General features: G+C 69.9%; 54 protein-coding genes, 1 rRNA gene, 1 pseudogene and 1 riboswitch (1 of these 57 running past the window's edge). Of the genes and pseudogenes, 32 read left to right on the plus strand and 24 right to left on the minus strand.

What is annotated here, in order from left to right:
* The 11 genes from rrf to AB0I68_RS16440 form a co-directional block, all read left to right on the plus strand.
* Positions 1 to 76 (plus strand): 5S ribosomal RNA (gene rrf, locus AB0I68_RS16390); the annotation flags it as partial.
* 121 nt (positions 77 to 197) lie between these two features.
* On the plus strand, positions 198 to 788 hold the full coding sequence (locus AB0I68_RS16395; protein WP_363177977.1) for a CDP-alcohol phosphatidyltransferase family protein: 591 nt from the start codon (positions 198 to 200) through the stop codon (positions 786 to 788).
* Between the two features lie 100 nt (positions 789 to 888).
* Complete coding sequence (locus tag AB0I68_RS16400; RefSeq protein ID WP_363177978.1) at positions 889 to 3384, plus strand: mannose-1-phosphate guanyltransferase; 2496 nt, start codon at positions 889 to 891, stop codon at positions 3382 to 3384.
* 109 nt (positions 3385 to 3493) lie between these two features.
* The gene (locus tag AB0I68_RS16405) at positions 3494 to 4402 is read left to right on the plus strand and encodes a DUF881 domain-containing protein (RefSeq protein ID WP_363177979.1); all 909 of its coding nucleotides are present in this window, start codon (positions 3494 to 3496) and stop codon (positions 4400 to 4402) included.
* On the plus strand, positions 4399 to 4731 hold the full coding sequence (locus AB0I68_RS16410) for a small basic family protein (protein WP_363177980.1): 333 nt from the start codon (positions 4399 to 4401) through the stop codon (positions 4729 to 4731). The genes AB0I68_RS16405 and AB0I68_RS16410 overlap by 4 nt, the downstream gene beginning before the upstream one ends.
* Before the next feature lie 5 nt (positions 4732 to 4736).
* Positions 4737 to 5645, plus strand: a complete 909-nt coding sequence (locus tag AB0I68_RS16415; protein WP_363177981.1) for a DUF881 domain-containing protein — start codon at positions 4737 to 4739, stop codon at positions 5643 to 5645.
* A 130-nt stretch (positions 5646 to 5775) separates the two neighbouring features.
* Positions 5776 to 6672 (plus strand): FHA domain-containing protein, encoded by an 897-nt coding sequence (locus AB0I68_RS16420; protein ID WP_363177982.1) that lies wholly within the window; start codon positions 5776 to 5778, stop codon positions 6670 to 6672.
* Between the two features lie 43 nt (positions 6673 to 6715).
* Positions 6716 to 7477 (plus strand): MerR family transcriptional regulator, encoded by a 762-nt coding sequence (locus tag AB0I68_RS16425; RefSeq protein WP_363177983.1) that lies wholly within the window; start codon positions 6716 to 6718, stop codon positions 7475 to 7477.
* A 64-nt stretch (positions 7478 to 7541) separates the two neighbouring features.
* Positions 7542 to 8015: a bifunctional nuclease family protein gene (locus AB0I68_RS16430; protein ID WP_030009777.1), complete on the plus strand. Its 474-nt coding sequence runs from the start codon at positions 7542 to 7544 to the stop codon at positions 8013 to 8015.
* A gap of 181 nt (positions 8016 to 8196) precedes the next feature.
* Positions 8197 to 8835, plus strand: a complete 639-nt coding sequence (locus AB0I68_RS16435) for a MerR family transcriptional regulator (protein ID WP_363177984.1) — start codon at positions 8197 to 8199, stop codon at positions 8833 to 8835.
* 79 nt (positions 8836 to 8914) lie between these two features.
* Positions 8915 to 10396 carry a DNA polymerase IV gene (locus tag AB0I68_RS16440; protein WP_363177985.1) on the plus strand — a complete coding sequence of 494 codons (1482 nt, stop codon included), beginning with the start codon at positions 8915 to 8917 and terminating at the stop codon, positions 10394 to 10396.
* Between the two features lie 186 nt (positions 10397 to 10582).
* On the opposite strand, the gene AB0I68_RS16445 is transcribed toward AB0I68_RS16440, so the two are convergent.
* Positions 10583 to 10954: a PRC-barrel domain-containing protein gene (locus AB0I68_RS16445; protein WP_363177986.1), complete on the minus strand. Its 372-nt coding sequence runs from the start codon at positions 10952 to 10954 to the stop codon at positions 10583 to 10585.
* Between the two features lie 113 nt (positions 10955 to 11067).
* A riboswitch (glycine riboswitch) is annotated at positions 11068 to 11166 on the plus strand.
* A gap of 196 nt (positions 11167 to 11362) precedes the next feature.
* Between AB0I68_RS16445 and gcvP the strand changes: the two genes are divergently transcribed.
* Positions 11363 to 14248: an aminomethyl-transferring glycine dehydrogenase gene (gene gcvP / locus AB0I68_RS16450; RefSeq protein ID WP_363177987.1), complete on the plus strand. Its 2886-nt coding sequence runs from the start codon at positions 11363 to 11365 to the stop codon at positions 14246 to 14248.
* A gap of 128 nt (positions 14249 to 14376) precedes the next feature.
* Here gcvP and AB0I68_RS16455 read toward each other — a convergent pair whose 3' ends face one another.
* Together AB0I68_RS16455 and AB0I68_RS16460 are read right to left on the minus strand one after the other, a co-directional pair.
* Positions 14377 to 14583 carry a DUF5999 family protein gene (locus tag AB0I68_RS16455; protein ID WP_030303831.1) on the minus strand — a complete coding sequence of 69 codons (207 nt, stop codon included), beginning with the start codon at positions 14581 to 14583 and terminating at the stop codon, positions 14377 to 14379.
* Positions 14584 to 14917: 334 nt separating this feature from the next.
* Positions 14918 to 15538 (minus strand): hypothetical protein, encoded by a 621-nt coding sequence (locus AB0I68_RS16460; protein ID WP_363177988.1) that lies wholly within the window; start codon positions 15536 to 15538, stop codon positions 14918 to 14920.
* 495 nt (positions 15539 to 16033) lie between these two features.
* Between AB0I68_RS16460 and AB0I68_RS16465 the strand changes: the two genes are divergently transcribed.
* Together AB0I68_RS16465 and AB0I68_RS16470 are read left to right on the plus strand one after the other, a co-directional pair.
* Complete coding sequence (locus AB0I68_RS16465; RefSeq protein WP_363177989.1) at positions 16034 to 17569, plus strand: glutamate-cysteine ligase family protein; 1536 nt, start codon at positions 16034 to 16036, stop codon at positions 17567 to 17569.
* 121 nt (positions 17570 to 17690) lie between these two features.
* Complete coding sequence (locus tag AB0I68_RS16470) at positions 17691 to 18467, plus strand: CPBP family intramembrane glutamic endopeptidase (RefSeq protein WP_363178160.1); 777 nt, start codon at positions 17691 to 17693, stop codon at positions 18465 to 18467.
* A 13-nt stretch (positions 18468 to 18480) separates the two neighbouring features.
* Here the strand turns inward: AB0I68_RS16470 and AB0I68_RS16475 are convergent, their stop codons facing one another.
* Positions 18481 to 19299, minus strand: coding sequence for a PhzF family phenazine biosynthesis isomerase (locus AB0I68_RS16475; RefSeq protein ID WP_363177990.1), 819 nt, complete (start codon positions 19297 to 19299; stop codon positions 18481 to 18483).
* A gap of 180 nt (positions 19300 to 19479) precedes the next feature.
* On the opposite strand from AB0I68_RS16475, the gene AB0I68_RS16480 reads away from it, so the two are divergent.
* Positions 19480 to 20082 (plus strand): PadR family transcriptional regulator, encoded by a 603-nt coding sequence (locus AB0I68_RS16480; protein WP_363177991.1) that lies wholly within the window; start codon positions 19480 to 19482, stop codon positions 20080 to 20082.
* Positions 20083 to 20166: 84 nt separating this feature from the next.
* On the opposite strand, the gene AB0I68_RS16485 is transcribed toward AB0I68_RS16480, so the two are convergent.
* Positions 20167 to 20595: an SRPBCC family protein gene (locus AB0I68_RS16485; protein WP_363177992.1), complete on the minus strand. Its 429-nt coding sequence runs from the start codon at positions 20593 to 20595 to the stop codon at positions 20167 to 20169.
* 171 nt (positions 20596 to 20766) lie between these two features.
* Between AB0I68_RS16485 and AB0I68_RS16490 the strand changes: the two genes are divergently transcribed.
* Together AB0I68_RS16490 and AB0I68_RS16495 are read left to right on the plus strand one after the other, a co-directional pair.
* Entirely contained in the window at positions 20767 to 21738 is a 972-nt protein-coding gene (locus AB0I68_RS16490; protein WP_363177993.1) for a DMT family transporter, read from the plus strand.
* 164 nt (positions 21739 to 21902) lie between these two features.
* Entirely contained in the window at positions 21903 to 22871 is a 969-nt protein-coding gene (locus tag AB0I68_RS16495; RefSeq protein ID WP_363177994.1) for a DMT family transporter, read from the plus strand.
* Here the strand turns inward: AB0I68_RS16495 and AB0I68_RS16500 are convergent.
* A complete protein-coding gene (locus AB0I68_RS16500; RefSeq protein ID WP_363178161.1) occupies positions 22853 to 23527 on the minus strand; it encodes a pyridoxamine 5'-phosphate oxidase family protein in 675 nt (224 codons plus the stop codon). The two genes, AB0I68_RS16495 and AB0I68_RS16500, sit on opposite strands and share 19 nt — an antisense overlap.
* A gap of 64 nt (positions 23528 to 23591) precedes the next feature.
* Between AB0I68_RS16500 and AB0I68_RS16505 the strand changes: the two genes are divergently transcribed.
* A complete protein-coding gene (locus tag AB0I68_RS16505) occupies positions 23592 to 24923 on the plus strand; it encodes an aminotransferase class I/II-fold pyridoxal phosphate-dependent enzyme (RefSeq protein WP_363177995.1) in 1332 nt (443 codons plus the stop codon).
* Positions 24924 to 24945: 22 nt separating this feature from the next.
* Here AB0I68_RS16505 and AB0I68_RS16510 read toward each other — a convergent pair whose 3' ends face one another.
* The gene (locus AB0I68_RS16510; RefSeq protein ID WP_363177996.1) at positions 24946 to 25878 is read right to left on the minus strand and encodes a DMT family transporter; all 933 of its coding nucleotides are present in this window, start codon (positions 25876 to 25878) and stop codon (positions 24946 to 24948) included.
* A 74-nt stretch (positions 25879 to 25952) separates the two neighbouring features.
* Between AB0I68_RS16510 and AB0I68_RS16515 the strand changes: the two genes are divergently transcribed.
* Positions 25953 to 26855, plus strand: coding sequence for a LysR family transcriptional regulator (locus tag AB0I68_RS16515; RefSeq protein WP_363177997.1), 903 nt, complete (start codon positions 25953 to 25955; stop codon positions 26853 to 26855).
* 4 nt (positions 26856 to 26859) lie between these two features.
* Here AB0I68_RS16515 and AB0I68_RS16520 read toward each other — a convergent pair whose 3' ends face one another.
* Entirely contained in the window at positions 26860 to 27318 is a 459-nt protein-coding gene (locus AB0I68_RS16520; protein WP_363177998.1) for a pyridoxamine 5'-phosphate oxidase family protein, read from the minus strand.
* Between the two features lie 76 nt (positions 27319 to 27394).
* Here AB0I68_RS16520 and AB0I68_RS16525 point away from each other — a divergent pair, with 76 nt between their 5' ends.
* Positions 27395 to 28018 carry a cysteine hydrolase gene (locus AB0I68_RS16525; RefSeq protein WP_363177999.1) on the plus strand — a complete coding sequence of 208 codons (624 nt, stop codon included), beginning with the start codon at positions 27395 to 27397 and terminating at the stop codon, positions 28016 to 28018.
* Positions 28019 to 28169: 151 nt separating this feature from the next.
* Here the strand turns inward: AB0I68_RS16525 and AB0I68_RS16530 are convergent, their stop codons facing one another.
* Both AB0I68_RS16530 and AB0I68_RS16535 read right to left on the minus strand, forming a co-directional pair.
* Entirely contained in the window at positions 28170 to 29522 is a 1353-nt protein-coding gene (locus AB0I68_RS16530) for an AarF/ABC1/UbiB kinase family protein (RefSeq protein WP_363178000.1), read from the minus strand.
* Positions 29519 to 29896 (minus strand): gamma-glutamyl-gamma-aminobutyrate hydrolase family protein, encoded by a 378-nt coding sequence (locus tag AB0I68_RS16535; RefSeq protein WP_363178001.1) that lies wholly within the window; start codon positions 29894 to 29896, stop codon positions 29519 to 29521. Before AB0I68_RS16535 ends, AB0I68_RS16530 begins: the two co-directional genes overlap by 4 nt.
* Positions 29897 to 30461: 565 nt before the next feature.
* Here AB0I68_RS16535 and AB0I68_RS16540 point away from each other — a divergent pair.
* The 7 genes from AB0I68_RS16540 to AB0I68_RS16570 all read left to right on the plus strand — a co-directional run bounded on the left by AB0I68_RS16540 (position 30462) and on the right by AB0I68_RS16570 (position 36570).
* The gene (locus AB0I68_RS16540; RefSeq protein WP_363178002.1) at positions 30462 to 31307 is read left to right on the plus strand and encodes a HipA family kinase; all 846 of its coding nucleotides are present in this window, start codon (positions 30462 to 30464) and stop codon (positions 31305 to 31307) included.
* Entirely contained in the window at positions 31304 to 31687 is a 384-nt protein-coding gene (locus tag AB0I68_RS16545) for a DUF3037 domain-containing protein (RefSeq protein WP_363178003.1), read from the plus strand. The genes AB0I68_RS16540 and AB0I68_RS16545 overlap by 4 nt, the downstream gene beginning before the upstream one ends.
* 180 nt (positions 31688 to 31867) lie before the next feature.
* Complete coding sequence (gene fabG, locus AB0I68_RS16550; protein ID WP_053688861.1) at positions 31868 to 32629, plus strand: 3-oxoacyl-ACP reductase FabG; 762 nt, start codon at positions 31868 to 31870, stop codon at positions 32627 to 32629.
* Positions 32630 to 32650: 21 nt separating this feature from the next.
* Positions 32651 to 33421: an SDR family oxidoreductase gene (locus AB0I68_RS16555; protein ID WP_363178004.1), complete on the plus strand. Its 771-nt coding sequence runs from the start codon at positions 32651 to 32653 to the stop codon at positions 33419 to 33421.
* A gap of 152 nt (positions 33422 to 33573) precedes the next feature.
* Positions 33574 to 35157, plus strand: a complete 1584-nt coding sequence (locus tag AB0I68_RS16560; protein ID WP_363178005.1) for an ABC transporter substrate-binding protein — start codon at positions 33574 to 33576, stop codon at positions 35155 to 35157.
* A gap of 124 nt (positions 35158 to 35281) precedes the next feature.
* On the plus strand, positions 35282 to 35950 hold the full coding sequence (locus tag AB0I68_RS16565; RefSeq protein ID WP_363178162.1) for a uracil-DNA glycosylase: 669 nt from the start codon (positions 35282 to 35284) through the stop codon (positions 35948 to 35950).
* A 95-nt stretch (positions 35951 to 36045) separates the two neighbouring features.
* On the plus strand, positions 36046 to 36570 hold the full coding sequence (locus AB0I68_RS16570; protein WP_363178163.1) for a hypothetical protein: 525 nt from the start codon (positions 36046 to 36048) through the stop codon (positions 36568 to 36570).
* Positions 36571 to 36575: 5 nt separating this feature from the next.
* On the opposite strand, the gene AB0I68_RS16575 is transcribed toward AB0I68_RS16570, so the two are convergent.
* Positions 36576 to 37130: a hypothetical protein gene (locus AB0I68_RS16575; protein ID WP_363178006.1), complete on the minus strand. Its 555-nt coding sequence runs from the start codon at positions 37128 to 37130 to the stop codon at positions 36576 to 36578.
* Positions 37131 to 37247: 117 nt separating this feature from the next.
* Entirely contained in the window at positions 37248 to 37772 is a 525-nt protein-coding gene (locus AB0I68_RS16580) for a DinB family protein (protein ID WP_363178007.1), read from the minus strand.
* 83 nt (positions 37773 to 37855) lie between these two features.
* Here AB0I68_RS16580 and AB0I68_RS16585 point away from each other — a divergent pair, with 83 nt between their 5' ends.
* Positions 37856 to 38761, plus strand: coding sequence for a Gfo/Idh/MocA family oxidoreductase (locus AB0I68_RS16585; protein WP_363178008.1), 906 nt, complete (start codon positions 37856 to 37858; stop codon positions 38759 to 38761).
* On the opposite strand, the gene lnt is transcribed toward AB0I68_RS16585, so the two are convergent.
* The 4 genes and pseudogenes from lnt to AB0I68_RS16605 form a co-directional block, all read right to left on the minus strand.
* A complete protein-coding gene (gene lnt, locus AB0I68_RS16590) occupies positions 38706 to 40298 on the minus strand; it encodes an apolipoprotein N-acyltransferase (protein ID WP_363178009.1) in 1593 nt (530 codons plus the stop codon). The genes AB0I68_RS16585 and lnt overlap by 56 nt on opposite strands.
* A gap of 58 nt (positions 40299 to 40356) precedes the next feature.
* The gene (locus tag AB0I68_RS16595; RefSeq protein WP_363178010.1) at positions 40357 to 40827 is read right to left on the minus strand and encodes a nuclear transport factor 2 family protein; all 471 of its coding nucleotides are present in this window, start codon (positions 40825 to 40827) and stop codon (positions 40357 to 40359) included.
* Between the two features lie 69 nt (positions 40828 to 40896).
* Positions 40897 to 41073, minus strand: coding sequence for a hypothetical protein (locus AB0I68_RS16600; RefSeq protein WP_099893904.1), 177 nt, complete (start codon positions 41071 to 41073; stop codon positions 40897 to 40899).
* A 124-nt stretch (positions 41074 to 41197) separates the two neighbouring features.
* Positions 41198 to 41335 (minus strand): annotated as a pseudogene (locus AB0I68_RS16605) (undecaprenyl-diphosphatase); the annotation flags it as partial.
* Positions 41336 to 41885: 550 nt separating this feature from the next.
* Between AB0I68_RS16605 and AB0I68_RS16610 the strand changes: the two are divergent.
* Positions 41886 to 42371, plus strand: coding sequence for a hypothetical protein (locus AB0I68_RS16610; protein WP_363178011.1), 486 nt, complete (start codon positions 41886 to 41888; stop codon positions 42369 to 42371).
* Between the two features lie 678 nt (positions 42372 to 43049).
* Here the strand turns inward: AB0I68_RS16610 and AB0I68_RS16615 are convergent.
* From AB0I68_RS16615 to AB0I68_RS16650, 8 genes are all read right to left on the minus strand, one after another.
* Positions 43050 to 46463: a hypothetical protein gene (locus AB0I68_RS16615; RefSeq protein WP_363178012.1), complete on the minus strand. Its 3414-nt coding sequence runs from the start codon at positions 46461 to 46463 to the stop codon at positions 43050 to 43052.
* A 305-nt stretch (positions 46464 to 46768) separates the two neighbouring features.
* On the minus strand, positions 46769 to 49075 hold the full coding sequence (locus AB0I68_RS16620) for a hypothetical protein (protein ID WP_363178013.1): 2307 nt from the start codon (positions 49073 to 49075) through the stop codon (positions 46769 to 46771).
* Positions 49076 to 49129: 54 nt separating this feature from the next.
* Entirely contained in the window at positions 49130 to 50008 is an 879-nt protein-coding gene (locus AB0I68_RS16625) for a hypothetical protein (protein ID WP_363178014.1), read from the minus strand.
* 723 nt (positions 50009 to 50731) lie between these two features.
* Complete coding sequence (locus AB0I68_RS16630) at positions 50732 to 51403, minus strand: DUF3945 domain-containing protein (RefSeq protein WP_363178015.1); 672 nt, start codon at positions 51401 to 51403, stop codon at positions 50732 to 50734.
* Positions 51379 to 52044, minus strand: coding sequence for a hypothetical protein (locus tag AB0I68_RS16635; protein ID WP_363178016.1), 666 nt, complete (start codon positions 52042 to 52044; stop codon positions 51379 to 51381). The genes AB0I68_RS16630 and AB0I68_RS16635 overlap by 25 nt, the downstream gene beginning before the upstream one ends.
* A gap of 181 nt (positions 52045 to 52225) precedes the next feature.
* Positions 52226 to 53395, minus strand: a complete 1170-nt coding sequence (locus AB0I68_RS16640; RefSeq protein ID WP_363178017.1) for a hypothetical protein — start codon at positions 53393 to 53395, stop codon at positions 52226 to 52228.
* Entirely contained in the window at positions 53392 to 53799 is a 408-nt protein-coding gene (locus AB0I68_RS16645) for a hypothetical protein (RefSeq protein ID WP_363178018.1), read from the minus strand. Before AB0I68_RS16645 ends, AB0I68_RS16640 begins: the two co-directional genes overlap by 4 nt.
* 240 nt (positions 53800 to 54039) lie before the next feature.
* Complete coding sequence (locus AB0I68_RS16650; protein WP_363178019.1) at positions 54040 to 54615, minus strand: hypothetical protein; 576 nt, start codon at positions 54613 to 54615, stop codon at positions 54040 to 54042.
* A 515-nt stretch (positions 54616 to 55130) separates the two neighbouring features.
* Between AB0I68_RS16650 and AB0I68_RS16655 the strand changes: the two genes are divergently transcribed.
* From AB0I68_RS16655 to AB0I68_RS16665, 3 genes are all read left to right on the plus strand, one after another.
* Positions 55131 to 55508: a hypothetical protein gene (locus AB0I68_RS16655; protein ID WP_363178020.1), complete on the plus strand. Its 378-nt coding sequence runs from the start codon at positions 55131 to 55133 to the stop codon at positions 55506 to 55508.
* 89 nt (positions 55509 to 55597) lie between these two features.
* Positions 55598 to 55882 carry a hypothetical protein gene (locus AB0I68_RS16660; RefSeq protein WP_363178021.1) on the plus strand — a complete coding sequence of 95 codons (285 nt, stop codon included), beginning with the start codon at positions 55598 to 55600 and terminating at the stop codon, positions 55880 to 55882.
* Positions 55879 to 55934, plus strand: the beginning of a protein-coding gene (locus tag AB0I68_RS16665) for a hypothetical protein (RefSeq protein WP_363178022.1). The gene runs 466 nt beyond the window's last position; only the first 56 of its 522 coding nucleotides appear in the window; its start codon is at positions 55879 to 55881; the stop codon falls past the right edge of the window. Before AB0I68_RS16660 ends, AB0I68_RS16665 begins: the two co-directional genes overlap by 4 nt.

The raw sequence follows: 55934 nt of genomic DNA on the forward strand, positions 1-55934 counted from the left end.
GAACCCGGAAGCTAAGCCTTTCAGCGCCGATGGTACTGCAGGGGGGACCCTGTGGGAGAGTAGGACGCCGCCGAACAATCATTGTAGAAAGCCCCATACCGGGTATCCGGTACGGGGCTTTTCTGCGTTCAGGGGCGGTGCAGGTTCCTGTAGGGTCAGGAGGCATCGTTCGTACGTTCAACAGTGGAGGCCCCCGGGTGGAGGTCCAGGAGACTCGGGTTCAGACGGACCGAATTTTCACCATTCCGAACATCCTGAGCATGGCTCGCCTCGCCGGCGTGCCCCTGTTCCTCTGGCTGATTCTGGAGAAGCACGACGGCTGGGCACTGGCCGTCCTCATGCTCAGCGGGGTCAGCGACTACCTCGACGGGAAGCTGGCGCGGCGCTGGAATCAGATCAGCAGCCTGGGCAGACTGCTGGATCCGGCCGCGGACCGGCTGTACATCCTCTCCACGCTCTTCGGCCTGACCTATCGCGACATTCTGCCGCTGTGGCTCACCGGGGCACTGCTCGCCCGTGAGCTGATGCTGCTGGTCATGGTCTGGATCCTGCGCCGCCACGGCTATCCGCCGCCGCAGGTCAACTTCCTCGGCAAGGCCGCGACCTTCAACCTGATGTACGCCTTCCCCCTGCTGCTGCTCAGTGACGGTACGGGTTGGTTGGCCTGGATGGGGTCAGTTTTCGGATGGGCGTTCGCCGGATGGGGTACAACCCTCTACTGGTGGGCAGGAATCCTTTACGTGGTTCAAGTCCGCCGGCTCGTGAAGGCGGACGCCGCGGCCGATTGAGCTCGCTCGGCACCCGGCTGACGCGGAAGAGTTGCGGAGTCACCGTCCGGGACGGGTGAGGTCGGCGAGAACGTCGTCTCTCAAGGAGGACTCTTCCGACATGAAGGCCGTCGTGATGGCCGGTGGCGAAGGCACTCGCCTTCGCCCCATGACCTCGAGCATGCCCAAGCCGCTCCTGCCGGTGGCCAACCGGCCGATCATGGAGCACGTGCTCAGGCTGCTCAAGCGGCATGGGCTCAGCGAGACTGTTGTTACCGTCCAGTTCTTGGCGTCACTCGTCAAAAACTATTTCGGTGACGGCGAGGAGCTCGGAATGGAGCTCACCTATGCCAACGAGGAGAAGCCACTCGGCACTGCCGGCAGTGTGAAGAATGCCGAGGAGGCCTTGAAGGACGACGCTTTCCTCGTCATTTCCGGCGATGCGCTCACCGACTTCGACCTCACCGACCTCATCCGCTTCCACAAGCAGAAGGGCGCACTCGTCACGGTGTGCCTGACCCGGGTGCCGAACCCGCTGGAATTCGGCATCACCATCGTGGACGAGGAAGGAAAGGTCGAGCGCTTCCTCGAGAAGCCGACGTGGGGGCAGGTGTTCTCGGACACCGTCAACACCGGCATCTACGTCATGGAGCCCGAGGTCTTCAATTACGTGGATCCGGACGTTCCGGTCGACTGGTCCGGCGATGTCTTCCCGCAGCTGATGAAGGAAGGCCGGCCGATCTACGGCTACGTGGCCGAGGGTTACTGGGAGGACGTGGGCACGCACGAGAGCTACGTCAAGGCGCAGGCCGACGTACTCGAGGGCAAGGTCCAGGTCGAGATGGACGGCTTCGAGATCTCGCCCGGCGTGTGGGTTGCCGAAGGCGCAGAGGTGAGCCCCGACGCCGTGCTGCGCGGGCCGCTGTACATCGGCGACTACGCCAAGGTCGAGGCCGGCGCGGAGATCCGCGAGCACACGGTCGTCGGGTCCAACGTCGTCGTGAAGAGCGGGGCCTTCCTGCACAGGGCCGTCATCCACGACAACGTCTACATCGGCCAGCACAGCAATCTGCGCGGCTGTGTCGTCGGCAAGAACACCGACATCATGCGGGCCGCCCGGATCGAGGACGGCGCCGTCATCGGTGACGAGTGCCTGGTCGGTGAGGAATCGATCATTCAGGGGAACGTGCGGGTCTACCCCTTCAAGACGATCGAGGCCGGCGCCTTCGTCAACACGTCGGTGATCTGGGAGTCCCGCGGACAGGCGCATCTCTTCGGTACCCGCGGAGTCTCCGGGATCCTGAACGTGGAGATCACCCCCGAGCTGGTGGTCCGGCTCGCGGGCGCGTACGCGACGACCCTGAAGAAGGGGGCGACGGTCACCACGGCCCGTGACCACTCCCGCGGCGCGAGAGCGCTCAAGCGGGCCGTGATCTCGGCGCTGCAGGCCAGCGCGATCAACGTGCGCGACCTGGAGAACGTACCGCTGCCCGTGGCGCGGCAGCAGACGGCGCGGGGCAGCGCGGGCGGGATCGTGCTGCGGACCTCGCCGGGGGTGCCGGACTCGGTCGACATCGTGTTCCTGGACGAGCGGGGAGCGGACCTCTCGCTCCAGCAGCAGCGCAAGCTGGACCGGGTGTACGCGCGCCAGGAGTACCGGCGGGCGTTCCCGGGCGAGATCGGTGACCTCCAGTTCCCGGGCAGTGTCTTCGACGCCTACACGGGCTCGCTGCTGCGGCGGGTCGACACGACCGGGATCGCCGATTCCGGGCTCAAGGTGGTCGTGGACGCCTCCAACGGCAGTGCCGGGCTGGTTCTGCCCAGCCTGCTGGGCCGGCTCGGCGTGGACGCGCTGGCGATCAATCCGGGGCTCGACGAGTCCAGGCCGACGGAGACCACGGAGTCCCGGCGGGCCGGTCTGGTGCGGCTCGGGGAGATCGTGGCCTCGGCGCGGGCCGCCTTCGGGGTGCGGTTCGACCCGGTGGGGGAGCGGATCTCCCTGGTGGACGAGCGCGGGCGGATCATCGAGGACGACCGGGCGCTGCTGGTGATGCTCGACCTCGTGGCCGCGGAGAAGCGCAGCGGCAAGGTGGCGCTGCCGGTGACCACGACCCGTATCGCCGAGCAAGTGGCGGCGTACCACGGGACGCAGGTGGAGTGGACGACGACCTCGCCCGACGACTTGACGCGGGTGGGCCGGGCGGAGAACACGATCTTCGGCGGGGACGGCCGGGGCGGATACATCGTCCCGGAGTTCAGCAGCGTCTTCGACGGATCGGCGGCCTTCGTCCAGTTGATCGGGCTGGTGGCCCGGACACAGCTCACGCTGAGCCAGATCGATGCGCGGATACCGCGAGCCCATGTACTCAAGCGGGACGTACCGACTCCGTGGGCGGTGAAGGGGCTCGTGATGCGGCGGGTCGTGGAGGCGGCCGGGGACCGGCAGGTGGACACCACGGACGGTGTGCGGGTGGTCGAGGCCGACGGGCGGTGGGCGCTGGTCCTGCCGGATCCGGCGGAGGCGGTCACGCACCTGTGGGCCGAAGGCCCCGACGACGCGTCCGCGCAGGCACTGCTGGACGAGTGGGCGGGCGTGGTGGACGGCGCCGGGCACTGAGCGCCGGACACCTTTCGGAACAGCGCAGTCCGGTGGGCCGGGTGCGGAGCACGTTGCTCCCTGTCCACCGGACGGGCGCATTCGGTGTGGGCGGCGCCGACATGCGACGATGAGCGGCATGTCGCAGCCGCCCCACAATCGGACTCCGGCGCCGTCGCCTCCCGCGCGCCCGGACGCATCCATGTCGCTGCTGACGCACGTGATGGACCACAGTCTCGACGAGGGCTATGCGGAAGCGTCGGCCCGGCGCGAGGCGGAGGGTACGGCGGGCCTGCCGCGCACCCTCAAGGCCAAGCTGGCGCTCGCCGCCGGGCTCGTGCTCGCCGCCATGGTCGTCACGCTCGGTGCCGCCCAGGCGCGGATAGCCGCGCCGGTGCTGGCCAAGGAGCGGCAGGAGCTGATCGACCGGGTGCAGCGGGCCGACGAGCACGCGGACGGTCTGGAGCAGGACATCGAGCGGCTGCGGGCGAACGTCGCGAGCCGGCAGCGTGAGGCGCTCAAGCAGCACGGCGGCGAGCAGGGGCAGCTCGTGGCGCTGCAGTCCGGAGCCACGGAAGTCCGCGGACCGGGGGTCAAGCTGGTCGTGGACGACGCCAAGGGCTCTTCGTCGGGCGGCGGTGGCAAGCCGCGGGAGAATACCGGGTTCTCGGACACGGGCCGGCTCCGGGACCGGGACATGCAGAAGATCGTCAACGGGCTCTGGCAGTCCGGGGCCGAAGCCGTCTCGATCAACGGGCAGCGGCTGACGGCGCTGTCGGCGATCAGGGCCGCGGGTGACGCGATACTGGTCGACAACAGGCCGCTGGTGCCGCCGTACGAGGTGCTGGCGGTGGGGGACAAGAAGCGGCTCGGGACCGCGTTCCAGGATTCCGCGGACGGCCAGTACCTGCACGCGCTGCAGGAGAACTACGGGATCCGCTACACCGTGTCCCCCGCGGACGAGCTGCGGCTGCCGGCCGCGTCGAGCCTGACCGTACGTACAGCTACAGCAGAAGAGCCGAAGAAGGGTGCATCGTGATCGCGGTACTGGGCCTGGTGGCTGGAGTGGTGATCGGACTTCTGGTCCGGCCCGAAGTGCCGGCCGTCGTCGAGCCTTATCTGCCGATCGCCGTGGTGGCGGCGCTGGACGCGGTGTTCGGCGGTCTGCGCGCGATGCTGGACGGCATCTTCGTGGACAAGGTCTTCGTGGTGTCGTTCCTGTCGAACGTGGTCGTGGCGGCGCTGATCGTCTTCCTCGGTGACAAGCTGGGCGTCGGCTCGCAGTTGTCGACCGGTGTGGTCGTGGTCTTCGGCATCCGCATCTTCTCCAACGCCGCGGCCATCCGCCGGCACGTGTTCCGGGCGTGAGGCCGATGAGTACGAACGACAATCCGCCCGAGGAGCCGATGGGCTCGGAGCTGCCGCCGCAGGAACGGCCGGAGCAGGGCGCGCAGCGCGACGCGCAGGCCGCTCAGCCGGCGCAGCCCGCCGGACCCGCCGATTCCACCGGACCCGCCGAATCCGCCGGACCCGCCGCAGCCGCCAAGGCTGCAGAGCCCGCGCAGACCGGCCGGCAGCGGCTGGCGGAGGGGTTGTGGCCGCCGCGTGTGAGCCGGGCCCAACTGATCGTCGCGCTGCTGCTGTTCGTCCTCGGGCTGGGACTGGCCATCCAGGTGCGGTCGAACAGCGACTCCAGCGCGCTGCGCGGGGCCCGCCAGGAGGACCTCGTACGGATCCTCGACGAGCTCGACGGGCGGACCAAGCGCCTGGAGGACGAGAAGCAGCGGCTGGAGGACCAGCGCAAGGAGCTGGAGAGCAGCTCCAACCAGGCCGAGGAGGCCCGTCGCCAGACGGTCGAGAAGGAACGCCAACTCGGGATCCTGGCCGGTACGGTGGCAGCGCAGGGGCCGGGCATCACGCTGAAGATCACCGATCCCAAGGGCCAGGTGCAGTCGGACCAGCTGCTGGACACCCTCCAGGAGCTGCGGGCGGCCGGGGCCGAGGCGATCCAGATCAATGGTGTGCGCATCGGGGCGGGCTCGTTCTTCTCGGACGAGGGCGGCGGGATCGGCATCGACGGTAAGAAGATCACACAGCCTTATGAGTTCAAGGTGATCGGCAAGCCGCAGGATCTGGAGCCTGCTCTGAACATCCCCGGCGGTGTCGTGCAGACGCTGGAGAAGGAACAGGCCACCGTCGCCGTCACACGGTCGGCGAAGATCGTTGTGGACGCCTTGCGGGCTGCGAAGCAGCCTGACTACGCTCGGTCGTCATCGTCGTGACGCGGCGCGGAGCGCGGACGGGCTCACGCGGGCTGATGCCTGCGGGGGGTCGGCGCACTGAAGTAGTGCTGCGTGGTGGAAACTGTCTGGTGGTTACGGACGTTGTGAGAATGTCCGGGTCGGCAGGTGTGTGCATTCGGAGTTCGTCCTGCCCCACGGGCGGGTCTGTTTCGTTCAAGGGGAATCGCCCGTGAAGTTGTTTGAGAAGTTGTTCGGCAAGAAGAACCGCGAGGAAAGCGGTGCAGCCAGGCACCGCACCGGGCAGGGAGAGGTGGAAGGGCAGGGCGACCGGCCGCTCTTCCGTGACGAGGTCGCCGGCGCGGGTGATGTTTCCGGCGCGCAGGGCGCGTCGTCTGTTGACCCTGCCGGTTCCGGACGCATAGGTTTCGGTGAACCATCAACCTCAAGTTCGGGTGGAGGGTTTGCCCCCGACCCGTATGCCACCAATGCCTCCGCGGGGCAGCCGCGGCGCGAGGAGCCGTCCATGTCGGCCGAGCAGGTTTGCAGCAGGTGCGGACACCGCAGCGATGCGGCCAGCCGGTTCTGCTCCAACTGCGGCGCGCCGCTGCGGGCGGGCCTGACGCCGGAGCGTGCCTCGGAGACCACGTCCACCATCTCGATCTCGGGCCTCGAGGCCTACGAGGCCGAGGTGTCGGGACAACAGCACGTGTCGTCCTCGCTGTCCCCCGAGGCCCAGGCCGCGGTGGAAGCTCTGCCTCCGGGTTCCGCCCTGCTGATCGTGCGGCGCGGCCCCAACTCGGGCAGCCGCTTCCTGCTGGACGGTGAGCTGACCACGGCGGGCCGGCACCCGCAGAGCGACATCTTCCTGGACGACGTCACGGTCTCCCGGCTGCATGTCGAGTTCCGCAGGAGCCAGGAGGGCGGCTTCACCGTCGCCGACGTGGGCAGCCTCAACGGCACGTACGTCAACCGTGAGCCGATCGACTCGGTCGCCCTGCACAACGGCGACGAGGTGCAGATCGGCAAGTACCGGCTGGTCTTCTACGCGAGCCTGCGGGGCGTCTGACCACCCTCGGACCCGGTCCGGGGGGATCCCCAGGGAAGGTTCCATGCTGCGCACCCCGACAGGCGGTGCCGGAAACGGCACCGCCGGCTCGGCCGGGCGGCTGGTGAGCATCGGCACGGTGCTCACCATGCTGCGCGACGAGTTCCCCGAAGTCACGATCTCGAAGATTCGCTTCCTGGAGGCGGAAGGGCTCGTCGAGCCCCGGCGCACACCTTCCGGATACCGCAAGTTCAGCACCGACGACGTCGAGCGGCTGGCCCGCATCCTGCGTCTGCAGCGGGATCACTACCTGCCGTTGAAGGTCATCCGCGAACAGCTGGACGCGCTCGCCCGCGGTGAGCAGATCCGTATCCCGGCGCCCACGGGGCACGGGGAATCCGTCGATCCCACCAGCCCTTCCGCCGTCTACGGCGAGGTGGGCCGGGAGCGGCCGGCCGCGGCCCGGGTGGGCCGCGCCGAGCTGATGGCCGCGGCCGAGGTGGACGAGGCGCAGCTCGCCGAATGGGAGTCGTACGGGCTGATCGGCGAGGCCCCAGGCGGCGGATTCGACGCCGAGGCGGTGACCGTGGCCCGCCTGGTGGCGGATCTGGGCCGGTTCGGGCTGGAGCCGCGGCACCTGCGGGCCATGAAGGCCGCAGCGGACCGGGAGGCGGGCCTGGTGGAGCAGGTCGTTGCACCGCTGCGCCGGCACCGCAACCCGCAGACCAGGGCGCATGCGGAGGCCACCATGAAAGAGCTCGCAGGGCTCTCCGTACGGCTCCACGAGGCCTTGGTGCAGACCGCTCTCGGGGTCCGTCTGCACTGACCTCGGGGATCCCCGAGGGGGGCCCGACTACCCAAACCTGCCGGGCAGGTCCTAGGGTTGCTGTGTGAACGAGCTCGACGTTGTGGGTGTCCGGGTGGAAATGCCCTCCAACCAACCGATCGTGCTCCTGCGTGAAGTGGGAGGCGACCGGTACCTCCCCATCTGGATCGGACCAGGGGAGGCGACCGCGATTGCCTTCGCGCAGCAGGGCATGGCCCCTGCCCGGCCGCTGACGCACGACCTGTTCAAGGACGTGCTGGAGGCGATCGGCGAGGAGCTCACCGAGGTCCGGATCACGGATCTGAGGGAGGGCGTCTTCTACGCGGAGCTCGTCTTCGCCAGCGGGGTCGAGGTGAGCGCGCGGCCTTCCGACGCCATAGCGCTGGCCCTGCGTACGGGGACGCCGATCTACGGCAGCGACGGCGTGCTGGACGACGCCGGAATCGCCATTCCGGACGAGCAGGAGGACGAGGTGGAGAAATTCCGCGAGTTCCTCGACCAGATCTCTCCGGAGGACTTCGGCACCGGGCCGCAGTGAGCCGTCGGCCGCGCCGTCCACGGGGAGTGGTCAGACCATTCGGTTAGCGTTTCCCCGATATGGGGCACGGGAAACCACTCTCAGGGTGATTATCACTCGGCGTGCCGAGTGTGGCGATCGTTGACGCACCCCTGGTGACTGCCTACCGTTCGAGTGGGCAGGTCAAGGACGGAGGGTCGGCGTGAGAGTCACGGGCGACGGTACGACCGGGGGCATCCCCGTGCGGAGTGACGGTGGGCCGTACCCGCTCCACGGCAGTGCGGCTGGTTCCGCGCGCCGTCAGCCGGAAGCGGTGCCGGTCGCGCCGGCCGGCGCGGACCCGGCACCCGAGCAGGTCGGCTACCGGGGTCCGACGGCGTGCGCCGCGGCGGGCATCACGTACCGGCAGCTCGACTACTGGGCGCGGACCGGGCTGGTGGAGCCCACGGTGCGCCCCGCTTACGGCTCCGGTACGCAGCGCCTGTACAGCTTCCGGGACGTCGTCGTCCTCAAGATCGTCAAGCGCTTCCTGGACACCGGTGTGGCACTGCAGAACATCCGGACCGCCGTCCAGCACCTGCGGGACCGCGGTTTCTCGGACCTCGAGCGCATGACGCTGATGAGCGACGGCGCCACCGTGTACGAGTGCACCTCGCCGGACCAGGTCGTGAGCCTGCTCCAGGGCGGGCAGGGCATCTTCGGCATCGCCGTCGGCGTGGTGTGGCGCGATGTCGAGAAGGCGCTGTCGCAGCTGCACGGCGAGCGGGTCGACACCGGCGAGACGGTCGTCGGCCACAACCCGACGGACGAACTGGCCGCGCGGCGCAACCGGGCCGGCTGAGCCGAGTCACCGGCCCGGCCGTGAGAGCGCCGGGCCCGGCCTCGGCCGATTGTCAGTGGCGTAAGGCAGCATCGGGGCTGTGAGAGCCGCGCCGACCATCCTGCATCTGGACATGGACGCCTTCTACGCCTCCGTGGAGCAGGCGTCGAAGCCGAGCCTGCGCGGGAAGGCCGTGATCGTCGGCGGACTCGGACCGCGCGGGGTGGTCGCCACCGCTTCCTACGAGGCCCGGCGCTTCGGGGTGCATTCGGCGATGCCGATGGCCCAGGCGCGGCGGCTCTGCCCGAACGGCGCCTGCCTGATCCCGCGGTTCAGCCTGTACCGGGCGGTCAGCGACGTGGTCATGGCGCTTTTGCGGGAGCTGTCACCGCTCGTGGAGCCGCTCAGCCTGGACGAGGCCTTCGTGGACCTGGAGGCGGGCGGTACCGCCTTCGACGCGGAATCCGCGCTGGAGACGGGACAGCGGCTGCGGGCGGGCATCCTGGCGGCGACCGGGCTCAGTGCGTCGGTCGGGCTGGCGGGGTCGAAGATGCTGGCGAAGGTGGCGTCGGAGGAGGCCAAGCCGGACGGGCTGCTGCTGATCGAGCCGGGGACGGAGCGGGCCCTGCTCGCGCCGATGTCGGTGCGGACCCTGCCGGGGGTGGGGCCGGCCACCGGGGAGCACCTGCGGCGGGCCGGGATCACCACCGTGGGGGAGCTGGCCGAGGCCGGCGAGGACGAGCTGGTCCGGATGGTCGGGCGCTCGCACGGGGTGGGGCTGTACCGGATGTCGCTGGGGCTGGACGACCGGCCGGTGGTCGCCGAGCGCGACGCGAAGTCCGTGTCGGTCGAGGACACCTTCGACGTGGACCTGCACGACCGGGTGCGGATCCGGAACGAGGTGCAGCGGCTCGCCGACCGGTGTGTGCACCGGCTGCGGGACTCGGGGCACTCGGGGCGCACGATCGTGCTGAAGGTGCGGCGGTACGACTTCTCGACCCTGACGCGCTCCGAGACGCTGCGGGGGCCCACCGACGACCCCGCCGTGGTGCGGGAGGCCGCGGCGCGGCTGCTGGAGGCGGTGGACACCACAGGCGGGGTGCGATTGCTGGGCGTGGGCGTGACCGGGCTGGCGGACTACACGCAGGAGGACCTCTTCGCGCAGTCCATGGCCGCGGAGGCGGCTGGGGTGGGCGGGGGTGCCGAGCCGGACGCTGCTGCGGAGGCCGGAGCGACGGGAGGGTCCGGCGGGCCTGGAGGACTTGGCGGGCCTGGCGGACCGGATGGCTCCGGTGGGCCAGGAGGGCCTGGCGGGCCCGCAGAGGCTCCCGAGGGTGCGGAGCCGCCCGGGGCGCCGGAGCCCGCCCCTGAGCGCCGCTGGGCGGCCGGGAGTGACGTACGGCACGCCGTGTACGGGCCCGGGTGGGTGCAGGGCAGCGGGGTCGGGCGGGTGACCGTGCGGTTCGAGCGGCCCGGATCGCCACCGGGCCGGGTGCGCACCTTCCGGGTGGACGACCCCGAGCTGGAGCCGTCCGATCCGCTGCCCCTCGTAGGGGAGCCCGCGCCGGAAGGGACGGCCTGAGGGCTGTCCCGCAATCCCCGGCGGGCGCACGACGCCGGCTGCCGCACCTCGTCCCCCAGCTAGCTGGGAGGTGCCCCCAGCGTTGTCGGGGCGCCCGGAAGCGCCCTGTAGGGGAGCGCCCCTCCGCTTTGCGATGCACCGCATCCGACGCCGCGCGCTGAGCCACCGGGGATTACGGGACAGTCCTCAGGAGGAGTCGTCGCCGTTCGCCAGGCGGCCGAAGTCGCGCTGGATGTCCGACGGGAGGGAGACGTCCAGTCCGTAGTGGTGGTAGAGCTGCAGTTCCTGTTCGGGGGAGAGGTGGCGGCCGACGCCGAAGTCCGGGGCGTCCTTGATGAGGGAGCGTTCGAAGGGGACCCGCAGGGTGTCGTCGACCACCTCGCTCGGTTCCAGGGGGACGAACGCGTCCCGGCTGAACAGGCCCGTCCGGACGGCGGCCCATTCCGGCACGCCTGTGGCATCGTCGAGGTAGACCTCGTCGACGGTACCGATCTTGGTGCCGTTGCGGTCGAACGCCTTGCGGCCGATCAGGCTGCGCGGATCGATGTCGGTCTGCACGGTCCCTCCACATGGTCGCAACTCCTCCGTAATGACAACAAAAGTGCATTTCCGGAGTGGGGGCCACTCGAGGGAGGCCGCAGAACCTCGCTGGTAGGCTGGGTGACGGCTGTTGACCCTGTGCGGGAGAGTCCTCCGAGTGAGCATGACGGAGGCGCCGAAGGAGCAAATCCTCCCCGGAATCTCTCAGGCATACGTACCGCACGCGACGAGGCCACTCTGGAAAGCAGGGGCGGGTACCGGGTGCGCAGTGCCGGTTCCCCTCCTCACCGACGGTGAAAGCCGGATCAGCGGGTCATACCGCGACTCCGGTGAAGCTCTCAGGTTGAGATGACAGAGGGGGAGGCCGTCCGGGTGCCCGCGCCGTGGTGCCCCTCGCAGGTCGTACGACCCAGGAGGCCTCCGTACATGACCGCCAACCGCATTCCGCTCTCCCAGCTGGAGCGAGGCATTCCCTTCGAGCAGCGCCACATCGGCCCGGATGACGAGGCGCAGGCGAAGATGCTCGCCCACGTGGGCTACGGCTCGCTGGACGAACTGACCGCCGCCGCGGTGCCGGATGTGATCAAGAGCGCCGAGGCGCTGAACCTGCCCGAGGCGCGGACCGAGGCCGAGGTGCTGGCCGAGCTGCGCTCGCTCGCCGACCGCAACCAGGTCCTGACGCCGATGATCGGCCTCGGCTACTACGGGACCTTCACCCCGCCGGTGATCCTCCGCAACGTCATGGAGAACCCGGCCTGGTACACGGCGTACACGCCCTACCAGCCCGAGATCTCGCAGGGCCGCCTCGAGGCGCTGCTCAACTTCCAGACCGTCGTCGCCGACCTCACCGGCCTGCCGACCTCCGGTGCGTCCCTGCTCGACGAGGGCACCGCGGCCGCCGAGGCCATGACGCTGGCCCGCCGCGTGGGCAAGTCCAAGGGGAACGTCTTCCTCGTCGACGCCGACGCGCTGCCGCAGACCATCGCCGTGATCGAGACCCGCGCCGAGCCGATCGGCATCGAGGTCGTCGTCGCCGACCTGTCCGAGGGCATCCCGGCCGAGGTCGCCGAGCGCGGCGTCTACGGTGTGCTCCTCCAGTACCCGGGCGCCTCCGGTGCCGTACGGGACATCAAGCCGGTCATCGACCAGGCGCACGGCCTCGGCGCGATCGTCGCCGTCTCCGCCGACCTGCTCGCCCTGACCCTGCTGACCTCCCCGGGCGAGCTCGGCGCGGACATCGCCGTCGGCACCACCCAGCGCTTCGGCGTCCCGATGGGCTTCGGCGGCCCGCACGCCGGCTACATGGCCGTCCAGGACAAGCACGCCCGCTCGCTGCCGGGCCGCCTCGTCGGCGTCTCCGTGGACGCGGACGGCAACAAGGCGTACCGCCTGGCGCTGCAGACCCGTGAGCAGCACATCCGCCGCGAGAAGGCCACCAGCAACATCTGCACCGCGCAGGTGCTGCTCGCCGTCATGGCCGGCATGTACGCCGTCTACCACGGCCCGGACGGCCTGCGGACGATCGCCCGCCGTACGCACCGCTACGCGGCCCTCCTCGCGGCCGGTCTGACGGCCGGCGGGGTCGAGCTCGTGCACGGCTCGTACTTCGACACCCTCACCGCCCGGGTGCCCGGCAAGGCCGCCGAGGTCGTCGCCGCCGCCCGTGAGGGCGGGGTCAACCTGTTCCAGGTCGACGCCGACCACGTCTCCCTCTCCTGTGACGAGACGACCCTGCGCGCCGGCGTCGAGGCGGTCTGGACCGCCTTCGGCGTCACCGCCGACATCGAGGCCCTCGACGAGACCACCGCCGACGCCCTGCCCGAGGGCCTGCTGCGCTCGGACGACTACCTGGCGCACCCGGTGTTCCACCAGCACCGCAGCGAGACCGCGATGCTGCGCTACCTGCGCAAGCTGGCGGACAAGGACTACGCGCTGGACCGCGGCATGATCCCGCTGGGCTCCTGCACCATGAAGCTCAACGCGACCACCGAGATGGAGTCGGTCACCTGGCCGGAATTCGGCCAGCTGCACCCGTTCGCCCCGGTCGAGCAGGCCGAGGGGTACCTCACGCTCATCACCGAGCTGGAGGAACGTCTCTGCGAGGTCACCGGCTACGACAAGGTCTCCATCCAGCCCAACGCCGGCTCCCAGGGTGAGCTCGCCGGTCTGCTGGCCGTCCGCGCCTACCACCGCGCGAACGGCGACGAGCAGCGCACCGTCTGCCTCATCCCGTCCTCCGCGCACGGCACCAACGCCGCCAGCGCCGTGATGGCCGGCATGAAGGTCGTCGTCGTCAAGACCGCCGACGACGGCGAGGTGGACGCGGACGACCTGCGCGCCAAGATCGAGCAGTACCGCGACGAGCTCGCCGTGCTGATGATCACGTACCCCTCGACGCACGGTGTGTTCGAGGAGCACGTCGCCGACATCTGCGCCCAGGTGCACGACGCCGGCGGCCAGGTCTACGTGGACGGCGCCAACCTCAACGCCCTGGTGGGCCTGGCCAAGCCGGGTCACTTCGGCGGCGACGTCTCGCACCTGAACCTGCACAAGACCTTCTGCATCCCGCACGGCGGCGGCGGCCCGGGCGTCGGCCCGGTCGGTGTCCGGGCCCACCTGGCCCCGTACCTGCCGAACCACCCGCTCCAGCCGACCGCGGGCCCGGAGACGGGCGTCGGCCCGATCTCGGCGGCGCCGTGGGGCTCGGCCGGCATCCTGCCGATCTCCTGGTCGTACGTGCGCCTCATGGGCGGCGAGGGTCTCAAGCGCGCCACCCAGGTGGCGGTGCTCGGCGCCAACTACATCGCCAAGCGCCTGGAGCCGCACTTCCCGGTGCTGTACACCGGCCCGGGCAACCTGGTCGCGCACGAGTGCATCATCGACCTGCGCCCGCTGTCGAAGGCGACGGGCGTCAGCGTGGACGACATCGCCAAGCGTCTGATCGACTACGGCTTCCACGCGCCGACCATGTCCTTCCCGGTGGCCGGCACGCTGATGATCGAGCCGACGGAGTCCGAGGACCTCGCCGAGATCGACCGCTTCTGCGAGGCGATGATCGCCATCCGCGGCGAGATCGACCGGGTCGCGGGCGGCGAGTGGCCGGTGGACGACAACCCGCTGGCCAACTCCCCGCACACGGCGGCGGCGCTGGGCGGCGAGTGGAACCACCCGTACAGCCGTGACGAGGCCGTCTTCCCCGGCGGGGTCACCGCGGCGGAGAAGTACTGGCCGCCGGTGCGCCGCATCGACGGTGCCTTCGGCGACCGCAACCTGGTGTGCTCCTGCCCGCCGCTGGACGAGTACGACAACTGAGCCGTACGGCATCGTGTCCGTTCGGCGACGTGACACATTCGTATGACATAACGGCATGACGAAGGGGCCGGTCCGGGAGAATGATCTCCGGGCCGGCCCCTTTCCGTTCCATTCCGTACTGCCGTCGGCTAGGCCGCCTTCATCACCTGCGCCGCCGCGAGCGGGCGGTGCGGGGCGATGATCTGGCCGTCCGGCAGCAGCTCGCCGGTGTCCTCGAAGAGCAGGACTCCGTTGCACAGCAGGCTCCAGCCCTGTTCCGGGTGGTTGGCCACGGGCTTGGCGGCTTCCCGGTCGGCGGAGTCGGCTGACGGGCACGCTGGCTGGTGCTGGCACATGGATGCGTTCTTTCGCTGCGGTGTGGTCTGTGTGCTGCGGCTCGATGCGTTGTTCATGGCCGCCCCCCGTATCAACGTCATGGTTTGGTCAGGGTCCCAGTGTTGCCCTCCGGACTTGAGTCCGCAGGGATTTCCCGGCAGCTGTCCTCATAGATTGATGACGCATCACTCGTGCGGGCGGTTCAACTCAACTCCCCTGTCATTTCGGGTGGTTCGCGGATGACCCGAGTGGGCTAGACCGAATGGGTCGTACGGGTCACCGGCCCGAAACGTGCCTGTTCAGACCCCGCTCAGACCTCGCTCAGGCCCCGCTCAGACCTTGCTCGAGCCCCGGTCAGGCGGCCGGCGCGGCCAGCGACGGCGGGAGCGGCGGACTCGGCGGCGTGAGCCGGTGGGTCATCACGGGCAGCAGTTCGGACACCGGATGCGGCCGGTACGCGGCGATGCCGGGCGGGGCAGGCGCCAGCGGCACCAGCAGATCCGCGGCGGCCGGCAGCCCGGCGGAGGCGTCGGCGCCGACCGCCCCGTGCAGCCACAGCGTCAACATGTACAGCTCCGGTACGGAGAGCAGCCGCGCCTGGTAGTTCTTGCCGAGCGATTCCGCCTGGCGCAGGGCGCGTTCGGTGGCCGCGACATAGGGGCCCTCGAAGAAATGGGAGAAGGCCCAGCCGTCCGGCGTCAGCCGGGTGTCCGCGGCGGCGACGTAGCGGTCGCCGCTGCGGATCAGAAACCGCCAGGCGGTCAGCCGGGTGCGGGGCGGACGGCCCCCCGCGGCCAGCTGGGAGATGTTCAGCCGGTCGAGGACGTGGACCGGCAGTGGCAGTTCGGCGGTCATCGGACCCTGCAGCGCGCGCAGGGCCGGAGTGTGCGCCTCGTGGACGGCGGTGGGGGAACCGAGTGCCGCGAGGACGCTGCGCAGGGCGGGCGCGGGAGCCGGAGGGACATGCAGCGGCATGGTGGGTCGCCTCTCACTTGGGAGACCTGTGGAACGGGGCAGGGTGCGGACGGCGCTGTCGCATTCTGGGGCCAGAGGGGGGCTGAGGGGCAATGGCCGCGCGCCAACTCTCTGCCTCGTTTGCGGAGTTTATACGACATGTGTTCACGCAGTGTTTCGGCTAGCCGTCCCGCCTATTGCCGGCAAGGTGCTTACCGGTCCCGCTGACATGGCTTTCATGCCGGTTGCGCGCGAACATGTCGCGCTGACCTCGCAGGTTACCGGACAGGGGCTCGGCTGGAAAGCGTCCATTATCCGGAACCGGCAAAACCGATGCGGAATTTGCATACCGTGTCTTGCCAAGTGAATGTGCCATAGCGCCCTTCGGCCAAACCGGCGCGCGCTCCCCGCCATGCATGCCCCCTCGGCGTTATCGATCACGCCGCCGGGGCATCATCGACCGTACACGCGCGCCTGGGTGGCACAGGCCAGGCCCACTCGAGGAGGGACGCTTCGATGGGGGAGAAGGTCGTGGCGGGCGGATTCGACCTGTCCGATCGGCAGAAGTATCGGAGGAAGCTTCACGAGTGCCTGGAGGGACTGGAGCGGCTTCTGGCGGAGAAGAGGTTCGATCGCCCCAAGAACATGATGGGGCTGGAGATCGAGCTGAATCTCGCGGGTGCCGACGGGTTGCCGAGAATGGTGAATGCCCAGGTTCTGGAGCGGATTGCGAGTCCTGATTTCCAGACCGAACTCGGAATGTTCAACCTGGAGGTCAACGTACTTCCGCACCGGCTCGGCGGCCGGGTATTCGACCAGCTCGCCGAGGAACTGAGCGCGGGGCTCGGCTATGCCCACCGGCAGGCCGCGGAGATCGACGCCGGGGTGGTGATGATCGGCATCCTGCCGACGATCACCCGCGCCGACCTGGTCACCGCCAACCTCTCGGCGGTGGACCGCTACTCGCTGCTGAACGAGCAGATCCTGATGATGCGCGGCGAGGACTTCATGCTCGACATCGACGGGGTCGAGCGGCTCACGTGGAGCACCGGGTCGATCGTCCCGGAAGCCGCCTGCACCTCCGTACAACTGCACCTGCAGGTGACGCCCGCCCGGTTCTCCGACGTGTGGAACGCGGCGCAGGCGGTGACCGCCGTGCAGATAGCCGTCGGTGCCAACTCCCCGTTCCTGTTCGGGCGCGAGCTGTGGCGGGAGTCCCGGCCGCCGCTGTTCACGCAGGCCACCGACACCCGGCCGCCCGAACTCCAGGCCCAGGGGGTGCGGCCGCGGACCTGGTTCGGGGAGCGCTGGGTGGAGTCGGCGTACGAGCTCTTCGCGGAGAACGTCCGCTACTTCCCCTCCCTGCTGCCCATCTGCGACGAGGAGGAGCCGCTGCGCGTGCTCGCCGAGGGCGGGGTGCCGAGCCTGCAGGAACTGGTCCTGCACAACGGCACGGTCTACCGGTGGAACCGGCCCGTGTACGGGGTCGCCGACGGGATGCCGCACCTGCGGGTGGAGAACCGGGTGCTGCCGGCCGGGCCGACGGTCGCCGACGTCGTGGCGAACGCCGCCTTCTACTACGGACTCGTCCGCACTCTCGCCGACGAGCAGCGGCCGGTGTGGACCCGGCTGCCGTTCGCCGAGGCGGAGGCCAACTTCGACGCGGCCTGCCGGTACGGGATCGACGCGCGGCTGCGCTGGCCGCGCCGGGGCCGGGGCGGCGGGCTGGCGAGCGTCCCCGCCGTACGGCTGGTCCTGGACGAGCTGCTGCCGATGGCGGCGGCCGGGCTGGACGCGTGGGGCATCGAGCCCGCCGACCGCGACCACTACCTCGGCATCATCGAGGAGCGCTGCCAGCGGCGGGTCAACGGGGCGACCTGGCAGGTGGACACCTACCACCGGGCGCTCGCATCCGGGATGGAGCGGGACGCGGCGCTGGCCGCGATCACCCGGCGCTACAGCGAGCTGATGCACAAGGGCGATCCCGTGCACACTTGGCCCGTCGGGCTGGGGGACGAGGAGGTGGGCGCCCCGCTGCCGGTCCGGCGCTGAGCAGGCCGTTCTGCGCACGTTCTGAGTCCGGTGATCCCCTTCCCCCGCCGAAGAGGCAGTATGGGGTGGACGGAAGCGGAACGGCGGGACGGAGTCGGACGTGCGGGTGGAGCCGGAGCCGGTGGTCGAGGCGTTGCACGAGGACGGGCGGGGCGTCCTGCGCGCCGAGACGCTGCTCGTACTGGCGCTGTCACTGGGGGCGAGCGCCGTCTCCTCGCTGATCAGCTTCATCGGCTCGCTGACCAAGCCGGGCGGCCTCAAGGACCAGGCCGCCACGCTCAACGGCTCGTACGCTCCCGGCCGCCCCTGGCTGGACCTGGCCTGGCAGCTGTTCGGCATCGGGACCGCGCTGGTGCCGGTGCTGCTGGTCGCCCACCTGCTGACCCGGGAAGGCGTGCAGGGGCTGCGGGTGCTGGGCTTCGACCGCACCCGGCCCGGCTGGGACCTGGGGCGCGGAGCCCTGGTCGCGGCCGGGATCGGGAGCGCGGGGCTGGCCTTCTACCTGGCGGCGCGGGCGAGCGGGTTCAACCTCACGGTGGTGCCGGAGGCGCTGCCGGACGTGTGGTGGAAGTTCCCCGTGCTGATCCTCTCCGCGGTGCAGAACGCCGTGGTGGAGGAGGTCATCGTGCTGGCCTACCTGCTGCGCCGGCTCGATCAGCTGGACTGGTCGCCGATGGCCGCGCTGCTGGCCAGTGCGGTGCTGCGCGGCTCGTACCACCTCTACCAGGGCATCGGCGGCTTCCTCGGCAACATGGTGATGGGCGTCGTCTTCGTCCTGGCCTACCGTCGCTGGGGCCGGGTGGGGCCGCTCGTCGTCGCGCACGCGCTGCTCGACATCGTGGCCTTCGGCGGGTACGCGCTGCTCGCGGGCAAGGTGGGCTGGCTGCCGACGCCATAGACCTGCCTGCGGGTCAGGGGTGGGCGAGCAGTTCGCCGTCGATGACCGTGACCGCGTTGCCGGTGAGGAGCGTACGGTCGCCCGCCAGCCGGACCCGGACGCGTCCGGTGCGCGCTCCGCCCTGGAGCCCGACGAGTGAGGTACGGCCCAGCCGGGCGGCCCAGAACGGGGCGAGCGCGGTGTGGGCGCTGCCGGTGACCGGGTCCTCGTCGATCCCGAAGGCCGGGAAGAAGCCGCGGGAGACGAAGTCGTACCCGCGGGAGGGGTCCTCGGCGGCCGCGGTGACGATCACCCCGCGGCGGGCGTAGCCGCGCAGGGCGGCGATGTCGGGGGTGAGCTCGCGTACGGCCCGCTCGTCCGCCAGCTCGACGAGCAGGTCGCCGATGTGCTCGGACGTGTCGTGGACGGACGTGATGTCGGCGCCCAGGGCGCGTTGTACGGCGGGGTCCGCGTCCACCGGCGTCAGTGAGGACGTCGGGAAGTCCATGGTGATCGTGCCGTCCTCGGCGGTTTCGGCCGTGAGGATGCCGCACCGGGCGGAGAACCGGATCAGCCCCGTGGCCAGGCCGCTCGTCGCGATCACGTGCGCCGTGGCGAGCGTGGCGTGGCCGCACATGTCGACCTCGGCGGACGGGGTGAACCAGCGCAGGGCCCAGTCGGCGTCCCCGCCGGGCGGCAGGGGGCGCGCGAACGCGGTCTCGGAGAGGTTGACCTCGGTGGCGACCTGCTGGAGCCAGGCGTCCGGGGGGAACTCGCCGTCGAGGAGCAGGACTCCGGCGGGGTTGCCGCGGAAGGGGCGGTCGGTGAAGGCGTCGACGATTCGGAGGCGCATGGGGCGACCGTAGGGCCGGTTCTTGATCGTCGGCAAAGGCCAATCCGGGACGACTGGCCTGGTCAAGCACGTGTTCGTTATGGGTTTCCGATATATCGTTGACGCATCGCGATGGGTCAGCGATAGTTGAGACATCGCAAGAGCGACAGCGAGAACCGAAAAGACGAAAGGAGCGCAGTCATGCGTTCACACGGACAGCACGACCACGGACGGGGCCACGGCCACTGCGGGCCCGATCGTCGGGAGGAGTTCAAGGGGCGGCGCGGCGCCTTCGGCCCGTTCGGACCGCCCTTCGGCGGCGGCCCCTTCGGTGGGCGCGGCGGACGCGGTGGACCGCGCGGCCGGGCCCGGCGGGGAGACGTGCGCGCCTCGATCCTGGCGCTGCTCAAGGACCGGCCGATGCACGGCTACGAGATGATCCAGGAGATCGGCGAGCGCAGCGGCGGGGCCTGGAAGCCCAGCCCCGGCTCGGTCTACCCGACCCTGCAGCTGCTCGAGGACGAGGGGCTCATCACCAGCGAGAGCGAGGGCGGCAAGAAGCTGTTCACGCTCACCGACACCGGCCGCACCGAGGCCGAGTCGGGACCGGAGGCCCCCTGGGCCGACGCCGGGCGCGGGTTCGACTTCGAGGCGATGCACGAGGTCCGGACGGCCGGAATCGGCCTGATGGAGGCCTTCGGTCAGGTCTTCAAGACCGGCTCGGCCGAGCAGCGCGAGAAGGCCCTCGCGGTCATCAACGACGCCCGCAAGAAGCTCTACCTGATCCTGGCCGACGAGCACTGAGCCGGCCGGCCGACGAAAATGGCGCGCCCCGCGAGTCCTCTCGCGGGGCGCGCCGTCGTACCCGCGTACCGGCCGGGGAGGCGGTCAGGCGACCAGGCCGGCGAGCTTGCGGAGCGACTCGTTCAGGGCGGCGGTGGCCGAGTCCTTGAGCTTGCCCGCCATCAGGGAGACGGCGGCCCCGTTGAACTCCCCGTCGATGCGGACCGTGGTGGCCTCGCCGTCGGGGATCAGGGTGTACCGGGTGAGGATGGCCACGCCCATCGGGCCCTTGCCCGTGATGGCGAAGACGCGCTCGTCCTCCAGCTCCGAGACGGTCCAGGCGACCTCGGCCGGGAAGCCCATCATCTTCATGTTCTCCTCGAAGGTCGCCCCGACCGAGAGGGTCTCGGGGCCGCCCTGGGGGAAATTGGTGTGGGTCATGCTCCACTCGCCGTACGCCGCCCAGTCCGTCAGCTGGGCCCAGAGCTTCGCGGCGGACGCCTCGATGCGTGATTCCGCGGTGACTTCGGCCATGCGGCCACCCCTTCTCGTCGGGTACGTGCGGCGGAACGTAGCCCTGGTGGGCGGAACATTCAATACTGACGACCTGTCAGAAATGGTCGGCCCGGTCGCGGCGGGTATCGGATGCGTCTCAACAGGTGTCACGCCCATGACGGTGCTGACCGCCCCTGCCATGATGGCCCGATGCAAGCGTCAGGGAGAAACGCCGGACTGGGCCTCGCGCTCGTCTCGGCGTTCACGTTCGGTGGTTCGGGTGTGGCGGCGAAGCCGCTGATCGAAGCGGGCCTGGACCCGCTCCACATGGTCTGGCTCAGGGTGGCCGGGGCGGCGCTGGTGCTGTCCCCGCTGGCCTGGCGGCACCGCGATCTCCTGCTGCGCAAACCCCTGCTGCTCGCCGGCTTCGGGCTCGTCGGCGTCGCGGGCGTGCAGGCCTTCTACTTCGCCTCCCTGTCCCGGATCCCGGTCGGCGTGGCCCTGCTGCTGGAGTACCTCGGCCCGGCGCTGCTGCTCGGCTGGATCCGCTTCGTACAGCGCAAGCCCGTGACCCGGGCCGCCGCGGCAGGCGCCGCCGTGGCCGTCGTGGGCCTGGCCTGTGTGGTCGAGATCTGGTCCGGGCTGAGCCTGGACCTCCTCGGCGTGCTGCTCGGCCTCGCCGCCGCCTGCTGCCAGGCCTTCTACTTCGTGTTCGCGGACCACGGCGCCGACGGCGGCACCGGTGACGACGTGCCCGACCCGCTCGGTGTGATCGCGTACGGCATGCTCGTCGGCGCGCTGGTGATGACGGTGATCGCCCGGCCGTGGGAGATCGACTGGCAGCTGCTGGGCGGGCAGGCCGCGATGGGGGACCTGACGGTGCCCGCGTGGGTCCTGCTCGGCTGGGTGGTGCTGATCGCGACGGTCTTCGCGTACCTGACCGGCGTGGTCTCGGTGCGCAAGCTCTCGCCGCAGGTGGCGGGCGTCGTGGCCTGCCTGGAGGCGGTCGTGGCCACCGTGTTCGCCTGGATCCTGCTGGGCGAGCGCCTCTCGACCCCGCAGATCGTCGGCGGTGCGCTGGTGCTGGGCGGGGCCTTCATCGCGCAGTCCTCGCGGCCCGCCCCGCCGGGAGCCGCAGATCCGGAATCGGTCGTTCTGGACCGCGAGGCGACAACGGCCTAAGGTGGCGATCATGCATTCGACCGTGCTTCCGCCTCCCGCCGCGTAGCCGCGGGCAGCTGCCCCTTGTGACGAGGACCCGCCCGGGGAGTTCCCGGGCGGATCCGCGCTGCCCGCGAAGCGATGACCTTCCTCTTTCATCCTTCACGCATGCGCGGAGCACACTCGTGTCGAATCTTTCGCCCGCCGCCGGGCGCAGTCTGCTGTACCTCGTCGTCGCCGGAGCCGCCTGGGGCACTGCCGGGGCGGCCGCCTCCCTCCTCTTCCTGGCCAGTGACCTCGGCCCGCTCGCCCTGTCGTTCTGGCGGTGCGCCGGCGGGCTGGTGGTGCTGCTCGGGGTGCTCTCCGTACGCCGGCCCCGTGGCGCGACGGCTGCCCGTCCGTCGGCGGGATCGCTGATCGGGACCGGGCTGATGTTCACCCTCTTCCAGGCCGCGTACTTCGGCGCCGTGCGCGAGACCGGCCTCGCGGTCGGCACGGTGGTCACCCTCGGCGCCGGACCGGTGCTGATCGCGGTCGGGGCGCGGTACTGGATGGGCGAGCGGCTCGGCCGGGGCGGGGTGGTCGCCGTCGCCGGCGCGCTCGCCGGGCTCGCCGTGCTGGTCCTGGGCGGCGGGGGCGGCGAGGTGCGGCCGATGGGCGTCGGCTGGGCCCTGCTGTCGGCCGCCGGGTACGCAGGGATGACCCTGCGCGCCCGCTGGCTGGGACGGCGCGGGGCGGGCGGGGACCCGCTGGTCACCACCGCCTGGTCGGTCGCGGTGGGCACGGTGTGCCTGCTGCCGCTCGCCGCGGTGGAGGGGCTGGTGCCGCACACCGCCGCATTCGGGCGGGTGCTCTGGCTGCTCGTGTACGTGGCCACGGTGCCGACGGCCCTGGCGTACGCGCTGTACTTCACCGGGGCCGCCGCGGTGCGGGCCGCGACGGTGTCCGTGATCATGCTGATCGAGCCGGTCAGCGCGGCGGTGATCGCCGTGCTGGTGCTCGGCGAGCGGCTGACCGGCGCCGTGGTGCTGGGCACCGTACTGCTGCTGACCGCGGTGGGTGCGCTGATCGCGGCCGAGGCGCACAGGCCTGCGGGCGGGCCGGTGGTGCGGCCCGCCCGTGAGACCCGCGAGGCTCAGAGCGCGGCGAGGTAGTCCGGGACGGCGATCCCGGGGGTCAGGTCGTCGGCCGGGATCGGGGTCCCGTGCACCGGGGCGACCGGGACCACGCCCGACCAGTAGGGCAGGCCCATGTCCTCGGGCTCGTCGTTGGGGCCGCCGGTGCGGAGCTTCGCCGACACCTCGTTCAGGTCCAGGCGGATCACCGCGGTGGCGGCGAGCTCCTTGGCGTTGGCGGGCCGGGAGTCGGCCGAGCGGCCCGGGACCACGTGGTCGACGAGGGCGTCCAGGGCCATCCGGCGCTCGTCCTCGTCGGTCACCTGGTACGCGGTGCCGTGCACGATCACGGAGCGGTAGTTGATCGAGTGGTGGAAGGCCGACCGGGCCAGCACCAGGCCGTCCACGTGCGTCACGGTCAGGCAGACGGGCAGTCCCGGGTCGGCCTGGCCGGCGGCGAGCAGCGGGCGGGAGCCGGTCGAGCCGTGGACGTACAGGGTCTCGCCGACCCGTCCGTAGAGGGTCGGCAGGACCACCGGGGCACCGTCGCGGACGAAGCCGAGGTGGCAGACGTAGGCCTGGTCGAGTATCGAGTGCACCGTCTCGCGGTCGTAGCGCGCCCGCTCGCGGGAGCGGCTCGGGACGGTGCGGTCGGTGGGCTCGTAGTCGCCGGTCGGCCCGTTCGTCTCGTGCATCTCTTGCGTGTCGGTCGTGGCGGTCATGATGCGCGCTCCGTTGTACTAGTGCATACTTGGTTTTGTGCTAGGAGAGTATCGGATTGCAGGGCGCCGCGCATCGGATATCGCGGCCAGTGTCGAAGCGGGCGTCGGATCGGGCGCGCTCGCGCCGGGAACGCTGCTGCCGCCGATGCGGGAGCTCGCGGGTGTGCTCGGGGTGAACCCGAACACCGTGGCCGCCGCGTACCGGACGCTGCGCGAGCGCGGGGTCATCGAGACCGACGGGCGGCGCGGCAGCCGGGTGCGGGGGCGGCCGGCGAGCGCGCCGCGGGACGAACTGCGGATGGCGGTGCCGCCCGGGGCGCGGGACGTCGCGTCGGGGAATCCGGATGTGCGGCTGCTGCCCGCGCTGGACGGGGCCCTGGCCGAGGCCGCGCGACGGTACGCACGGGCGCCGACGCTGTACGGGGACGACCCGGTGGTGCCGGAGCTCGAGCGGCTGGCCCGGGCCGACCTCGACGCGGACGCCGTTCCCGCCGGGCCGGTGGGCGTGACCTCGGGCGCGCTGGACGGGATCGAGCGGGTACTGGCCGCGCACCTGCGGCCGGGGGACGCGGTGGCGATCGAGGACCCGGGGTGGGGGAGCGTGCTGGACCTGGCGGCGGCGCTGGGTCTGCGGGTGCTGCCCGTGGCGGTGGACGACGACGGGCCGCTCGTCCCGGCGGTGGAAAGGGTGCTCGCGGAGGGCGCGCGGGCGCTGCTGGTGACGGCGCGGGCGCAGAACCCGACCGGGGCGGCGGTCGGCGCCGGCCGGGCGGCGGAGCTGCGCGGCGTACTGGCGCGGTATCCGGAGGTGCTGGTGGTCGACGACGACCACGGGCACGCCATCGTGGACCTGCCGCTGCACTCGCTCGGCGGGGTGACCCGGCACTGGGCGCTGGTGCGGTCCACGGCGAAGGCGTACGGGCCCGACCTGCGGCTGGCGGTGCTGACCGGCGACGCCGTGACCCTGGACCGGGTGCGGGGGCGGCAGCGGCTGGGCCCAGGGTGGGTGAGCCGGCTGCTCCAGTACGCCGTGGTCGAGCTGTGGACCACGGGCGCGGTGGACCGGGCCGCGGTCGCGCGCTCCTACGGGGAGCGGCGGGACGGACTGGTCGCGGCGCTGCGGGAGCGGGGCGTGCGGGCGCACGGGCGGAGCGGCATGAACGTGTGGGTGCCGGTCGCCGACGAGACGGGAGCGGTGACGCGGCTGCTGGCCGCGGGCTGGGCGGTGGCCCCGGGCAGCCGGTTCCGGGTGGACTCGGGGCCGGGCGTACGGATCACGGTGTCGGGCGTGCGGCCGGGCGAAGTGCCGGGGCTCGCCGCCGCGGTGGCCGCATCGGTCCGCCCCGCGACGGGCGGCCGCTTCGACTGACCGCCCCGGCCCCGGACACCCCCTAGCGGCGGCGGGCCTGGGTCAGGGCTGCTCCGGCCAGGACGATCGCCGCGCCCACCGGGGTGTTCCAGTGGAGCTGCTCGCCGAGGAGCACGACGCCCGCCGTGGTGGCGATGACCGGGATGAAGTACGTGACCATCTGGGCCGTGGTCGGGCCGATCTCGGTCACCAGGCCGTACTGCATCTGCAGGGCCATCCCCGTGCCCAGGGCGCCCAGCGCGATCACCGACAGGGTCGGCCAGAGTGGGAACGAGGCCGGGGCCGAGGTGAACGCGGCGCTGACCAGCAGCAGCTGGAGCGTGGAGAGCATCAGCTGGGCGCCGGTCAGCGCCACCGGCGAGCCCGGGACCGAGGCCAGCGTGCGCCGGACGTAGATCCAGCCGATCGGGTAGCAGAGCGAGGCCAGCAGGGCGAGCGCGGTGCCCTTGGCGTCGATGCCCGAGAAGCCCTGCCATGCGCCGAGGACCGTCAGGACGCCGAGGAAGCCCAGGCCCAGGCCGGCGAAGCGTCGGCGCGTCGGGCGGTCCTCGGACAGGGCCACCATCGACAGCGCCATGCCCCACAGCGGTGAGGTGGCGTTGCAGATCCCGGCCAGGCTCGACGGGATGCTCAGCTCGGCGTACGAGAAGAGCGAGAACGGGGCGGTGTTGAGCAGGAGGGCCGCCACGGCCAGATGCGCCCAGGTGCGGCGGCCCCGGGGGAGCGGCTCGCGGCGGACCAGGAGCGCGGTCAGCAGCGCGAGCGCACCGAACAGCACCCGGCCGAGGGCGACCTGGAACGGCGCGTACGCCTCCGTGCCCACCTTGATCAGCAGGAAGCTGAAGCCCCACACCACCGAGAGGACCGCGAAGCGGAGCCGCCAGTCCACACGGGCGGTCCGCGTGGTGGCGACCGACGGGGAGAGAGTGGGGCGGGGGATTGCGGGTGCGCTCATGCGAAGTACTCTGCCCGGCTCAACTGCGTAGAACAAGTAAGACTTCTTTGTGGTTACGGCGTAGCATCGCTTACATGTTGAACCTGGAGCGCCTGCGCACCCTCGATGCCCTCGCCCGCCACGGCTCGGTCAGCGGAGCGGCCGACGGGCTCCATGTCACCACCTCCGCCGTCTCCCAGCAGATGGCCAAGCTGGAACGGGAGGTCGGTCAGCCGCTGCTGGCCAAGAGCGGCCGCGGGGTCCGGCTCACGGACGCCGGACGGCTGCTGGCCGATCACGCGGCCCGGATCATCTCCCAGGTGGAGCTCGCCCAGGCCGACGTGGAGGCCCAGCGGGGCTGCGCCGTAGGAGAGCTGCGGATCGGCGCCTTCCCGACCGCCATGCGCGGACTGCTGCCCCGGGCGCTGGCCGCCCTGCGCGCCGGTCACCCCGAACTGCGGCCCCGGGTACGGGAGCAGGAGCCCGAGGACAGCATGGTGGCCGTCGTGCGCGGGGACCTCGACCTGGCCCTGGCCATCGACTGGCACAACAAGCGGATGCCGGTGCCCGCCGAGCTCACGCGGACGCACGTGCTCGACGACTCCTGCGACATCGCCGTGCCGGCCGGCCACCGGCTGGCCGACCGCGACCGGATCTCCCTCTCCGATTTCGCCGCCGACGACTGGATCTCCTCGAACGAGGGCCAGTTCTGCCACGAGTGGCTCGTGTACACCCTGCGCGGCACCGGCATCGAGCCGCGCATCGTGCACATCGCCGAGGAGCACCACACCCAGCTCGCCTTCGTGGAGGCCGGGCTCGGGGTGTGCGTGGCGCCCCGGCTCGGGCGCGGCCCGGTGCCGGCCGGGGTCCGGCTGCTGCCCGTGAGCGACGCCGTCCGCCGCCACGTGTACGTCGTCTGGCGGGCGGACGCCGACCGGCGGCCCTCGATCCGGGCCGCCGTCGAGGCCCTCCGGCAGGCCGCCGCGGCGGTGCTCTAGAGCATCAGCGCTTGCGGAAGTCCCAGGAGACGATCGACTCCGGGGTGAGGCGGATCCACGCGTGGCGGCCGTCGTGCGGCATCTCCTCGAGGCCGAAGTTCTTTGCCGGAAAGAGCCGTTCCGCCTCGGCCAGCTCCGGGCAGGGCTCGCCCGTGCGCGGGGCCTCGCCCACGAAGGCGGCGCTGCCGGAGAGTTCGACCCCGCGCAGTTCGTCGTAGGCCTCTCCCGCGTCCACGACCACCGAGATCCGCGGATCCCCCCGCAGGTCCGACCAGCGGCGGCTGCGCGTGATCGAGTACAGCCACAGCGAGCTGCCGTCCCACGCGAACCACAGGGCACCCACGTGCGGGCGGCCGTCCGGGGAGACGGTCGCCACCCGGCAGGTGCGCTGCTCGCGCAGGAAGGCGTCCACTTCGGCGTCGGTCATCATGATGCGGCGGCCCCGCCGCTGTGTCCCGTCCATCCGTCCCGCACCCCTTCACATCTGACTGTATGTCAGGAATCATGCGGGACCGATGGTCGTCACGCCAGGGGGAGCCATGCCGGAACTCGATCCCGCCACCACCGCGCTGCTCACCGTCGAGTGCCAGAACGGCGTCGTCGGCGACGAGAGCGCCCTGCCCGAGCTCGCGAAGGAGGCCCGGGACTCCGGGATGCTGGGGCGGGTGGCCGCGCTGGTCGACGCCGCACACGGGGCCGGCGTACAGGTGCTGCACGCGATTGCCGAGCGGCGGCCGGACGGGCTGGCGGCCAACGCGAATGCGCGGCTGTTCCGGGCCGCCGCGAAGCTGCCCGTCCGGCAGCTGTCCGGGAGCCGGGCGGTGCAGGTGGCGGCCCCGATCGAGGTGGCCGAAAACGACCTGGTGGTCCGTCGGCTGCACGGGCTCTCGCCGATCGCCGGCACCGATGTGGACGCCCTCCTGCGCAACCTCGGCGTCCGCACCCTCGTCGTCGCCGGGGTCTCCTCGAACATCGCGATCCCGAACACCGTCTTCGACGCCGTCAACCTCGGCTACCGGGTGGTGGTGCCGTCCGACGCCATCGCGGGGGTGCCCGCCGCCTACACCGCCGAGGTGATCCGCAACTCCCTGGCGCTCGTTGCGACCGTCACCACGGCCGAAGCCCTCCTCGCGCAGTGGGCTCCCGCGCACTGCCCCCCGTAACCCGTGCGGATGCTGTCCTAAGTGATCGCGACCCGCTATGCGACGTCACCCGCTACGACGTGCACGCGGTCCGAGCGGGGCCCGGAGCGCGCAGTGGACCGGTTCCGCCAGAGCCACGCGGTTCCCGTCCGGCCGCTTGAGCCCCTGCCGCTCAGGCGCGCGCGCCTCCGGCGGGATCCGGCAGCCAGCGCAGCGTCTCGGCCCGGAACGGCAGCTCGCATTCGAGCTGTGCCAGGACCGCGATCGCACTGCCCACGACCCGGTTGACCAGTACGTACGAGGGCGGCAGGTTGAGGCTGCGCAGCAGAGCGGTGCGGTGGGCCCCGGTGGCCCGGGCGACCTGGGCCCGCAGCCACGCACGGGTGAACTGGTGGATGTCCGCCCTGGACGGATCGGCGATCGGCGAGAGGAACGCGCGCAGTGCGTCCTCGTCGAGGGCGGCGTCGGCCCGCAGGAACCCTTCGTGCACGAGGACCTCGCGGGCGGCGTCCCAGTCGTCGGCGAGGGCCAGCCGCAGGAGCCGGCCCATCGCCGGCGGAAATCCGCCGGGCAGGTGCTTGACCGCGCCGAAGTCGAGCACGCCCAGCCGCCCGTCGGGCAGGACGCGGAAGTTGCCCGGGTGCACGTCGGCGTGCAGGTACCCGGCGCGTTCCGGTCCGGACAACAGGAAGCGCGTGTAGGCGAGTCCGGCCGCATCGCGCTCGGCCCGGCTGCCCTCACGTATCACGCGGGAGAGCGGAGTGCCGTCCAGCCATTCGGTGATCAGTACCCGCGGGGTGAACGCCACCACCTCCGGGACGACGACCTCACGCGTGTCTCGGTAGGCGTCGGCGAAGGCCTGCTGCGCCGCCGCCTCCTGCCGGTAGTCGAGCTCCTCCGCGACCCGCTCCTGTAGCTCGTCGAGCATCGGCCGGACGTCGAGGCCGGGCGCGATGACCGAGCACAGCCGGACGGCCTTGCCCAGCTGCGCGTAGTCGCCCAGCAGCGCTTCCGCCGCGCCCGGATACTGGATCTTGACGGCGACCGGGCGCCCGTCGGCCCAGATGGCCCGGTGGACCTGGCCGATCGAGGCCGCGGCGGCGGGCTCCTCCTCGAAAGTGTCGAACCGCTCGCGCCAGTCCTCGCCGAGTTCCGCGGCCAGTACGGCGGCGACCCGGCCGGCGGGCAGGGCGGGGGCGGCTTCCTGAAGGAGGGTCAGCGCCGCCCGGTAGGGGGCCGCTGCCTCGGGCGGGAGGGCCGCTTCGAAGACCGACAGCATCTGGCCGAACTTCATGGCGCCGCCCTTGAGCTCACCCAGCACGCTGAACAGGTGCTGACCGGTGCGCCGTTGCAGCTCCTGGGCGAGGAGCTCGGCCGGCTGCCCGGCCAGCCGCTTGCCCACCTTGAGCGCCGAGCGCCCGGCGAAGCCCAGGGGCAGGGCGGCGAGCCTGGCGCCGCGCACGAGCGCGGAGCGCGGTATCGACCGGGCGGCCGTCGCCTGGGGGTGGGGGAGATGGTGGCTCATCGGGCGCTCCCGTTCACGGGGACGTGGGGACGGGCGAGGGCGGTGACGGCATTGGCGATCAGGGCGTGACCCGCACCCCCGCCCAACGTCGTGATCGACTCGGGGTGGAACTGCACGGCGGCGACCGGCAGTTCCTCGTGCTCGACGGCCATCACGACGCCGTCGTCGGCCGCCGCGGTGACCCGCAGCCCGGCGGGCAGCGCACCCCGCTGGGCATGCAGGGAGTGGTAGCGGCCCACGGTCATGCGCCGGGGGAGTCCGGTGAACAGCACGCCCGGCTCCGCGCAAGTTTTCTCGCACATGTGGGATCGTTTCCGGTTGGTAAGTTCACTCCTACTCCGGGGTAGTTCTCCACCTGACGTGCAGGTCCGCAATTCGGATGATCATCCGGGAACCGGTTGTCGCAGGGGAACCGATCGGTCGGCCCATACCGGTATCGAACTTCCCGCGCACTCGCGCGCGGCGAAGAATTCGGTTGCCCGGGGCCACCGGTGGGTGGCAGGGCCTGGGGCCGGCCCTTTCGCAGTACCCATTGGGGGCGCACGGTTTTCGCCGATCTGCGGACGTGTTCCGGGCTTTGGGGAATGTCCCGCGCACTGCGAAGGCCCTGCGCGATGTGCGCCGCCGGATCGGGCCCGCGCCGATGCGGCGCCTGTTCGAGGAGCCGGCCGGGCCGCTGGCACGCCCGACATGTACCGGGGTGCGGTTCGGGCCGGTCCGGATGGTCTGACCATGTCGTCGCCGGCGATCTGCTGTCGTCGGACGGGCCGTTTGATCAGAGACACAGCCGGCTCCGCCTGCTGTTCCTCGGGGTTGTCGTAGTTGACTCGCCCCTGGACCAGGGCAGTGGGGAAACGCCGCAGCAGCCCCGTGCCGGACATGGTCGGGCACCGGGATATACCTTGGATTTGAAGATCGGTCGCCGGATAGCCTGGGAAAATGCTCACAGAAGTGATCGCGACCCGCTACGTGACGCCCCTGCGTGAGGGCGGCTCGCTCCCGGGGATCGTCGAGGCCGACGACCTCGGGACCTACGTCATGAAATTCACCGGAGCCGGCCAGGGGCGCAAGACCCTGGTCGCCGAAGTCGTCTGCGGGCGCCTGGCGCAGCGGCTGGGCCTGCGCGTCCCGCGGCTGGTGCAGATGCAGCTCGACCCCGTGATCGGGCTCGGCGAGCCCGACCAGGAGGTCCAGGAGCTGCTGAAGGCCAGCGGCGGGCTCAACCTCGGAATGGACTACCTGCCCGGGTCGATCGGCTTCGATCCGCTCGCGTACCAGGTGGACCCGGCAGAGGCGGGGCGCGTGGTCTGGTTCGACGCGCTGATCAACAACGTCGACCGGTCCTGGCGCAACCCCAACATGCTGGTCTGGCACGGGGATCTCTGGCTCATCGACCACGGCGCCACCATGATCTGGCACCACAACTGGCCCACCGCCGAGAGCGCCGCGGCCAAGCCGTACAACGCCTCCGACCACGTCCTGGCCCCGGTCGGCCCGGACGTCGCGGCGGCCGCCGCCGCGCTCGCACCCCTGGTGACCCGGGAACTGCTCGAGGAGGTCGTCGCCGACGTGCCCGACGAGTGGCTGGTCGACGAGCCCGGATTCGACTCCACCGACGCGGTACGCCGCGCCTATGTGGAGGTGCTGCTGCCGCGCGCGGCCACGATCCACGAGAGGATTTCGACGGTGCCCGAGGTGAAGGCGCCCTCGAAGCCGCCGGGGTGGCTTACCGACCATCTGACCGAATGGCCCCACAAGACCAAGAAGAAGAGCGGCAGCGAGTGACCAAGCGGGACGTGTTCGAGTACGCGCTGGTGCGCGTGGTGCCCCGGATGGAGCGCGGCGAGTGCTTCAACGCCGGCGTGATCGTCTACTGCCGGGCGCGCTCGTACGTGGCCGCGCGCACCCACCTGGACGAGGCCAAGCTCCTCGTCCTGGACCCGGAGGCCGACGTGGCCGGCGTGCGCGCCGCCCTGCACGGGGTCGAGGGCGTGTGCACCGGCGGCGAGCGGGCCGGCCAGGCGGCGGGCGACGACGCGGGCCGCCGGTTCCGCTGGCTGATCGCGCCGCGGAGCACGGTGGTGCAGCCCGGGCCGGTGCACACCGGTCTGACGGCCGACCCGGAGGCCGAGGTGGAACGGCTGCTCGACCTGCTGGTCCGCTGATCCGCAGGGCCGTCCGTACGACGATCCGCACGGCGGTCCCTGCGACCCGGGGGGCCTTGGGACCCTGTGCCGTTGACACCGGGTGCCAGGGCTCCTAGCGTCTCCCCAGCTGAAGCTACTAAGCGGTTGCTCACCGATGGGGAGCCGCTGATGAGGATTCCGAGGGCGAGGAGATCCACCATGTCCACCACCGAGCAGCGCGTCGCGATCGTGACCGGGGCGGCCCGGGGCATCGGCGCGGCCACCGCCGTACGTCTGGCCGCCGAGGGCCGGGCGGTCGCCGTACTCGATCTCGACGAGGCGGCCTGCAAGGACACCGTCGAGGCGATCACGGCGGCCGGCGGGAAGGCCCTGGCCGTCGGCTGCGACGTCTCCGACGCGGCGCAGGTGGAGGCGGCCGTCGAGCGCGTCGCGAGCGTACTGGGCGCCCCGACCATCCTGGTCAACAACGCGGGCGTACTGCGCGACAACCTGCTCTTCAAGATGAGCGAGAACGACTGGGACACCGTCATGAACGTCCACCTGCGCGGTGCGTTCCTGATGTCGAAGGCCTGTCAGAAGTACATGGTGGAGGCCAAGTTCGGCCGTATCGTGAACCTTTCCAGCAGCTCGGCGCTGGGCAACCGCGGCCAGGTCAACTACTCCGCGGCCAAGGCCGGCCTGCAGGGCTTCACCAAGACCCTGGCCATCGAGCTCGGCAAGTTCGGCGTCACCGCCAACGCCGTCGCCCCCGGTTTCATCGTCACGGAGATGACCGCCCAGACGGCCGCGCGCGTGGGCATGGGCTTCGAGGACTTCCAGGCCGCCGCGGCCACCCAGATCCCCGTCCAGCGCGTCGGCCGCCCGGACGACATCGCCAACGCGATCGCCTTCTTCACGGGCGAGGCCGCCGGCTTCGTCTCCGGCCAGGTCATGTACGTGGCCGGCGGCCCGCTCAACTGACGAGAGGAAGGGCGCACGCTCATGTCGAACAGCAGCACGAACGCGGCGGACAGCGGCAAGGTGGCGCTGATCACCGGTGCGAGCCGGGGAATCGGCTACGGCATCGCCGAGGCGCTCGTCGCCCGCGGTGACCGGGTGTGCATCACCGGGCGCAACGAGGACTCCCTCAAGGAGGCCGTCGAGGCGCTCGGCGCGGACCGGGTGATCGGGGTCGCCGGCAAGGCGCACGACGAGGCCCACCAGGCCGTCGCGGTCGAGCGGACGATGGAGGCCTTCGGGCGGGTCGACTTCTTGATCAACAACGCCGGCACCAACCCGGTCTTCGGTCCGATCGCGGACCTGGACCTCGCCATCGCGCGCAAGGTCTTCGAGACCAATGTGATCTCGGCGCTCGGGTTCGCCCAGCGGACGTGGCACGCCTGGCAGAAGGACAACGGTGGTGCGATCGTGAACATCGCGTCCATCGCCGGGGTCTCCGCCTCGCCCTTCATCGGCGCGTACGGGATGAGCAAGGCCGCCATGGTCAACCTCACCCTGCAGCTCGCCCACGAGATGGCTCCCGGGGTGCGCGTGAACGCGATCGCACCCGCGGTGGTCAAGACGAAGTTCGCGCAGGCGCTCTACGAGGGCCGGGAGCAGGAGGCCGCGGCGGCCTATCCCCTCGGCCGGCTCGGGCTCCCGGAGGACATCGGCGGGGCTGCGGCTTTTCTTACATCTGCACAAGCGGAATGGATCACCGGCCAGACTCTCGTCGTTGACGGCGGAATGTTCCTCAATGCCGGAGTGCACTGATCGATAATCGGACGCATTTGCCTCTCACGGGGAGGCAAATGCGTACCTAATACGCACGAAATCGGTCAAGTGTCACATGAAACCTGCCCATTGGATTTGTGAGGCACTGCGGTAGGGTCTGCCGCACCCCTGGCTGATCGAGGAGCGTGCACGTGTTCATCCGGACCAGATGCCTGCAGATCACTGCGGCCCTTGCGTCCATATCCCTGCTCGCCGGATGCGGTCTGCTTTCGGACGACAGCAGTGACGCCGCGAAGAGAATCGTCGTCGGCACGACGAGCGCCCCGAGCACCCTCGATCCCGCCGCCGCCTGGGACGGCTCCTGGGAGCTGTACCGCAACGTCTACCAGACCCTGCTGGCGTTCCCCACGGGCTCCACCAAGCCCCAGCCCGACGCGGCCCAGAACTGCGAGTTCACGGACTCGGGGAACGAGTCGTACCGGTGCACCCTGAAGAAGGGCCTGAAGTTCTCCAACGGGGAAGCACTCGACTCCAAGGCCGTCAAGCACTCGCTCGACCGGATCCGGACGATCAACGCCCAGACCGGTCCGCTGGGCCTCTTCGGCAGCCTGGACAAGATCGAGACCCCGGACGCGCTGACGGTCGTCTTCCACCTGAAGACCCCGGACGCCACCTTCCCCTTCGTCCTCGGCTCGCCGGCCGCCTCGCTGGTCGCGCCCAAGGACTACCCGGCCGACAAGGTGCGGGACGACGGCAAGGTCACCGGCTCCGGCCCGTTCGTGCTCGACTCGTACAAGGAAGGCAGCGAAGCGGTCCTCGGCAAGAACGGGACCTACAACGGCTTCGCGAACCGGCGTAACGACGGGGTGACCATCCGCTACTTCGCGGACTCCACCAAGATGATCGCCGCGCTCAAGAACAAGGAGATCGACGCGACCTACCGCGGTCTGTCGGCCCCCGAGATCAAGGACCTGCAGACCCCCGCATCGCACGCGCTGGGCGTCCAGGTCGTCGAGAACGTCGGCGCCGAGATCCGCTACCTGGTCTTCAACCCCAAGGACCCCCAGGTCGCCAAGCTCCCGGTGCGCCAGGCCATCGCCCAGGTCGTCGACCGCGGCGCGATCGTCTCGAAGGTCTACCAGGGCACCGCCGAACCGCTGTACTCGATGGTCCCCAAGGGGGTCGTGGGCCACAAGACGCCCTTCTACGACAAGTACGGCCAGGCGGACGTCAACAAGGCCAGGAAGATCCTCAAGGACGCCGGGATCACCCAGCCCGTGGAGCTGACCTTCTGGTACACCACCGACCGCTACGGCGCCTCCACCGCCGACGAGTTCACCGAGCTCAAGCGCCAGCTGGACGAGAGCGGCCTCTTCAAGGTCACCCTGCGCGGCCAGCCCTGGAAGGTGTTCCAGGTCGGCTACAAGAACGGCGAGTACCCGGTCTTCGGCCGCGGCTGGTTCCCCGACTTCCCGGACCCGGACAACTTCATCGCGCCGTTCGTCGGCAAGGAGAACGCGGTCGGCACCCCGTACGAGCCCTCCGAGATCCTCACCGACCTGCTGCCCAAGTCCCGCCGCGAGAGCGACCGCGAGGCCGGCGTCCACGAGTTCGAGCAGGCCCAGCAGATCTTCGCCGAGGACGTCCGGCTGCTGCCGCTGTGGCAGGGCAAGCTGTACGTCGCCGCCCGGGAGGACATCGCCGGCGGCGAGCGGGCGCTCGACCCGCAGACCGTCTTCCAGATGTGGGAGCTGTACCGCAAGACCAGCTGGTAGCCCCTGCCGCGGGCGCCCACGGGCGCCCGCGGGTGAGGCGTTGTCAGTGGCCCCCGGTAGGTTCTGGAGCTGTTGCACCAAGCAGTTGCACGAACTTGTACCGGAGGTTGTAGACGTGACCCAGATGCTGCCCGAGTCCTGGCTCCCCGTCCTCGGCGACGAACTGGACCAGCCCTACTTCAAAGAGCTCACCGAGTTCGTCGAGAAGGAGCGGGCGAATGGGCCGGTCTACCCGCCCCGAGAGCAGGTCTTCGCAGCCCTGGAGGCCACTCCCTTCGACAAGGTGAAGGTCCTGGTCCTCGGCCAGGACCCCTACCACGGCGCCGGCCAGGGCCACGGCCTGTGCTTCTCCGTCCAGCCCGGCGTCAAGATCCCGCCCTCGCTGCGCAACATCTACAAGGAGATGCACGCGGAGCTGGGCACGCCCATCCCGGACAACGGGTACCTGATGCCGTGGGCCGAGCAGGGCGTCCTGCTGCTCAACGCGGTGCTCACCGTCCGCGAGGCCGAGCCCAACTCGCACAAGGGCAAGGGCTGGGAGAGGTTCACCGACGCGGTGATCCGCGCGGTGGCCGACCGCCCCGACCCGGCCGTCTTCGTGCTGTGGGGCGCCTACGCCCAGAAGAAGCTCCCGTTGATCGACGAGGAGCGGCACGCGGTGGTCAAGGGCGCCCACCCCTCCCCGCTGTCGGCCAAGAAGTTCTTCGGCTCCCGGCCCTTCACGCAGATCAACGAGGCCGTCGCGGCGCAGGGCCATGAGCCGATCGACTGGCGGATCCCGGACCTGGGCTGACGCCCCACCGCGCCTCGGCGCCATTGCCGGTGCCTCCGGTTAGCGTCGTGACGATCAGACCGGAGCAGGTCTGGCAGAGCAAGCCGGAGGCCGCGGTGACGGAGCAGCAGGAGGCGTCGGAGGACGCCGTCATGACCAGGATCGGCCAAGCCGTCATCCTGCTGCACGCCGGTGACCGGGAGGAGGCCCGCAACCGCCTCGGCGAGATCTGGACCGAGATCGGCGAGGACGGCGACTGCCTCCACCGGTGCACGCTCGCGCACTACATGGCCGACGCCCAGGACGACCCCGCCGACGAACTGGCCTGGGACCTGCGGGCCCTGACCGCCGCCGACGGGCTGGGGAAGGGGCTGCGGGACGGGCTGCCCGCGCAGCACGAGCCGCATCCCGCCGTGCGCGTGTTCTACCCGTCCCTGCACCTCAGCCTGGCCGCCGACTACGTGAAACTCCAGCGGCCCGAGGCGGCGCGGGTGCACCTGGCCCGGGCCCGGGCCGCCACCGGGGCCCTGTCCGACGATGGGTACGGGAACGGCGTGCGGGCCGCCATCGCCCGGCTGGAGCGGCGGCTGGCCGAGGAACCGGGCAGGGGGCCCCGACCGTTCCCGGAGCAGCACCCGTAGCGGTCTCAGTCGCCGTGGACGCCCGCGCAGATACGGGCCTCCGGGCTGTCCGGGTGCCAGCGGCCGTGCCGGCGGCCCAGCGCGCACACGTCGGAGGGCCGGACTGGCAGCTCCTTCACCAGCTCCCGCGGCAATTCCGCGTCCGGCCCCATCGGGTCCGTACGGCCCCCCGTGCCCGCTGAGCGGCCTGCGGCGGGCCGGTGCGGCTCCGGGATGTCCGGCACCGGCGGGACGGCCTGTGAGGGCCCTTCGGCCGCCGGGACCGCCGCGCCCTCAGGAGCAGCGGCGCCGCGGGGCGCGGACGGCCCGCCCGCGACGGAGGCCGCCGGCCGCGCGGAGCGCCCCGGTACGGCCTTCAGCGCCTCCAGGGCGGGCGCCTGGACCGGCACCGGCGCGGCCCCCGGACCGCCGCGCGGATCGTGCTGCGGCGCCGCCCCCGTGGTGCCGGGAGCGGCCGCCGGCTGCATCGGGGCAGGGGTCACATGCACGCAGCCGGAGACGGCCGAGACGGCACAGGCGACTCCGAGCAGCAGCTTCGTCGTGGTTCGGGTTGGATGCACTCGCGCAACTCTGCTGTGCGAGGACCCCGTTGCGAAAACCCGGAGCCGATATTGACCCCGCACGGGTGACGGACATCCGCCGGACACCCGCCCGACACCCGTTCACACCGACGGGCCTCAGTCGCCCGTGGCGCCGTCGATCTGCTCGCGCAGCAGGTCCGCGTGCCCGTTGTGGCGCGCGTACTCCTCGATCATGTGGGTGTAGACCCAGCGCAGGCTGAACGTCTCGCCGCGGTGGTGGCTCCCGGGATCCGACAGCAGATCCAGCGAACGACCCGCCGCGGCCTGCCGCGCCGATTCGACCTCGGTCTGCCAGGTCTGCTCGGCCTCGGCCCAGGTGTCCCCGGGGCCGAAGTGGAAGTCCCCGTCCGGGTCCTCGCGCGTGCAGTACAGCTCGGGGAGGTCCTCGCCCAGCATGATCTCCCGGAACCAGTACCGCTCCACCTCCGCCATGTGCCGTACGAGGCCCAGCAGGCTCAGTTCGGACGGGGCGAGCGCGGCACGGCCGAGCTCCTCGTCCCCGAGCCCCTCGCACTTCCAGGCGAGGGTGGCGCGGTGGTAGTCGAGCCAGCCGTCCAGCATCTCCCGCTCGTTCGCGGTGGTGGAGGGCTCGGTGCGGTGGGATCCGGAGGTGGTGGTCATGGTCGACATCCTCGGCGAACCCGCCCCCCGCCACCAGGGATTAAGCTGCGGAAGTCCCACAAGGATCAACCTGGAGGTTCCCGGTGAAGGTCGGCGTCATCGGACTCGGCGACATCGCCCAGAAGGCGTACCTGCCCGTCCTCACCGCCCGCCCGGGCGTGGAGCTGCACCTGCAGACCCGTACCCCGGCCACGCTGGAGCGTATCGGGGAGATCCACCACATCCCGGCCGGACGCCGGCACACCGACCTCGACGGACTGCTGGCCGAGGGCCTGGACGCGGCATTCGTCCACGCCCCGACGGCCGTTCACCCCGAGATCGTGACACGGCTGCTCGAGGCGGACGTGCCGACGTACGTGGACAAGCCGCTCGCCTACGCGCTCGAGGACTCGCGGCGGCTGGTGGAACTGGCCGAGGAGCGCGGTGTCTCGCTCGCCGTCGGCTTCAACAGGCGCCACGCGCCCGGCTACGTGCAGTGCGCCGACCATCCCCGCGACCTGATCGTCATGCAGAAGAACCGGATCGGGCTGCCCGAGGACCCGCGGACCTTCGTCCTCGACGACTTCATCCACGTCGTCGACACCCTGCGCTTCCTGCTGCCCGGCGAGGCCGACCACATCGACGTCCGGGCCCAGGTGCGCGACGGGCTGATGCACCAGGTCGTCCTCCAGATGTCGGGTGCGGGGTTCACCGCGCTCGGCATCATGAACCGGCTGTCCGGTTCCACCGAGGAGATCCTCGAAGTGTCCGGGCAGGAAACCAAGCGGCAGGTCGTCAACCTCGCCGAGATCATCGACCACCGGGGCCAGCCGACCGTGCGGCGCCGCGGGGACTGGGTGCCGGTCGCCCGCCAGCGCGGCATCGAGCAGGCGGTGGACGCCTTCCTGGAGTCCGTCGCGGCGGGCAGGACGGTCAGCGCCCGCGACGCGCTGCTCACCCACGAGCTGTGCGAGCAGGTGGTGTCGTCGGCTCTGGAGCAGGCTTCCTGAGCCTGAGCGACCGGGCGCCCTCGACCGTGCAGTACGCCGCCAGCAGCGCGAGGGCGACACCCACGGGCCAGTCGCCGAAGCGGACGTAGAAGGTCGTGCCGCGGGCGAGCGGGACCTCGTACACCTGCGCCGCGCTCGCGGAGGTGGGCAGCGCCGGGCCGATCCGCTCGCCCGAGGGGCCGTGCACCTCGCTGATACCGGTGAGGGTGGTGTGCACCACGGGGCGGCCGTCCTCGGCGGCGCGCAGCGCGGCGAGCGAGGCGTGCTGCGCCGGCGCCCAGCTGTGCTGGAAGCTGGAGGTGGCCGACTGGGCGACCAGCAGGGCGGCCCCGTCGCGGGTCAGGCGGCGGCTCATGTCGGGGAACGCCGACTCGAAGCAGACCAGCGGTCCGAGCCGCACACCGGGCCGCCCCGGCAGGCCCATCACCACCGGGGTCCGGCCGCGCTGTCGGTCCTCCTCGGCGGCCTTGCCGACCGAGGTGGCCCAGCCGAGCAGGGACCGGGCCGGTATGTACTCGCCGAAGGGGACCAGGCGCATCTTGTCGTACCGGTCACCGGTCGGCCCGCGGGGGCCGATGAGGACGGAGCTCTTGTAGATGCCGCCCTCGGGCTGCGGGGCTGGCGCCGCAACCGGCGCCGCAGCCGTCCCCGCCGGGCGCCGCGCGTCGACGTTGACCAGGAGCGGAGCCCCGACCTCGGCGGACAGCGAAGCCAGCCGCCGGGAAAGGTCCGGGCGCGCCGCCAGATCCGCCCCGACGCTGCTCTCGCCCCACACCACCAGGTCCACCGGCTGTCCGGCCAGCGACCGCGTCAGCCGCTCCCCGGCGGCGAACCGCAGGCCCGCGCTGTCCGGGCCGTCCGCCACCAGGCCCGGCTGTACGACGGCCACGCGGAGCGTGCCCGACACCTCGGGCCGCGCCGCCCACAGCCACACCACCCCGGTCAGCACCGCGCACCCCGTCACCCCGGCCACCGCCGGAACCCGGGCCCCCGGCACCGCGATCAGCAGCACCAGCCCGCAGTTCACCGCCACCACCACCAGGCTCACCAGCCACACCCCACCCACCGAGGCGAGCCGCAGTGCGGGCGGCACCTGCCACTGGCTCGCCCCCAGCAGCCCCCACGGCCCGCCCAGCCCCTGCCAGGACCGGGCCAGCTCCGACAGCAGCCAGCCCGCCGGTACGAGGAACAGCGCGGCCGTCGCCCGGCCCGGCTCCGGGACCCCGCCGAGGAACTCCCGTACCAGCAGGGCCCAGGGGATCCAGAGCAGCCCCAGCAGGGCCGCCACCAGCAGCAGGAACACGTGCAGGCTGGGCAGCAGCCAGTGGTGGACGGCCAGGATGAACCCGGCGCCGCCGAGCCAGCCTTCCAGTGCCGCGCGCCGCCCGGTCGGCGCCGACCTGAGCAGCAGCATCCAGGGCACGAGGGCGACGTACGCGAACCACCAGAGGGCGGGTGCGGGGAAGGCGAGGCACGGCAGCGCTCCGGCGGCGGCCGCGGCCGCCGCACGCCAGCACCGGGTCCGTTTCGAGAGCATGACGCGCCTCCGCTTCCAGTGTGGAACAGGGACGCCCGGGCGGCCGTCCGAGCAGGATCTAGAAAGACATGTGCCGCCATTTCTCGTGCACGGTGACGCGGGTGAGCCGCCAGCCGTCGCGGGCCGTGCGGGCGAGGCCGAAGGTGTAGCGGCCGGCGGCGACGAAGTTCGGCGCGGTCACCGTCCCGTCGGACTCCTCGCCGGCCAGCCGCATCGGGTTGAGGAAGTCCGCCCGCACTTCGGCACGGTCGCCGGGGGAGCCGCCGAGGTCCTCCAGCCGGATCAGCCGGTTGACGATGAGGTGCTGGCGCACAGGGAACAGCTTCATGGTCTGCGCGAGCCAGTCCGCGACCTCGGCGGCCGGGCCCTCGATCCCGCCCGCGGAGCTGTAGTCGGCCCGTCCGGAGGGGGCGAACAGCGCGCGGTACGCCGCCCAGTCGCCGTCGTCCACGGCCACCGCGTACCCCGTGACCACCTCGTCGATCGCCAGCCGGTCCATGACCGTGGCGAGGTCCACACGCTGCGTCATCGGGTCAGTGTGGGGGTGCGGGGCGGCGAGGCCAAGGGGCGTGCGCGCACCGGATCCCCACACGGTCGATCAGTGACCGGAATGCGCCTCCCGCTGCCGGACCACGACGAGGAACGCGTCGGTGGCCAGGTCCATCACCACCTCGGCCGGCACGCCCTCGCGCATCCGCTCGGCGGCGTACTCCTCGGCGGGCCAGCTTCCTCTCGGACTTCCGGCCGGAAACCGCTCCAGCACCACTCGACCCATGGGACACCCCCTGCTGCTTGCCTTCCGGTCTCTTCAGGTCTCTTCAGGCACAACGACGCGGAGGCCGCCCGGGAACGTTCCCGAGCGGCCTCCGGTTCACGCGAAGCGGTGAGCGGCAGCCCCGCTATCCGGCCGACGCGGCGGCGTGGGGGCTGAGCACGCCCATCGCGATCAGTACGAACAGCGCGATGCCGAGCAGGATCCGGTAGACCACGAAGGGCATGAAGCTCTTGCTGGAGATGAACTTCATGAACCAGTTCAAGTCGAGGAACGTGCGAGTAGAGACCTTCCACGTCGGCGACCTCGTGGCCCATGCGGGTCTCCACGACTATGCGACTGTGTCGATCTTCGTCCAGCCACTCCTTGCCGCCGTGACGAAGCAGGTACAGCCGCTTCCCGGCGTACGCGGTCGCATGGACCTCTGGAAGGGGGGCGGCGGGAGATGGCCAGCGGGGCTGGCCCAGGCGAATCCTCGCGAACTCCTCGGAGGCTGGTCGCCCGCGCGAGACCGGCCGCCAGTAGGAGTAGCTGAAGTTTGTGTTGGCCAGCAGCCCGCCGCCAATGGCCGGGAACAGGTACTCGTGGTCAGCAGACGCCCCGCCCGTGCAGCGTCTGCAGTGGCGCATCCAGGACGGCGAACACGTGCTCAATCAGGCCGAGGTCGCACTGGCGCTGACTGGGCATCATCTCGACAACCTCCGAGAAGGCACCTGACAAACGGTCCCGGTCCGCCAAAGTCGCCTATCCATAGGCTATTTTGACTGGCCTGTCCATCTCAAACCGACTGCCATAACGAACGAAGGGCGAACGCCATGAGGATCACCAGGACTGCACTTAGGACGCGGGCCAAGATTGCCGTGTCCATCGCGGCGCTGGCCGCTGGCTCACTCATACTCACCGCCTGCAGCGGAGGCAGCGGAGGCAGCGGAAGCAGCGGAAGCAGCGGAAGCAGCGACAGCGCCGGCAAGCTCGACGGTACCTACTACGTCAAGGACGTCAACGGCACGTCCGACCTCGGCCAGCTGGTCGTCAAGGGCAACAGCGTCTCGCATCATGAGTACAGCTGCGATGGTGTCTACGAGAAGCCGGGCGTGACCAGCACCGGCGAGTTCAACAAGGATCAGTCCCAGATCATCTGGACGGTCGCCGGAGACGACAGCCGCAACAAGCGGACCGGCAGCGAGCCAATCTCGACCAGCAACACCTCGATCAGCATCAGCGGTAGCGCGTACGTGCGTGACAACTCCGATGCCGGCAAGGCTCTGTTGGACGGCTTCAAGACCAAGTGCGGGAAGTAGCGTCGACGTCCCGCCGGCCGGCGAAGCAGCACAGAACCCCGTGGGCATCGCGTCCACGGGGTTCTGTCCTTCCTCGGCTGGTCAAGACTCTGACGTCTACTCCTGAAGCTGCAGCGCCCGGTATTCCTCGATCGTCTCCGGCGGCCGGCCGTACTTCGGGGCATGCCGCTCGACGAAATCGAGTTCGGGCCCATGCTGCCGGCCTCCGAATCCTCGACCGGGCCACCACGACGAACACCACGGCGCTGACGCCGATGTTGGACAGACACCACCCAAGCAGCAGCACCATCAGCACCACAGGCAGATCATCCTCGATCTCCATGGTGCCCAAAACGCCCAAGCCTGCGCCGTTGACCAGAAGGCTCGACACGTACCCCTCGAACGAGCCGACCAGACGTGCCAGAGTCCGCGGCTCGTCACGATGCCGCACGGCGCGCACCATCTCGCCGACGAACACTACGGTAGCCACAGCCGCCACCGTACTCAGTGCCAGCTCACGGATGCCGGTGACCCACCATCGCGCCGAGCTCCACCAGCCACGAGGGAACTCGCCGCGAAGCCTTGATCCGAGCCCCATGCTCCCCTCCTTCTCACACGCCTCAAAGGACGACGCACCCGGTGAGGTTGATCGTTCTCACCGGGTGCGTCAGGCCTCCACGCTCGCCCTTGATCGGACGATCAGTCCTCCTCGCGCCGGCCACGGCGAGTGCCACCCGCCGGCCGCTGCTGCGGCTCCGGGGTCTCCACGCTCTGAGGCGTCGGATTGGCAATCCGGCGCGGACGCGGAACCGGAGCCTGCCGCGGCGAAGGAGCCGGTGCAGGAGCCGGCGGCCGCGGAGCATGAGCCCACGGGGCAGGCGTCTGGCGCGGCGTCGGCGTCGACGCCTGGATCGAACCCGGCTGACGCGCTGCCTGCGTCCGAGCCGGAGTCCGCGCACCAGGCGCAGCCGGAGTCTGACCCACGGCCGGAGCACCGGCCCCTGGCTGCCTCGGAGCCGAGGCGCCGTCGCGGCGGGCGTTGATGACGGGCAGCAGCCCGTCACTGTTCGCCTGCGCCTCGGCCTGCTCCTGCCGTGCCGGCGGCCGGACGGGGGTCTGGGCCTGAGCCGGGGCAGGGGTGCCCTGAGCGGAGCGTGTCGGACGTGTGCTCGGCGCACCCGACTGCGTCGGAGCAGGAGCCGGGGCAGGGGTGCCCTGAGCGGAGCGTGTCGGACGTGTGCTCGGCGCACCCGACTGCGTCGGAGCAGGAGCCGGGGCAGGGGTGCCCTGAGCGGAGCGTGTCGGACGCGCGCTCGGCGCACCCGACTGCGTCGGAGCAGGAGCCGGGGCAGGGGTGCCCTGAGCGGAGCGTGTCGGACGTGTGCTCGGCGCACCCGACTCCGTTGCAGCAGGAGCCGGGGCAGGCACACCGTCGCCGCCGAAGCGCTGCGGTGCAGCCTGCTGGTTGCCGCCCTGTTGGCTCTGCGCACCCTGGGAACCCGCGCCGAACTGCGTCGGTGCCGTCTGACCGGCGACAGCCTTGCGGTCTCCGGTGGTCGGGGCAGAACCAGCGCCGTTGGCGCCGCTCTGGCCCTGAGCACCACCACGTGAACTCGACGGCTCCGTCGACGAGGAAAGTACCTCACCGGGGATGACCTTGTGGCCGTCCGCGGCGTACCCGAGGTTCGACAGGCCACCCTGTTTGCTTAGACCCTGCGCCGTCTGCTTGTCCGAGCGCGAGCTGCCCGCTCCGCCACTCGTCCGCTGCAGCGGACCACCCTTGTCGGCGTGTCCGTCGCGACCGGGCGCGCCCAGAACACCGGCGGGACCGATGCCGCCCGGCAGAGCCTTGACGCCGTCATTGCCGCCGCCGGAGCCACTACCACCAGGACCACCCTCCAGCGCCGGACTGTCCGGGCCATCCGGTCCGTCCTGCCCGCCACCCTCGAGGGTCAGCTGCTGCTTACCGGACGTCAACTCCTTGGCGTCACCGTTCGTGCCGCCGGCGTTCGTCGACGCCGTCTTGCCCTTGGGCTTGCCCGTGCTCGGGGACGCCGGACCGCTGGTCTTGCTGTTGAACCCGTTGGCGAGGTTGTTGCCCATGGCCATACCCGCGCCGGCCCCCGCACCCGAGGCCAGAGCAGGCATCAGCCCACCCTTGTCCGGCTTCGGCGTGCTGTTCGTCTCGAGGAACTTGTCCACGAGCTTGGTGACCACCTCGTCCATCGCCTGCAGCACAGTCTTGCGCACCCGTAGCAGGGCGAAGGTGATGCCCATGATCACCAGCGAGGAGATCAGGGTCAGGACCACCACGATGATCCCGCCGAGCGCGGCGTTGCCCCACAAGCCACCCGGGCTCATGAAGCTCGACACGGGGCCGGCCATGATGTCCGGGACCGAGATCAGGAACTCCGAGACGAACTGGTAGACGAATAGCGTGACGAGGACTTCCAGGATCATCGCCGTGGAGTAGATGATCACTTTGGCGATCGCCTGCATGGCGCCCAGCGTCGCGAACGGTACGGCGGCCACCAGGCCGAAGGTCCGCTTGATCGCCCCGGCCAGCATGCCGATGGCGTACCAGAAGCCGAGCAGGACGATGGAGCCCAGGACGGTGGCCGAGTTGCTCCAGTACATGAACTTCGCCGGCCCCGTGCCCACCTGGCTGACGGCCATGTGGTTCTCGCGGGTGAACCCGCTGGTGGCGTTGTTCGATGAGTACATGGCCAGTGAGCTGGGGTTGAACCCGGTGTTGAGGTAGTTGTACGCCGCCAGGGGAGACAGGTTGCATGAGGAGGGTGTCTTGCCCACCGTAAAGCCACAGCCACCCTTCGTCCCCGTCGTCGTGAAGACCGTCGAGTCCTTACCGGGGCGAGAGGAGGTCAAGCCCGTGCCGTCGGTCGAGATCACCGGGTGATCGACCGGCTTCGGCCCCTTTTCCTCACCGAACTCCTTCACGTCGCCGTAGGTCTTCTTGTCGACGAACCAGCCCTTCTTGGTATCCGCGCTCTCGTCCAGTTGCGTGATCGAGCTCTTGATCCCCGACTCGAAGTCGGAGGCTGCGATCTCGTTGCTCGCGATGTACTTGCCGATGATCCCGAAGGTCGAGAACACCGCTTTGAAGTCGTCCGAGGCACGGCCTCCGTTGCCGGAGACGGTGCCGTCCTTCCAAGCCGACTCGGCGTCGTTGACCTTCGTCCCGATACTGATGCCGTTGAACGTCGCCCCGTGGGACTGCTTGTTGATCGCCAGCGCACTCGTGCGCACGGACATCATCGCGTCCGGGCTGGCCTGGTCATCGTTCCAGGAAACAGTGGCCTGGTCCGGAATCCCCAGGCGGTCGTTCATCATCCACGCCTCGAAGTCGACGTACGTGCTCAGCACGACGCGCGTCGGGCCGGCGTGTTGACCGAGAACGGAGTCGTCGAACTTTCCGAGCACGCTGGAGTACATCGACCCGACGAGCGGCAGGCCGACGCCGATGAAGACGACGCGCACGATGAGCTTCTTGATCGCCGAGCCTCGGTCCATCTTCTTGAACATGACCAGGCCGATAAGCAGGACGCCGATGAAGATCGGCACGAGCGCCTGCCACGAGATATCGACGAGCAAGCCGTACCAGCCGCTGATCCAGTGCTGCAGACCCGAGAGCGCGCCGCCTCCGGTATCGCCTCCGGTCATACCCTCGGCAAAAGTCGGATTCACCGCCGCGACCGCGTTGTAGAACCACAGGAAGGGGTTGATGAGCTTCAGGAACTGGATGATGAAGTAGAACAGCGTGCCGACCGCCAGCGCCAGGGCGTAGAGGACCCAGATGATCGACCCCCCGATCACGCTCACGATCTGGCCGCCGATGCCCGAGGACATCGTGTCCAGGCCAAGGTCGTTGTTGGCCGCCCCGAAGTGCGCGTAGTCGAGCATGCCCGAGTACTTGGCGTTGCCCTTGTCGTCTTTCGCGGCCAGGGTCTCGTAGGTGACAGTCTGCGAGGACCCCGACACCTCGGCGAAGAACCAGCCCACGATGTTGCCCAGGCTGAACTCCGGGTCGGCGTAGCCGAGAATGGAACCGCCCGAGGCCGGGCTGGACGTGACCGGCTTCCAGTTCGCGTGCATGCCCTTGTCGTTCTGCGGCGAGTTCTTCTCGCTGAAGTACGAGCTCGCGTTCGAGGCCAGCTGGTAGAGGCTGTAGTTGTCGCGCTCCTTCTTGTCGTCCGCAGACGCCGGCGAGGACGTCGCCATCATGAAGACCGGCACGAGCAGCGCCGCCAGGAGCATGAGGGCGAGCCCGCGCGCGAGCCTGCCCGGGCGGACTGCACCCACGCTGTGGCCGGCCCGGGCACGCAGCCTCGCCACCGCCGTGATCGTCCCGTTCATGGTCTCTCCTCTACTCCTCGTCCTCGTATCGGTGCTGACCTCGCTCATGTCTTTTCCAGCTTCTTGGGCTTGGGCCTTGTTGCTGGTCGCTTTGCGTTGTTCTCGGGCTGCTGCAGGCTCTTGCCGTCGGTGCGCTTGATCGCGTCAGCCTGGCCCGCGTCAGCCTGGCCCGCGTCAGCCTCACTGCCGTCGCCCTCGCTGTGCTTCCGGATGCTGGTGAGGTTCGCGCCCGGTGTCGGCTTGTCGTGCATGATCGAGTCCATCCGCGCCGTCTCTTCGGCCTTGGCCGCCTCCAGTCGGACCTGCCTGCGTTGGGCCTCGCGGTAGGGGTTGATCCCCAGTGCCAAATCCAGGTGAAAGACCACGTTGGAGACGCCCCGGCGCAGGTACGTGAGGTTCTCGTCCTTGGTCGTGATGAGTCGGGCGAGATCCGGCGGGATCCGCTGGTGCAACTGCTTCTGGTACTCCGCCACTGTTTTGTCGCGCATCGGGCCGAAGAGCGTGTAGTCCGCAGCATCGAACTTGTTGAAGTCGCTGTCGGCCAGCATCTTGTCGACGTCGTTGTAGCTGTAGACCACCCGGCCGCCGCGCTCGTGCATGTGGTCGAACTGGTCCTTGAGGTACTTCTTCACCCGGTCGTCGATGTGCTCGGTGCCGTGGATGATCACTGTGTCGCCGATTCCCAGCTTGCCGACGGCGAAGCCGACGATGTTCACCAGCTGCGCCATCGCCACGCCCTTGCCGCGGCGCATGAGCCGCGAGAAGTCGTAGACCACGCGCCGCGAATCCCGGACCCCGTCCACAGCCGAGGCCGTGTGGTTGTTGAACAGGTCGCCGTTGGTGCTCAGCATCGCGTTGGCGATGCCTCTGAGCACGTTGTAGGCGCGCAGCTGGTCCGGGTCGGTCTTGCTGGAGTTCAACAGCGCCTTGTGCGCGGTCGCCAGGTAGGAGACGAACATCTGAAGACGCGGCACCTGGGTGTGCGGGATGTTCACTACGCGCAGGCGGTTACGCTGCTCCTTGGCGTTGTGCCGCCACATGCCCTGCTCGATGTAGAAGTCCGTGGCGGTGTCTTCGAGGGCACTGCGGATGATCGAGCCGACGGCACCATCGGTGGTCTCGTAGAGCTGCTCGAACATCAGCTTGAGCTTCTCCATCTGAGCGGAGAAGACCGTCAGCTCGTCCTCCTCCTCGCCGAACATTTCGAACATGTTCACGTCGCCCTGATTCAGGTCCACGCGGGAGGTGAGCCGCTCGAACCTCGGGCCGAGCTTGTCGAGGTTCGCCCCGTCAAGGACGAGGTGGACGACCTGGCCGTTGTTCAGCAGCGTCGCTTGCGAGATCTTCGAGCACCACATGTTGGCCACCCGCTGGCGGTCGAGGTACTCGCTGAGGGTCGCGTCGGCGACGATCACGTGGTGGTCGTAGGCGTTTACGTCCATGAGCACGGCGCTGTTGTTGACGTCGCCGACCATGTAGCCGACGTACTCGCCGCCCTTGTCGTTGAGGCCGTTGGTTACTAGCGAGTACGAGCCGGCCAGCTCGGTCGAGGTGAAGTGGAAGCCCTTGCCCTTCTTCTTCTCGTTGTTCTTCCACAGGCCCGAGAGCTCCTGGCGCTGCTCGCCGGCGTAGGGCGCAGCCTTCAGCGTGCCGAAGCGGTCGATGTACAGGCGCGTGACCCGGTCGATCGTGTCGTCCAGGGTCGCCAGATCCGGGGCCTTGAGAAAGAGCCGGTTGTGCACCGAGAGGTAGCTCGCGCCGTCTTGGAGCTCTCCGATCGTGACCCCGAGGTCACCGGAGATCTTCGCGGCCTTGCGCTTGGAGGAGGTTGTGCCCGTCTCCTCCTGCTCGTTGGCATCGAGTCGTTCCAGCTTCTCGGACTGTTTCGTATATGAGTCGATCCACTTGTCGTCCATCCGCTTGACCTGCTCAAGCACGACCGCGGTGACCCGCTCGTCCAGGCCGTCCGGGATCCGATCGATGCCCCAGAAGGCGGCGAAGTTGTCGTGCGCGGCGTCGTCGTGGAAGTACGCCAGGATGCAGGCGACCGAGCCGTCGACCTCGAAGTAGTCGGAGCGGAAGAGGTACTTCTCCTTCGGCTTCAGCGCGAGCAGATGCGGATAGGCGTCGAATATGCCCTGGAGGTGCTTCACCTCCCGGCGGCGCTGCCACCAGTTCTTCTTCGGCTCGGCGGCTTCGTCGGCCACGCCGTGAGCTGCCGCGGTGTTCTGCACGCCCTCAGCCCGAGCAGCGTCGTCCGCGGGCAGATCACCGACCGGAAGCTCCGCGCTCTCATTCGTCTCGTCAGGCTTCTTTCCCGGGATGCCGAGCTGTGCCCGGACTTTCGTCATCAGCGCCATGGTGTCCTTCGTTCGTTCCTCGTCGTGTGGGTCGGCCTGGCGCTGTCAGTTCAGCGACCTCTTGAGATCGAGCAGTTCGTCGTCGATGCCCTGGTAGAAGACCCGCAGCATCGGCTCGGCCTCCTCGCGGTCGAGCATCGTGGCTTCCTTGATCATGAGGGTGGAGCCGCCGACCTCGGCCTGGAGGACTTGGTGTCCCTTGCGCAGTGCGTCGGTGTTCTTACCCTTGAGCAGCAGGTACTGGTGGATCGAGGGGAACTTCCCGCCCACGTGCTGCGTGAGGATGTCGTACTGCTCGTTCTGCAGCTCGATCAGATCGGGGTCACGGAGCTGAAGGGCCTGGTTGCGCTGCTCCAGGTTCGCCACCTGGTGGTAGATCCGCTGCGGCTCCTTCGTTGTGATGAAGCTGTGCTCGCAGGTCGTCTCGACCTTGCGCCAGAAGGAGTCGACCCGGTCGAGGATCCCGATCCGGTCCTCGTCGAAGAGCAGATAGCTCGCTGAGCCGACGACCAGGTAGACCCGGCCTTCGCCGCCGTCGGAGAAACGGATCAGCCCGCCCTCGTCGATCCCGTCGATGCCGACGATCGAGTAGAAGTCCGTGGGGTTCGAGCTGCGACGGGTGAAGACGTGGCGGGCCTTGCGGGGCAGATAGGCAAGGAAGGCCGGCACCCGCATGATGCGCAGTTCCTTCGTCTTCATCAGCCCGCCGAAGTAGGCGATCGCCGCCAGTCCCCAGAGAACGAAGAACGCGATGGCGACTGGGCCCGAGCTCGCGACGAACGTCGACGTGCTGAACCACAGCAGGGCGAGGATGCCGCCACCGAAGAAGAGCAGCTGCTTGATCGGGGAGGGCTTCGCCGCCCAGCCGCCCTTGCTGAGCGTGATCTCGTGATCTAGAAAGCTCCTGTTCAGCGAACTTGGCACCTTATAGGACAGTTTCGCCATGAATCCCCCATCCCCCTTGCGACCGCAATGGCCATTGCTCGACCTATCGAGAAGTCTTCATACATGAGGCGCGCGAATGGCATCCTATCTTAGATAAGTCATTCGAAACGAGAGTGAAAGGGACTCGGATGGTGACGTGGGGCGAGTCTGGCTGGCGGATCCGAGTCGTCGAGTGTCGTATGAGCGGCTGACAGATCAGTCGCACCGCGGAGCGTCGTCGCCTAGGCCGAGCACGGCCAACGCATCGGCGGAGCCGCTCTGGTCGAGGCCTTCCTGACGAACCGACATCCCGTCGAGCACTGCCTGCTCCGAGTGCCGAGGGGGGTGCGTGCCCGGCGCCGCGCAGCGTCTCCTTGACCGGATCGAGCACCGAGAGCACTCGCGCGTGGTGCACTTAATGCACCACGCGCGCATACGCCAGAGCGTCGGGGTGCCGGCCGTGGCCGTGACGAGCCGCTGGACCAACCCCGGGACCGCCGGCGCCTCGTGGTGCAGGCGCTCGCTCAGCAGGGCGAGCTGCTCGTTCAAACCCTCCAGAGCCCGGACGCATCCCGCCGCGGGTGCCGCGCCAGCATCCTGAAGTCGTCCAGCTACACCACCGAGGTGCAGTCTCACGACGCCAGCGCCACCACTGCGTCGCCAATGGCAGCAGCTGGCCCCGAGGTCCGGGACCCGCTGCTACTCGTCAGTACCCGGCCGACATCAACCGAACGACGGGACGATCTTCTTCTTGCCGCCCTCTTCCTTCCAGGAGATGCGGGCGTCGAAGGTCCTGCCCTTGGCCGAGACGAAGCCAGTGCCCTGGATGGTCTTACCGGCCGCCAGGTCCTTGCGCTGCGCATCGGTGAAGGTCACCTGGCACCAGGACCGAGGTGGCTCGTCGTCGGAGCCGAAATCAGGGATGATCTTCCTGGCCTTCGCGTCCCAGGTGACCTTGCAACCGAAGGTCTTGCAAGTCCGCGCGCTGACGAAGTCGTCGATCTCCAGCGCCTGGCCCGCCAAGAGCACCGCGACCTCCGCCGGCGTGAACGTCCGGCCAGACCACTTCGTCGGCTTGTCCGGCACCTCCAGCTGGAACCCGACGAACTTGCGACCCTTGAAGTTGCCGACGCCGAGCGCACCGGTGGCCGGGAAGGGCTTGTTCCCCTTCGGCCTCGCCTCGAACGAGATCGTTTCGCCCGCGAGCAGCTTTGCCACCTCGTCATCGCTGAACTCGTGGCCCGACCAGACCTTCTTGAAGGCGACCTTCTTCGGGCCACCTGGAGCGGCCTGCCACACGCCCTCGGCGCGGCCGGCGCCGACCTGCTCTTTCAGGCCCAGCTCGGCGCGCATGGGCGAGGCGTTCTTCGTCATCGTGGCGATGTCCTCGCGCACCCGGTCGGCGACGACGGCCAGGCGCTCCTCGGCGTCGCGATCCCGGCGGCGATGTCGCGCATGTCGGCGTAGACCTTCTCGGTGAGCCCGAGATCACCGATGCGCGTGCCCGGCAGGAGCCTCCAGCTCATTTCGCCGGCCTGCGCCAGCCTGAGCTTCTGGCCCTTCTCGGTCAGCAGCGGGTACTTCGCCTTGTCGTTGGTGACCTCCGAGTACGTCGAGGCGCGGGTCGCACCCGTACCCACGTCGCGCTTCTCCAGCTGCTTCATGAGCCACTTCATCGTCGGGTGCTCGGGGCGCTTGTTCGCGCCCTCGAAGATGAACGGCTCAGCGTTCCGGCCCAGGCCCTTGCCGGACTCGTTCCCGTCGCCCTCGTCCGCGTCGTCGCCAGTATCCGGATCGAACACGGCCTTCCAGCCGGGGCTCTTGGGCACGTTGGCGATGCCGACGAAGTCCGGGTACTTCTCCACGTGGCCCTTCTGGAGGTGGTCCTCGGCGAGCACGGCCAGGTAGTTCTTCGCGAGCATCTCGTAGATGAGCCGCCCGGCCTTGCCGTACTTGCGCTCGACTCCGTCCAGCGACGAGGGCACCTTCGGACCCGGACGGTTCGCGCCGTGCGCGCCCTGGGGCTTCACGTGCATGGAACGAGGCTGCCGGTGAGGCGCGGCGCGTCCTCGGGGAGCGAGGCCGGCGCGGCCATACCCGCACACCGCGGAGTGCAGTAGAAACCGAGGTACACCCGGGTCCTGGACACAGAGACCCGACAACCCCACGCCTTGCAGCGCTGACGGACGGAAAAGAGCTTCTCCTTGCTCGTCGCGGTCATCGGATCGGCCGCCCTTCCCGCTCGCGTTCGAGCCTCAACTGCTTCCTGGTCGCCTCACGGGCCATGTCCCGGAGATGGATCGCCTCCTTGTGTGTGATCGGCGCGTCATGAAGGTTGTGCGAGCCCCGCAGGAAGTTCTCCGTGCGGTCGGCGATGGAGTATGCGAGCGCCTGCTCGATCACCGCGCTGGTCTGGCGCACCTCGCCCAGCTCGTCGCGCAGCTTGCGCAACAACCCGTCCCGCTCGCGTTCGACAGCCTCGATGCTCATCAACCGTGTCAACACGCTGCCCAGCAGCGGGTCGCGGGAGCGGAACAGCTCCACGGCGCGCTCGGTGGCAGGATCGGCATCAAGGTGCAGGTCGAGCTGTGCCAACAGGAACGCCATCACCAGCGTGCCCTGGCTCAGCCGCCGGCTGAACTCCCGAGCGGCGCTGTCGCTCACGCCCAGCTCACGGACTGCGGCTGCTCGCAGCTGCTCCCGCAGCGCGTTCATGACGCTCTCGGGCAGCGCCTTGATGTGCGGCTGGCTCTGCACGCCGACGAGCCGGAAGCCCGACTGGGGGAGCGTGGCGGTCTCGGCTGTACTGCCCGAGCCCCTTTTCGAGGGCGCGCTCTGCACGGCGCGCCGATCACCGGTGAACTGCAGCGATCCGGGCCCCACCTGCTCGGGTTCGTCCGGTGCGGCGACGTCGTCATGAGCAGCGATTTCCGCTGTAGCGGCGCCCTCCACGTCCGGCCGGTACCCGGGAGCGGAAACGGCATCGGCCGCAGGGCCCGCCGGTACACCGCCCGGGAGCACCCCGTCAGCGGTGTTCTGTCCGCCGCCGGCGCCACCGCGCTGATGGGATCTGCCGGCCCGCTCGGAGTTGCCAACGTCGGGCTCGCGGTCCGGCTCCGGGTTCTGGCGATCTGTTTGGGCTTCCCCATCGAGATCAGCCTGCGGACCTTCAACATCGAGTTGAGAGTCGATGTCGCCGGTCTCGTCGAACTGCACCTCCGGCTCGGGTGTTGCCGCCTCAGGCCCAGGCTGTGCGGCCTGAGCCTGGACGCGCTTCAACTCTTCGCTCCCACCGCGCCGGTAGGCGTCGAGGAAGGACGTGTCCACATCCATCACCTCGTCGGTGGGCGTGGCCGCCTCCAGCATCTCTGCGAAGTCCCGGCTCATACGAGCTCACCGTCCTCCTCGTCGAGCAGGTAGTTGTCGCCGCGGGTGAGCCCGATCAGCGAGTCGAAGCCCGTGGTGACGACGCGTTCGAGGTTCGCCGAGTTCTTCGCCAGCGCCGCGACCTGATCGACGAGCTCATTGAGCCGCGCGATCTCCAGGGTAGGCAGGTCATAGTCGAGGTTCTCGCGCCGGATCTTCTCGACCACCGCCTCGGCCACGTACTCGCTCACCGAGGAGAACCCGCGCTTGTCGGCCCAGTACTCCGCGCGCTGCTTGTCGTCCGAGCTCAGCCGGACGAACATGCCCTGGCGGCCACCGCTGCTGCTCTGTGTCCTGCCCGGCAGCTTCTTCTTCGCGCCGCGCACAGGTTGCGTCGTCTTATCCAACTCGTGTGCGGCAGTCATCTGTGGCTTCTCCATGCCTTGCCTCGCCAATCCGTGAAGTCGCCTTATCGACGCTAGTAGATAAGGCGTATGCCACTCTCTATGTTTCCTGTCGAGCATCGATAGAGTCGAAGACGTGACCAGTCTCTCTGAAGGGGCCACCTGCCGCGGGCCGCACTCTCCTTCGCGTGACGGTGCGAAGAGAACGGACCGAGCGCTACACGTCGCAATGGGTTCTTCATCTGTCTGATGAGCGCCCGCTCAGGAGTCGGACAGGGGAGTCGGCGTCGCGTTCGTCGTGCAGTCGACAAGCTCCTGGGTGAACCTCGGGGACTGCCAGATCGCCTTGTCTTTGTCGTTCGGCAGGTGTTCGGCGATTGACCCGGTGCCGAGCGGCGCACCGCCGGCGAGGAAGTGCAGCGCCTCCTGGCTGAAGCCTGCCTTGTACACCAAGGTCGACAGGCACTGGCCGGCCGCCGCGTAGGTCTTCTTCTGGCTCTCGTCACGGGCGTAGGAGGAGAACATCGAGACCAGGCCCTTGGTGAGCTCGATGGAAGAGCTGACTGGCTGATCCGCGCGAACCGGGTAAGCAGGCTTCAGGTTCGGCTTGCCCACCACTGGCTTCGCGGCTGCCTCCGGCGGCGCGTAGCTCTGGGCCTTGGGGCCACCGCTGTCCGGAAGTACAGCCTTGCCGATGCATCCGTCGAAGTCCTCGCGCAGCGACCGCGAGGCCAGCAGTGCGGCGTCGTCCCCGCTCACCTTGTTCAGTCCGCCGATGACTGCGCCCATGTCGTCGCTGTCGGCCTTGACGATGTAGGCCAGCGCCTTCTCCGACATTCCCGCCTTCCGTACTGCGCTACCCAGGCAAGCTCCGCCGTCCTCTCCGGAGCTTCCGGCGCCTTGGAAAGCGAGCTTGTCCAGCGCCTTGCCGAGAGCCTTGTCGGCGACCTTGGCCGTGCTCGCGCTCGGGCTTGACGCAGGCGGTGGCTGTGCCTCCTTGGCCGTTCCGCCGTTGCCGCTGGAGCACCCAACGAGCACAACGCCCGCAGTCAGCGCCGCAGTGGAGAGTCCAGCCTTCCTCGCCCTCCAGGTCCTCATCTCTTCTCGCCTCGCATCCCCTGTGGTCGACCAGTCTGATTGGATCCACTGGTCTCTGAGGGTATCTTATTCGAGTGGCCATTGAATGATGGTCTGCGATGAGTCGGAATGTCGCGAGATAGAGAATCTCGGCCTGCTGCGGTCGGCTACCTCGGACCTTCAACGCAGTGCTCGCGTCCATCGCCTGCGACCGGCAGCTCATGCAGGGGGCCACACCCTGACGCGCGTCCGCTTCCGGAAGGAGAGCGCCGGACATGACCATGCGTGCTGCGCACGTCCCCGCGCCCATGAAGCCAGGCCCGGTCGTCTATACCGACCAGCAGCTTCTCCGCGTGCTCATCCGCCTGGCGCAGGGGGAGAGCATCCTCGGACGTCGCGCGTTCGAGCAGCGCCGCGGGGACGCAGACCCTTCTCCTCCGCTCTACGAGCGGCGCTTCGGGAGTTGGAACCGCGCGATAGAACTCGCGGGACTCGACGTGGTCGCACAGCCGGAACAACTGCAGGATGCGACGACGAAGTGGACCCAGGAACAGCTCATCGCCGCGATCCGCCGGTGTCTGCTGGTAACGGGATCCACGACGCTGGCGGCCCTACGAGGCCTGGCGCACGGATCCGGCACATCCGAAGTCTGATGTTCCGCCGGCCGCCACCATCTGCTTCCGGATGGGCAGTTGGTCGCGAGCCACAGAGCTGGCTGGCAGCTGAAGTGGGAAGGAGATCCATGGTGGACGTCTTCGCCGTCTGCATTCTTGAGCCGTGCTGCGAGAAGACGGAGCACCCACCCCAAGGCTTCGGGCTGCTGCACCACCACCGCCACAACAGGCCAGGGCCCGACAACAGTGCCCGTGCAGTCCGGGGATGGGTACGACGACTGCTCCGGCGCACACTCACCGTCGCAGGAGCAGCGATGCCGCGGCCCGCGCTGTTGCCGGATGTGAGAGACGATGCCGCCGCCGGCGTCTTCCTCGCCGCCAACACCACCACGACGGACGGGGACACGACATGATGCTCGCGATCGGCGCGCCGCTCGGCTGCGCCGCCACTCTGCTCGCCCTCGC

This window comes from Streptomyces sp. NPDC050448, assembly GCF_040655295.1.
Classification (GTDB): Bacteria; Actinomycetota; Actinomycetes; order Streptomycetales; family Streptomycetaceae; genus Streptomyces.

Excerpts from the sequence above, each read along its gene's own strand:
- AB0I68_RS16490 (WP_363177993.1), top strand. The coding sequence starts at position 20,767 with ATGCAAGCGTCAGGGAGAAACGCCGGACTGGGCCTCGCGCTCGTCTCG.
- AB0I68_RS16595 (WP_363178010.1), bottom strand. The coding sequence starts at position 40,827 with ATGACGCAGCGTGTGGACCTCGCCACGGTCATGGACCGGCTGGCGATC.
- AB0I68_RS16580 (WP_363178007.1), bottom strand. The coding sequence starts at position 37,772 with ATGACCACCACCTCCGGATCCCACCGCACCGAGCCCTCCACCACCGCG.
- AB0I68_RS16455 (WP_030303831.1), bottom strand. The coding sequence starts at position 14,583 with ATGTGCCAGCACCAGCCAGCGTGCCCGTCAGCCGACTCCGCCGACCGG.
- AB0I68_RS16515 (WP_363177997.1), top strand. The coding sequence starts at position 25,953 with ATGTTGAACCTGGAGCGCCTGCGCACCCTCGATGCCCTCGCCCGCCAC.
- lnt (WP_363178009.1), bottom strand. The coding sequence starts at position 40,298 with ATGCTCTCGAAACGGACCCGGTGCTGGCGTGCGGCGGCCGCGGCCGCC.
- gcvP (WP_363177987.1), top strand. The coding sequence starts at position 11,363 with ATGACCGCCAACCGCATTCCGCTCTCCCAGCTGGAGCGAGGCATTCCC.
- AB0I68_RS16475 (WP_363177990.1), bottom strand. The coding sequence starts at position 19,299 with ATGCGCCTCCGAATCGTCGACGCCTTCACCGACCGCCCCTTCCGCGGC.
- AB0I68_RS16485 (WP_363177992.1), bottom strand. The coding sequence starts at position 20,595 with ATGGCCGAAGTCACCGCGGAATCACGCATCGAGGCGTCCGCCGCGAAG.
- AB0I68_RS16525 (WP_363177999.1), top strand. The coding sequence starts at position 27,395 with ATGCCGGAACTCGATCCCGCCACCACCGCGCTGCTCACCGTCGAGTGC.
- AB0I68_RS16500 (WP_363178161.1), bottom strand. The coding sequence starts at position 23,527 with ATGCACGAGACGAACGGGCCGACCGGCGACTACGAGCCCACCGACCGC.
- AB0I68_RS16650 (WP_363178019.1), bottom strand. The coding sequence starts at position 54,615 with ATGTCGGAGAAGGCGCTGGCCTACATCGTCAAGGCCGACAGCGACGAC.
- AB0I68_RS16520 (WP_363177998.1), bottom strand. The coding sequence starts at position 27,318 with ATGGACGGGACACAGCGGCGGGGCCGCCGCATCATGATGACCGACGCC.
- AB0I68_RS16480 (WP_363177991.1), top strand. The coding sequence starts at position 19,480 with ATGCGTTCACACGGACAGCACGACCACGGACGGGGCCACGGCCACTGC.
- AB0I68_RS16660 (WP_363178021.1), top strand. The coding sequence starts at position 55,598 with ATGGTGGACGTCTTCGCCGTCTGCATTCTTGAGCCGTGCTGCGAGAAG.
- AB0I68_RS16465 (WP_363177989.1), top strand. The coding sequence starts at position 16,034 with ATGGGGGAGAAGGTCGTGGCGGGCGGATTCGACCTGTCCGATCGGCAG.
- AB0I68_RS16530 (WP_363178000.1), bottom strand. The coding sequence starts at position 29,522 with ATGAGCCACCATCTCCCCCACCCCCAGGCGACGGCCGCCCGGTCGATA.
- fabG (WP_053688861.1), top strand. The coding sequence starts at position 31,868 with ATGTCCACCACCGAGCAGCGCGTCGCGATCGTGACCGGGGCGGCCCGG.
- AB0I68_RS16540 (WP_363178002.1), top strand. The coding sequence starts at position 30,462 with ATGCTCACAGAAGTGATCGCGACCCGCTACGTGACGCCCCTGCGTGAG.
- AB0I68_RS16415 (WP_363177981.1), top strand. The coding sequence starts at position 4,737 with ATGAGTACGAACGACAATCCGCCCGAGGAGCCGATGGGCTCGGAGCTG.
- AB0I68_RS16615 (WP_363178012.1), bottom strand. The coding sequence starts at position 46,463 with ATGCACGCGAACTGGAAGCCGGTCACGTCCAGCCCGGCCTCGGGCGGT.
- AB0I68_RS16620 (WP_363178013.1), bottom strand. The coding sequence starts at position 49,075 with ATGACGAAAGTCCGGGCACAGCTCGGCATCCCGGGAAAGAAGCCTGAC.
- AB0I68_RS16635 (WP_363178016.1), bottom strand. The coding sequence starts at position 52,044 with ATGCACGTGAAGCCCCAGGGCGCGCACGGCGCGAACCGTCCGGGTCCG.
- AB0I68_RS16400 (WP_363177978.1), top strand. The coding sequence starts at position 889 with ATGAAGGCCGTCGTGATGGCCGGTGGCGAAGGCACTCGCCTTCGCCCC.
- AB0I68_RS16640 (WP_363178017.1), bottom strand. The coding sequence starts at position 53,395 with ATGAGCCGGGACTTCGCAGAGATGCTGGAGGCGGCCACGCCCACCGAC.
- AB0I68_RS16565 (WP_363178162.1), top strand. The coding sequence starts at position 35,282 with ATGCTGCCCGAGTCCTGGCTCCCCGTCCTCGGCGACGAACTGGACCAG.
- AB0I68_RS16610 (WP_363178011.1), top strand. The coding sequence starts at position 41,886 with ATGAGGATCACCAGGACTGCACTTAGGACGCGGGCCAAGATTGCCGTG.
- AB0I68_RS16510 (WP_363177996.1), bottom strand. The coding sequence starts at position 25,878 with ATGAGCGCACCCGCAATCCCCCGCCCCACTCTCTCCCCGTCGGTCGCC.
- AB0I68_RS16655 (WP_363178020.1), top strand. The coding sequence starts at position 55,131 with ATGACCATGCGTGCTGCGCACGTCCCCGCGCCCATGAAGCCAGGCCCG.
- AB0I68_RS16555 (WP_363178004.1), top strand. The coding sequence starts at position 32,651 with ATGTCGAACAGCAGCACGAACGCGGCGGACAGCGGCAAGGTGGCGCTG.
- AB0I68_RS16600 (WP_099893904.1), bottom strand. The coding sequence starts at position 41,073 with ATGGGTCGAGTGGTGCTGGAGCGGTTTCCGGCCGGAAGTCCGAGAGGA.
- AB0I68_RS16405 (WP_363177979.1), top strand. The coding sequence starts at position 3,494 with ATGAGCGGCATGTCGCAGCCGCCCCACAATCGGACTCCGGCGCCGTCG.
- AB0I68_RS16645 (WP_363178018.1), bottom strand. The coding sequence starts at position 53,799 with ATGACTGCCGCACACGAGTTGGATAAGACGACGCAACCTGTGCGCGGC.
- AB0I68_RS16460 (WP_363177988.1), bottom strand. The coding sequence starts at position 15,538 with ATGCCGCTGCATGTCCCTCCGGCTCCCGCGCCCGCCCTGCGCAGCGTC.
- AB0I68_RS16425 (WP_363177983.1), top strand. The coding sequence starts at position 6,716 with ATGCTGCGCACCCCGACAGGCGGTGCCGGAAACGGCACCGCCGGCTCG.